Source organism: Sutcliffiella sp. NPDC057660 (assembly GCF_042800035.1).
Lineage (GTDB): Bacteria > Bacillota > Bacilli > Bacillales > Bacillaceae_I > Sutcliffiella_A.
Genome location: NZ_JBHVHV010000006.1, coordinates 170,468 through 228,138, shown reverse-complemented (window position 1 = coordinate 228,138; position 57,671 = coordinate 170,468). Strand labels below are relative to the sequence as shown.

The window sequence follows — 57,671 nt, the reverse complement described above, 5'->3', positions numbered from 1 at the left end:
CGCCGATCGAAGACTGCTTTGATTTGGCGCGAAACGTGGATGTACATACGAAAACAACAGGGAAAACAAAAGAAAGGGCGGTATCTGGGGTAACAACAGGGCTGTTGGAAGAAGGGGACACGGTGACATGGGAGGCGGTGCATTTTGGAGTGAGGCAGAAACTGACTGCTCGAATTAATAAAATGCGCAGACCGCATCATTTTGTAGACGTCATGGTGAGAGGTGCATTTCATTCCTTTACTCATACACATACTTTCGTTGAAACGGAGGGTGGAACCGTGATGAGTGACCGCTTTGAGTACAAGGCTCCTTTGGGACCATTGGGAAGAATGGCTGATTTTCTTTTCCTTGAAACATATATGCAAAAATTTATTGAAGAACGGGCGCATGCATTGAAAGTCATTGCTGAACAAAAATAAAAGCCAAAGCACAAGAAACATTATTTCTAGTGCTTTGGCTTTTCGATTATTTGTTTTTGCGAAGATTTCCAAGCTCTTCGGCAATGGCCTGCATTTCATTTGGGCTGAAGGAAGGCTTTCTCATGACAAGGTCATAGATATCCTTTAGCTCTTCGTACATTTCTTCGTCAAAGTGGGAGGGCTTGATGGCGCCAAGGTTCAGCACCTTCAGTTTTCCTTTGATTGCTTCGATCATATATTCCACGTTTTCGGTGGACTTTTCTGTTAGATTCATTCGGAACATTCCTTTCGAACAAGCTCGACTTTTGTTTATTTTAGCACGAAAATCAAAATAAAAGTACCATTCTACATAGAAGAGGGTATATCAAATGTAAGTCCAACTTTAGATTATTCGAGGAAACGGGTAAACATGTATATAATGAAAATAAGAAATGATGGAAAGGGGTTAGGCTTTTGGTACGTGTATTGTTTGTTTGTCTTGGTAATATCTGCCGTTCTCCGATGGCGGAAGCGGTATTTAAACAACTGGTGGAAAATGTTGGACTGCAAGACAGGGTGGAAGTCGATTCTGCAGGAACGGGAGATTGGCATATCGGTCACCCTCCTCATGAAGGAACCCGAAAGTTGTTGGATGAGAAAAAAATCAGCTATCAAGGGATGGAGGCAAGGCAGGTCGTGAAAGAGGACTTGTCGAATTATGATTATATCATTGCCATGGATTCAGAGAACCTTGGAAATATAAGGAAAATGGCTGGGTATGACAAAACCGGTTTTATCGGAAGGCTCTTGGATTTTGTCCCTGCAAGCAAGATAAACGATGTGCCGGACCCTTATTTCACCGGGAACTTCGATGAGGTGTATAGTTTGGTCACAGAAGGCTGCGAGAACCTGCTTAACAAGATCAAAGAAGAGAATTTCCAATAGAAAAAGGAGTGGATAGGGATGGAGAAGAGAAATAAAATGTTGGAAGGAATGCTGATTGGGGCCTTGGTCGGGGCTGCGATTTCATTGCTCGATAAAGAAACAAGAACGAATTTCATACATAATGGCAAACAGGTTGGTGGAAAATTAAAGTATGTTGTCCAGCATCCTCAGGAGATAGCGGATTCTGTGCGTCAGCAGATTGAATCTGTTAAAACCGCTGTGGATGATGTTACAGAAGACCTGGAATATTTAAGAACGAAGGTAAATCAACTGAAAGAAACAACTCCTCAGGTATTAGAGATTGTGAAGGATACAAAGGAAGTTATTTCAAAACACCTGGATTCCAATAAAGGGAAATAAAAAACTTGTCCTAGAACATGGCAGGCGTCAATAGAATAAAGAGTAAATGATAAGTGCTGGAGGAAAAAGGATGGAAATCATCATGTTTTTTAAGCATCTATTGCACCGTTTTGAGCGCGATGAGGTATTGGGAAGAGCTGCAGAGTTGGCTTATTTTTTCCTATTGTCCTTATTTCCCTTTCTTATTTTTCTGCTTACATTGATTGCCTATGTCCCTGTTTCCCAGGAGGATGTTTTAGGTGTCATCAGACAATACGCGCCTGGTGATACGATGCATATCATTGAAACCAACGTATTAAGGATATTGAGTGAGCAGCGCGGCGAATTGCTTTCTTTCGGTATCATCGCGACCATCTGGTTTGCCTCCAATGGAATCAATGCAATTGTCCGTGCATTCAATCGGGCCTATGATGTATATGAAAACAGGTCCTTTTTCATGGCCCGGGGAGTGGCAATCCTTTTGACGCTTGCCATGGTCTTTGTCATTATTGTGGCATTGCTGCTACCTGTTTTCGGAAGGGAAATCGGCTTGTTCATTTTCTCCTCCTATGGGCTGTCGGATGAATTTCTGGATATCTGGAATGCGATTCGCTGGGGCGTCAGCTTTGTCATCCTGTTTTTCGTGTTCAGTTGCCTATACCTGGCCGCGCCGAACATTCGGCTCCGCATACGGGACATTCTTGCGGGATCGCTCTTTGCAACAGTTGGCTGGATAACGGTTTCTTCCCTGTTTTCGTACTATGTGAGCAACTTCGGAAACTACACAGCCATGTACGGAAGCTTGGGAGGGATCATTGTGCTACTCGTCTGGTTCTATTTATCAGGCCTCATGATCATCATCGGGGGAGAGATAAATGCCATCATCCTGCAGTCTGAAAAGAACTATGTTTCGTAAAAATTCCCAGTGGATTTTGGGCGGATGTTGGAGATGCTATAAATGAAAGATACTTCAACATTATGGAGGGATTTTTCATGGCAAAGCACACGAAAAAAGATGGCGGTACAAAACAAAACGCGAAGCACAAGCCGAAAAACAAGACATCAGGCAGTGCAAACGGGCAGAACGGTTATCACTAACCGACCCGGATAATCAATCATCTTTACACAAAAAAGCAGTGGCCCCAAACCGGGATTCCACTGCTTTTCCTTTTATCTTAAGGCACTTTTCGTAAATAGTGGTGTTTTTAACTTTAGGGCTGGGCTAAAGATAAGGTGTCAACATTAAACATCCTGTTGGTCTCCGTTTCAGGTGTTCGCTTATCCAGGGCGGCCTCGGGAGCCTCCCTTGACACGCTGCTCCCGCAGGAGTCTCACACCTTGCACTCCAACCAACAGGGGTGAATTATAGTGTGAAATTTGCCTTCCTAATGTTTGGAAAATTGGAGTATGTCTTAATTTCAATTCAGTAAAGCAAACAATGTTTAAAAACTGAGTTGATTGTAGAGGAGGACACTTGACTCCTGCGGGAGGGTAGATGGCATGGGAGACCCCACAGGCGAAGCCGAGGAGGCTCCCATCCGTCCCCGGGGAATCTTGTGTCCCTCGCTGCAATCAACGGCTACATTTGATACTTACATTTAATCTATATAGCAACAATGAATGCGACACAGCCTATCTTAATAACCGCAAACCATTCAGTATTACCAAAATCGTGCTTCCTTCATGGCCGATCACTCCGAATGGCAGATCGATCGCTTGAAAGAAATTGGAGCAGATCAGGAGCATGATGACCGTGATGGAAAATATGACGTTCTGCTTAATGATCCGATTCATGCGTTTGGAAAGCTCGATGGCCTCAGAAATTTTCAACAAGTCGTTTTTCATGAGGACGACATCCGCCGTTTCCAACGCGACATCCGTTCCTTCTCCCATGGCAATTCCGACATTTGCAGTCGCGAGAGCGGGAGCATCATTGATGCCATCCCCAACCATGGCCACCGAACTGTACTCGCCTTTCAGTTCCTTGACTGATTCCACCTTTTTCTCCGGAAGGCATTCGGCAATGTACCTCTCAATGGCAGCTTCCCCGGCAATCGCTGCGGCAGTACTGCGGCTGTCTCCTGTCAGCATGATCGCCTGGACGTCGAGTGCTTTCAGTCGTTTAATCGCTTCGACGGTTTCTTTTCGAATAACGTCCTTCAGTGCGATTAAACCTACAATGCCGTTTTCGTCTTTTACATAGACAACGGTTTTTCCTTCACGTGCGAGAGCCTCTGCAGCACCATTTGAAAAAGAAAGTGCGGCATCCTTACCGACAAATTCGGCCTTTCCGACCATCCATTTTTTCTGATGGATCGTTCCGGTTACACCCCATCCAGCCTTATCGTCCAACTGCTCCGGACGTTGCAATGGCTGCTCGCTGTTCTTTCTGGCATAAGCGGTAATGGCCTGGGCAAGAGGGTGGTTGGAATAGCTTTCTATCGACCCGACGGAGAAGAGGAAGTCCATCTTGTCGATATCCTCCCGTACTATTACGTCCGTCACTTCTGGCTTTCCTTTTGTCAGCGTTCCAGTTTTATCAAATGCTATAGCCTGTAAGTGCGAAAGATTCTCCAAGTGGACCCCACCCTTGAAAAGGATCCCTTTTCTCGCACCATTCGAGATGGCAGATAAGGTCGCCGGCATGATGGAAGCAACCAGCGCACAAGGAGATGCGACTACAAGCAATATCATGGCACGGTAGAAGGTTTCGTTCCAGCTCCATCCGAGCAGGAAATGCGGAAGGATCATCATCAGCCCCACAACAAGCAGGACGATCTTCACGTATGGTCCTTCAAAACGCTCCATAAACTGCTGGGAAGGGGACTTTTCACTTTGGGCATTCTGAACAAGGTTGATGATTTTCTGAAACAGGGTTTCACTTGCCGGCTTTGTCACCTCAAGAACGATGGAGCCATTCACATTCATCGTTCCGGCGTAGACAGTGTCTCCTTTTTGCTTTTCAAGCGGGATGGATTCGCCGGTAATTGCCGCTTCATCAATAGCAGACTCGCCGCTGACAATCTGTCCGTCGGAGGGTATGCGTTCACCTGGTTTGACCAACAGGTGGTCGCCGATTTCCACCTTTGAGATATGGATGCGTTCTTCCGAGTCACCTTGGATTCGGACCGCTTCCTCAGGCTGGATTCCCATGAGTGCGGAAATTTCCTTTTGGCTTCGGTTCATGGTATAGGTCTCAAGTGCACCACTTAGTGCGAAAATAAATATCAGAATGGCGCCTTCCATCCAGTATCCGATGATCGCGGCACCGATTGCTGCAATGATCATGAGCATTTCCACATTCAGCTCTTTTTCCGCTATCGTATCCTCAAGCCCCTCTTTTGCTTTAAAATAACCGCCGATTAAATAGGCGAGCACAAAGATGGGAACTGCTATAGTGGATGAATCAAACTTCAGCAAGAGCCAGCCGGCGAGGATCAGCACCCCGGATAGAAGAGCAAAGACTAATTCTATATGTGTTTTTAAGAGCTCTGCTACATTGTTCTCTCGTTGAATTTCCAGATCCTTTGTTTGTTTTTGTGCTAGTTCTGTCATATCATTACCTCCTAATTGAGAAAAAGAATCAGAATCACTACTTCCATAAAAATGACGAAAGCTGCCATCGAAGGGATAGCAGCAAGGTTTTCACCTTTTTAAAAAGACATATATTTTTGTCAGTTAATTATACTTATTATTAATTAATTTTTATTATAGTTTATTTCTGCCGTTTTGGCTACTATTATTTATCGGGGGATTATAAAATATGTAACTTCAAGGATTTCTGTGTATAATGTAGCTTGGAAAAGAAAGAAGGTGAACGGCACTTTGACTGCCGAGAAATTTTTCAAAAGTAAGTTTGGCGTGATAACAGCAGCATTGATTGCAACCTTTCTCTGGGGAAGTGCATTCCCGGCAATCAAGCTGAGCTATACAGCACTAAACATTGGGGCAGACGATTATGACAAGCAGCTGCTCTTTGCCGGCTACCGCTTTTTGTTGGCTGGGATCATGATCTTTCTATTTTTTACCCTTTTTAAACAATCTTTAAAACTAAGGAAAGAAACTTTGGTGCCCTTGTTTCAACTTGGATTTGTACAAACCTTTCTTCAGTATCTCCTTTTCTATATCGGTCTAAGCTATTCCACCGGGATGCAAGGTGCGGTAATTGCTGGAACGGCGTCTTTCTTTCAGATTCTTTTCGCACATTTTCTGTATGCGGATGACGGATTGTCGTTTCGTAAGTGGATGGGGATTGCCCTTGGATTTAGCGGGGTTCTTGTGGTGAATCTGCCCAAAGTGGGAGCGGAATTTCAATTTGGAATCGGGGAAGTTCTGCTCCTCATTGCGATGATGGCATCCGCCTACGGGAACATCATGGCGCGTGAAAGGTCGGGGAAAATGGACGTTTCCTATCTGACCGCCTATCAGATGCTGTTCGGATCTGTCGGTTTGATTGTGGCTGGAGGGTGGTCCGCAGGATTTGTACCATTTGAGTTTGAAGGATTTACAGCTCTTCTTCTGCTGTATCTAGCCTTTTTATCAGCAGCAGGATTTATATTGTGGAACAATGTCATGAAGTATAACAAGGTTGGAAAAGTCTCCATGTACCTGTTTTTAGTGCCGGTCTTCGGAGTCATATTGTCCGCCCTGTTCCTGGATGAAGTGATGCATTATACAATCTTGATCGGTCTCACCCTTGTAACGGTGGGGATCATCATCGTAAACAGGCAAAAAGAAAATAAAAAAGAAGAGAAAAAACTGCAGCCCACCTGATGAAGGTGAGCTGCAGTTTTTCGTTTATATGGGGAGGGCATTGATATTAAAGGCCTTCCTGAATCACCATTTGCTGATAGACATGATTGTATAAGTGCTCAATGTCTGCGTCCGTCATATAAACCAATGAATCACGATCCGCCTTTTTCATAACCTCGATAAATCTAACCATGTTTTTCCGTTCCTGTCTGCTCATGATTTTTCTTCCTCCTTTGTATTAGTACAGTAAGTGTGTGTTTGTATTATTATATAACAGAATATTTAAAATTGGAACAACTTTTTGAAAGTTTTTGTGCCCGAATTTTAAAGAGATGACGGTGGTGTCTGGGTGGTAGTGGATGTAAGGGTGTTGGAAACTTCGTGGTCCCAATAAGGTTGTGGACCACGATCTCAGCGAATCCGCTCAATGGTGGTCTCAAAGCGAGGTTATGAGACCGCAATCCCAGCGAATCCGCTCAATGGTGGTCTCAAATCGAGGTTATCAGACCACAATCACAGGGAATCCGCTCAATGGTGATCCCAAAGCGAAGTTATGAGACCGCAATCCCAGCGAATCCGCTCAATGGTAGTCCCAAAGCGAGATTATGAAACCGCAATTCCAGCGAATCCACTCAATCGTGGTCTCAAACCGAGGTTATGAGACCGCAATCCCAACGAATCCGCTCAATCGTGGTCTCAAAACAAAGTTATGAGACCACAATCCCAGCGAATCCGCTCAATGGTGGTCCCAAAGCGAAGTTATGAGACCGCAATCACAACGAATCCACTCAATCGTGGTCTCAAAGCGAAGTTATGAGACCGCAATTCCAGCGAATCCGCTCAATGGTGGTCCCAAAGCGAAGTTATGAGACCGCAATTCCAGCGAATCCGCTCAATGGTGGTCTCAAATCGGAGTTATGAGACCACAATCCCAGCGAATCCACTCAATCGTGGTCCCAAAGCGAAGTTATGAGACCGCAATTCCAGCGAATCCACTCAATCGTGGTCTCAAATCGAAGTTATGAGACCGCAATCCCAGCGAATCCGCTCAATCGTGGTCTCAAACCGAGGTTATGAGACCGCAATCCCAACGAATCCGCTCAATCGTGGTCTCAAAACAAAGTTATGAGACCACAATCCCAGCGAATCCGCTCAATAGTGGTCTCAAATCGGAGTTATGAGACCACAATCACAGCGAATCCACTCAATCGTGGTCTCAAATCGAAGTTATGAGACCGCAATTCCAGCGAATCCGCTCAATGGTGGTCTCAAATCGGAGTTATGAGACCACAATCCCAGCGAATCCGCTCAATGGTGGTCCCAAAGCGAGGTTCCAAAACCCTGATACCCCGCAATTCGATTCTGTTGTGGTCTCAAATCCTTTAAATCTATCCCAAATAAAAACAGACAAGTCCCCATCATAAAATGGGCTTGCCTGTTTCAAATTTTCTATTGCTTCGCCACCGAAACCATCCCTCTGTTTCCATAAGAAAACGTCAAAAAGAAAATGATAAACAATAGGAAGCTAATAATGTGGAAGAAGCTGATGCCTTGAAAAAATTGAATGAAAAGGCCGCCGAAAAATGGACCGCCAAGACTGCCGAGGCTGAATGCGATGCCACACAGCAGATTTCCAGTCGGCAGCAGGTTCTTCGGCATAAGATCGGTCATATAGCTGATGCCAAGCGAGAAGGTGGAGCCTACCAGCATTCCCGCGATGAAGATGCATATCGCCAGACCCATAAAGTGATTCTCCAAAAAGCTGGCTGTTATAAAGCTGATGCATCCGAGTGACAAAATCACAAGCAGGACATTTCTCCGGCCCCATTTATCACTAAGAACCCCAAGCGGGATCTGGAACACGATTCCCCCGATGGCAAAGGAAGCTAGTAAAACTGACACATTCGTCAAATCCATTCCAGTTCTCAAAGCATATATAGGAAAGCTTCCATTCAAGGAAGATTCCAGGAATCCATAGCCAAGTGGAGGCAGGAATGCGATCCAGGCGTATTTCCAGGCTTTCTTGAAGCGCTTGATGGTTTCGAAAAAAGAGTTTACGCCGATCTCCTGTTCCGGATGTTCATTTTTCAAGAAGAACAGGAAAACCCATCCGATGAGGCATAATAAGGATGACGCAATGAACGGTAGCGACGGATTGACATCGACAAGCGGCGTCATTAAAGGGCCTGTGGCAAATCCGATTCCGAAGAAAACCCCATATAAAGAGATGTTCCGCCCACGTTTATCCTCAGGTGAGAAGGAGGTGATCCAGGTTTGGGTGGCAAAATGTAAGGCGTGGTCCCCGATCCCGATCAGGAGGCGTAAGAAGAACCAGAACCAGAAAGTCTGCCATAATGGAAACAGGGCAAGGGAGATGACAACGAGAAAACCTCCCACCAGGATGACTGGTTTATAGCCATACTTCCGAAGCGGTTGTTCCATGAAGGGGGATGCCAGCAAAATCCCGATATAAAGGGCTGTTGCATTCAATCCGTTCAAGGAGGAGGAAAGCCCGCTATTTTCAAATATGACGGCAATCAGCGGCAGTAGCATTCCTTGGCTGAAGCCGGAAATGGCAACGATGGAAACCAAAATCCAAAAACGAAAACGATTCATAATATTTACCTCGGGTTGTATGTAGTAAAATCCATCCCCTATGATACATAAAAAAGCAGTGGATTGGAATGCATAAAACGTAGGAACATTTTAGTAGCGGATCTTTTTAACATTCTGATAAAGTAGTGGATAAAGGAGATGACAGCATGATGAAATTTAAAATGAAAGAAGTAGGGTTTTCAACCGAATTGGAATATGGGGAATTACATGTAGCGGGGGATGAGCAGTACGGATTCCGTCCGTATCAATTGATGGTGTCCTCCATTGCAGTATGTAGCGGTGGTGTGTTGCGAACGATTCTAATGAAAAAGCGCATGGAAGTGGAGGATATCTCCATGACTGCGGAAGTGACAAGAAACGAAAAAGAAGCAAACCGCATCGAAAAGATACAGATTCATTATGTGATCAAAGGCAAAGATCTGGCGCATGACAAGGTGGAGCAGGCGGTGGAGCTTGCGAAAAAGAATTGTCCGATGGTGCAATCCGTGAAGGATAGCATTGAAGTGACAGAGACTTTTGAAATTGTGGAGTAAAATTTCAAGATAGGGGCCGCGATAGAAATCCTGGCCCCCTTATCAATAGGGGGAGAGAGCAATCGAAATTAAGCCTTTTCAAAAAGAACATGTAGGTGATGCAATCCTCATCTGGCAGGAAACCCTTCAGGCAGATTTTCCAATCACGGAGCGGCTGTTTCTCCAAAATACGATAAAGGAAATCAGCTTCAGCCCATCAGCAAGCTTTGTAGCCATAAAGGATAGCAAACCGGTCGGATTCGTTATCGGCAAGCATTGGCCTCATAGCCATCTTAACTATCATCCTGGCAGTGATGTGGGATGGATCAGTCTGCTGCTGGTCTCCAAGGAGTTTCAAGGTCAGGGCATCGGATCTAAATTGCTCAAGAAAGCAGAGGCAGCATTAGAAAATCTGGGGACAAAAACCATCCATCTCGGACGTGACGTACAGCACTTTTTCCCAGGTGTTCCTTCAGGATACGAGGCTGTCATACAGTGGTTTGAAAAGCGCGGCTACCAAACCGGGGACACGCCGTTTGATATGATACAGTCAATCTATAATATGCCAACCGAATCAACCGCACCATCCCTGGAAATCAGAAGAGGCCGGCATGGAGAAGAGGAATGCATCGTGCACTTCCTTTCCGAAGTGTTCCCTGGTAGATGGGAGTACGAGGCCAGAAGCAGATTCGTTCAGGGGGTGACTGCAGAGGATTATATCGTGATGCGCCATCAAGAAGAAATTGTAGGCTTCTGTAAAATGAACCGTCCAACCGACAAAGTCATCGGGTCAAACGTCTATTGGAGCAAAATGTTCCCGGATAAGATAGTCGGCGGTATCGGTCCACTTGGAATTTCCAGAGAAGTAAGGAAAAGTGGACTTGGACTGGCACTCGTAAGAACGGCGATGGAGGAGCTGCAAAAAAACGGTGTGAATCAGATTATCATAGATTGGACCACTCTGGATGAGTTCTATGGCAAGCTCGGATTCACTCCCTGGAAGCACTACACCCATATGTCCAAATAATTAAAAATATGTCTGTTATGAAATTTAATTTCAGAAAATAAAAATAATATTGACACTGAATATCACCGATACTATACTTAGTACAAGAGCAATTTGTCAGATTAAGGGGCGCTAAAGCATGATCATTGGATTGGATGGCGGGGGCACGAAAACAACAGGAATGGTCGTGGATGAACAAGGGAGAATCCTTGCTGAAGCTACCGTTGGCCCTACAAACCCTAATAGTTCAGACTATGAAACAGTCAAGAAGGAACTGAAAAAGCTTTTTTATTTTTTTACATTGAAGAAACCGCTTACAAAAAAAGATGTCGTCTTTGCAGGAATATCCGGAGTGGAAAGTGGCGGGAAGAAGGAATGGTTTTTGTCTTTGCTTAAAGAGATAACGGGCGAGGCACCGACAATCATCATCGATAACGACGCGATCACCGCCCTTTATTCCGAGACGAAAGGGAAGCCGGGCATTGTCAGTATTTCCGGAACCGGATCGATCAGTTTTGGCATCAATGACAAGGAGGAACGTGCCCGGGTCGGGGGATGGGGCTATCTCATCCAGGACGGTAGCAGCGGATTCGCTATCGGCAAGCGACTCCTGGACTATGTGTTTGAACAATATGACAAGGGGCATGAACCTTGCGAATTGACACAAGCGGTCCTCGATCATTTTGGAGTAGCTGCTATGAGCGAAATAGTCTCGCTTGTCTACGAGCTCCGGAAAACAAGGGACAGGGTCGCGTCACTCGGTAGCATGGTTATTTCTTTTTCAAACAAAGGAAATCAGTTATGTATGGATATTCTGAAAGAAGCTGCAGCCTGCATGCTGAAAGAGATCCATACGCTTTATGAAAAGCTGCACCATGGGAGAGAGTTAGGCGGAAAATTCCCGATCGTCCTGACAGGCGGCATCATCCAGCATTCACACTTGATGCAGTCCTTTCTTGAGGAGGAAGCGGCAAACCGCGATTACCCTTTTGCATTTACACTTCCTTCCTTGCCGCCGATTGCAGGTACCATCTATGCGGCGATCAAGAAAGGGAAGCATGAGGTGGCACCAACATTCACTGAGGTGTTTGAAAAAGAAGTAAGAGACACAGATTTTGTAAAGGGTGGTCAATGATGAATGGTGGATTGTTACGGCTGCGTCAGGCACTCTCGGCAATTAACCCGGCAGAGCGGAATGCAGCAACATTTATTTTAGAAAATCCAAGAGAAGTGGTCACTCTTTCGGTCAAGGAACTGGCGGAGAAAAGTGATTCGAGTCAGGCAGCCATCATTCGCCTTTGCAAAAAAATCGGCTTGGATGGCTACAAAGAACTGAAGCTTCGAATCGCCGGTGATATGACATCGTTTGAGAAGGAACAGGAGGAATACCACGAGTTCAAGGACAACGATGACATTCCCACATTTATGAAGACGATTACGGAAAACAACGTCCTTTCTTTAAGGGATACGCTCCACCTTCTGGACAAAAATGAGGTGGAAGCGGCGGTTCATTATATACATACTTCCAATCGTATCGACTTTTACGGTGTGGGAGCCTCCCAGTTGATTGCACAGGATGCCCAGCTGAAGTTTATGAGAATAAATAAGCTGTGTACGGCATATGCAGATGCCCATATTCAATTGACATCTGCCGCAACCTTGACCAACACGGATGTGGCGGTCGGGATATCGTACTCAGGGGAAACGAGTCACACGCTTGCTGCAATCAGGCAGGCAAAGGAAGTGGGAGCGAAGACAATCGCGATTACAAAATACGGCTCCAATTCATTGAAGGAGCTAGCAGACATAACATTATGCATCTCTTCCATGGAATCTTCCATCAGAAGTGCGGCAACCTCCTCGAGGATTTCGCAGCTGAATGTGATCGATATCCTGTTCACAGCAGTAGCAGCAAGAGATTTTGATCAATCCGTAGCTTATTTGAAACGTTCACGGGAAGCGGTTCAGAAAGCGTATCGCTCAGAATGAATACACACTAAAAAGGTGATGTGATAAATGGGATTAGAAAACTTACAGAATCTGGTGACTGAACAGCAGAATGGAAAGACCACCCAGATTGATAGACAATCAACAGAAGAAATATTAGCTATCATCAATGAAGAAGATCAAACAGTACCGCTTCACATCCAGAAGGAAATTCCAAGTATCGCAAAAGTGGTCGACAGCGTCGTGGAATCCTTTGAAGCGGGGGGACGCCTTTTCTATGTAGGAGCCGGTACTTCCGGACGAATCGGGATTCTCGATGCATCCGAATGCCCGCCAACCTATGGCACTCCACCGGAAATGGTGAAAGCGATCATCGCTGGAGGCGAGCCTGCCATCTTTAAAGCGGTGGAAGGCGCAGAGGACAGCGAGGAGCTTGGGGCAAATGACATCAAGCAGCATGGCGTCAGATTGCACGATGTCGTCATCGGCATCACGGCAAGCGGACGTGCCCCATATGTCATCGGCGCATTGAAACAGGCTAAGGAGCTTGGGGCCAAAACGGTATCCTTTACTTGTACAAAGGACGCTACACTTAATACTGTAGCAGATTACAAGATTAATATAGAAGTAGGGCCGGAAGTGATTACTGGCTCCACCAGAATGAAAGCGGGTACTACACAGAAGCTTGTGTTGAATATGATCACGACCACTTCCATGGTGAAGATAGGGAAGGTGTTCAATAACCTGATGGTCGATGTCCAGCCTTTGAACAAAAAGCTGGTGGACCGTGCAAAACGCATCATTCAGCAAGTGACGGGATGTTCCTCAGATGAAGCAACAACATTGTTTGACAGTTCAGAAGGAAACCCGAAAGTGGCAATCATCATGTATACGTGTCAGGTGGACGCCGTGAAAGCGGCAGAGCTGCTCAGTGACGCAAAGGGATTCGTTTATAAGGCTATAAAGGCTTATAATAAAAATTAATTTTCAAGGGGGAATTGGAAATGAAAAAGGGGTTAAGTTTAGCAATGGTTATGTTGCTCGTTGCTTCCATTATCCTTGGTTGTTCCAACAGCAGTTCTTCATCCGATAAAAAGGATGTTGTAAAGGTTTGGACATATCCGGTGCATGGTGAGTACGAAGCAGAACTGAAAGAATTAGTTGCTTCTTTTGAGAAGGAAAACGAAAATATCGAAATCGAGTATGAAGTATTGAGCTGGGCTGAAGGTCCACAAAAATTCGATATCGCATTAAACTCCGGTAATCCACCAGATGTTTATTTCGGTAAGCCACAAGGTAAATATGTTGATTCAGGTCTGCTAGTGCCTCTAGACGACAAATTGAATGTTTCAAAAGATGACTACAACCAAGTTGCTTTGGACTACATGAAAATCGAAGACAAACTTTACGGTCTTCCAATCTACATGTTCCTTCACGTATGGGGTGGAAATAAGCAGCTTCTAGAAGAGGCTGGCATCGATTATGAAAAGATTCAACAAGAAGGCTGGACTTGGAAGGAATTCGAAGACCTGGCGAAAAAAGGCGTTGGAAAGAATGCAGCTGGTGACGACAAATACGGCTTTGTTTTCCAAGGGAACAATGAAGAGCTGTTAGTACACCTTGCGATGAACAATGGATTGCCAAACCGCTACACAGAAGATGGCATCACATGGAATGACGAGAAAATCCTGGAAACAATGAAATACATCAAAAATTTAGTAGACTCAGGCATAATGCCAAAAGAAACGGCGGCTGTGGATCCTGCGAAACGTATGGAGCTATACTACAACCACCAAGCACTATTCTTCGGTCGCGCAATTCCTTACTTTGATCCTGTAGTAGAAGCACGCAACCAGGAAATCAAAGACGGAAAAGTGGAAGGGGAAGAAGTAAACTTTGTTCTTTTACCAATCCCTCATAACGAAGGTGAAGAGCAAGTATCTTTCGGTGGTTCTGAAGGTTACATGATGTTCACACAGAAGAATGCAAAAGAAGATCACATGAAGAACAGCGTGAAGGTACTTGAGCACCTTACAAGTGCAGAAGCTGGAAAAGCGGCGGCAGCACTAGCATTACCACAGGTTCATAAAGATGCAGAAGGCAAGTTTGAAATGCCGCTTGCACCTTACAATAAAGTTGCAGCAGAAGTATTGGCTTCTCACGTTTTACCACCAAGCAATGCATCTGCAGCGGCAGCTGCGAAAGATGACCGCTTCCGTACAGAAGTTGTCATTCCGACTTTCCAAGGTCTACTAAGCGGAGAATTGACTCCTGAAGAGGCGGCGGAAGAGTTCAAAACCAAGGGAGAAGCTATTTTCTCCCAGTAAGCCATAAGGAAGAGGAGGGAGCGTAACTGCTCTTCCTCTTTTATTTTAAAGGTCTTGTTTCCGTTCGGTCAGAAGGAAAACAGCCACCTTAAATCTGGAGGTGTAAGTGTAGACAATGCCAAACCAATCAGCGGTCTCCGTATCGAAAAAATTCAATTTCTCCCAATTTATAAAAGATTATGGCTGGTGCTATGCATTTATCGCGGTCCCTATCATTCTGTTTCTCATGTTTACACTCTTCCCTGTCGGCTACGCCCTTGTCATGAGTTTTCAAAAATACCATGTACTTGGTTCCACTTGGGTTGGGTTAGACAACTATAAGACGATGGTAAACGACGATATCTTCTGGAAGGCGATGTGGAACACCTTCGTTTTCACAGTCGGTACAGTACCGGTAAACGTCGCAATCACTTTATTTCTTGCAGTACTGATATTCCCGAGAGCAAAAAAGGCGCAGACCTTTTTCAAAGCTGCACTTTACTTGCCGACGGTAGCTTCCGGAGTAACGGTTGCGCTAGTATGGTTCTGGATTTATGACCCGACAAAAGCGGGACTATTCAATATGTTCCTTGAAATGCTTGGGTTCGACAATATCATGTGGCTTGGGCAAAGCAGTACAGCATTGCTTTCTATTATGCTAATGTCCTATCTTACTGGACACGGCTCCGGTATCATCCTTTACTTGGCTGCAATGGGCGGAATACCGAAGTCCCTGTATGAAGCAGCAGACATCGACCACGCTTCTGAATGGTCGAAATTCCGTAATATAACATGGCCATTATTGAAACCTACTACTCTCTATTTATTGGTGACCGGGATCATCATGAGCTTCCAGGTGTTCATGAGCATATACCTTATGACACAGGGTGGTCCGAACTTTGCGACAACCACCATCGCCTATCTGATCTATACGCATGCCTTCCAATACTATCAATTCGGTCTGGCCGCAGCGGAATCATTTGTGCTTGGAGCAGTCATTATCCTGGCATCTGTTATACAATTTAAAGTCATGTCATCTGACGTGGAATTTTAGGAAAGGAGGAAAATCTACATGCAACCAGCAACCAATACAAACAATGCACAATATGCAGAGCTTGCCATCAAAAGAGAGAAAGCAAGAAATCAGCGCAAAAAGGTCTACAGTGTACTAAGTTGGGCGATTCTTTTGTTCTGGGTGGTGCTGACCATCATCCCGCTCTACTGGATGGTGATTTCCTCCTTCCGGGATACCACGATCTCCGCATCCTTTAAGCCGGAATGGTTTCCATCCAAGGTGACACTGGCTACATATATCCGATTCTTGACGGAAACAGACGCAGCTCGCTGGTTAATGAATAGCTTGTTCGTTTCAAGTGTACTGACTTTATCCAACGTCGTCTTCTCTTCACTTGCAGGGTATGCATTCGCGAAACTGAGCTTCCCGGGCAGAAAAACGATTTTCTGGCTGTTGCTTGGTACGATGATGATCCCGGCTCAGGTTACCTTGATTCCGGTGTACATCATGGTCGTGAACATTTTCGGCTTGGTGGATACGTATCTTGCAATCATGCTCCCAATGTTCACAGTGGTCGGGAATATCTTCCTGATGAAGCAATACATGTCGACATTGCCGACGACACTTATCCAGGCAGCACGAATTGACGGCTGCAGCGAGTTCGGGATTTTCCGGAAAGTCATCCTGCCCATCTCCAAGCCTGGGGTAGCGGTACTTGCAATCTTTACATTCGTATCAACATGGAATGAATTCTTCTGGCCGTTCCTTGTGACGCAATCAAGCTCCATGAGAACGATCCAGGTCGGACTTGCAAGCTTCAAGTTCCAGGACGCAACAGATTACGGGGCGATGATGGCAGGCTCGGTGCTTGCGGCCTTGCCAATGTTTATTTTATTCTTTGCCCTACAGCGTTACTTCTTACAGGGTATAACAATCGGTGCAGTGAAAGGATAGGTGTTTAAGGAATGGCAAGTATAAAAATAGAAAATGTAACAAAAACATTCGTGGACGACAAACGGGGCGGCACATTCACTGCTGTCAATGATGCTACATTTGAAATAAAAGATAAAGAGTTTCTCGTTTTCGTAGGCCCATCCGGCTGCGGCAAAACGACCTCACTCCGCATGATCGCAGGGCTTGAACGCCAGACATCAGGGAACATCTATATTGGGGACAAAGTGGTCAACAATATGCATCCGAAGGACCGCGATATCGCGATGGTATTCCAGGACTACGCCTTGTATCCGCATATGACGATCGAGCAGAATCTTGCATTCGGCCTGAAAAATATGAAGACATCCAAAGAGGAAATCAAGGAGAAAATCGAGTATGCCTCCAAAATTCTTGGACTCGATGAACTCTTGGACCGCAAACCGAAAGAGCTTAGTGGGGGGCAGCGCCAAAGGGTGGCAGTAGGACGCGCAATCGTCCGTAACCCGAAGGTATTCCTTTTCGACGAGCCGCTTTCCAACCTGGATGCAAAGCTGCGCGTACAGATGCGCATCGAGCTTGCCGAGCTGCATCAGCGCCTCGGAGCAACCATCGTATATGTAACGCATGATCAGGTCGAAGCCATGACACTCGGCGAAAGAATCGTCGTCATGAACAAAGGGGAAATCCAGCAGATCGCTTCTCCAAGAGATCTGTACCGCAACCCGGCAAATATGTTCGTCGCAGGATTTATTGGGTCTCCACCAATGAACTTCTTTGATGCTATACTAGAAACAGAGAACAAACTTCGTGTGGGAGAATTGACATTCACCATCCCTGAAGCGCTTATAAAACAATACAAAGCCTATGTCGGCAAAAAAGTGGTGCTGGGACTTCGTCCGGAAGACATCTATGATGAAGAGTTCGCATTTACCGTCCCGACAGACAACAAAGCGAACATCAAAGTGAAAGCAATCGAACATCTAGGCGGCGAAAACCTCGTATACTTCACAATGGGAGACCGCATGATCACCGCCAAAGTAAGCGGCGAAAGCTTCATCCGCCCACTGGAAGAAAAAACATTTGTCTTCAACCTGGATAAAATGCACCTGTTTGACCCGGTGACTGAGTTAAGGATTTTTTAAAAAATAATGTAAAAGTAGAATTTTGATTTATAAAACGTCTCTAGCTGTTGATTGGAGCAATAGGCGAAGACTCCTGCGGGAGGTAGCGGTAGGCTGGAGACCCCACAGGGCGAAGCCCGAGGAGGCTCCAGCACCGCCCCGCGGAAAGCGCAGCCTAGTGCGGAAATCAACAGCGGTGGATAATGGAGACAATCATAAAGGAGAGAATGCAGATGGATGGATTGACACATATTTTACGAGTAACAGGAAGAGAGTACTACAAACACATAGTAGCGATGGTATTCATCAGCTTTTTGGTCGTAACGGTGCTAAGTCCGTCCTTCTTTCTCATCCAATTGCCATACTCTATTTTTTACGTAATGCTCGTAAGCGGACCGATTTTTGTGGGGGCGGCATGGGCTGTCCAGCAGCTTCTATTAGATAAAAGCCAATCCGTGATCGTCATGTTTTTCACCGGCATGAAAAAATACTTTCTGGCAAGCGTCGGGTACAGTCTGTTTCTATCCTTCTTTGTTGTAATTGTCGCAGCATCATGGTGGCACTACACACAAGTCGGCGGAACGTTCGCATTCGCATTGGCGTGTTTCCAGTCCTACTTTTGCGGAATGATTTTCCTGAGCCAGATCTACACGATTCCATTATTGGTGAAATTCCAGTATTCCCTAAAGGACAGCATCTTCACCAGCGTCAAGCTGCTTGTGAAAAATCCGCTGTATACGATTCTATCATTCCTGCAGATTACATCGATTTTCTGCCTATTGCTACTATCCGTAGTAGGACTGTTTTTCCTGTTTCCAAGCCTGTCCACGCTCTTCTGCAATATTGTCACAAGCAATGTCATTGGGACAGAGGAAGAGGATACAGATTGGAACCCTGTTAGTGCCTAAATGGAGGAGGGATCTTTTGAAAAAGGTGACATACGGCATTGATCGCTTTTTGCAAAACGGTTTGGAAGCTTGGGCTGGCAAGAGCATTGCCCTCGTAACGAATCAGACGGGAATGACCTCAAGCTTCCAATCCACGATCGATGCACTCAATGAAGCAGAATCTATCAGACTGACAAAGCTTTTCGCTTGTGAACACGGAATCAGGGGGGACGTCCAGGCAGGCGTCCATGTGGAGGATACAACAGACCCGAAAACCTCGCTTCCCGTGTACAGCTTATATGGACCGACCAAGAAGGTATCTACAGAATTGCTCGCAGATGTAGATGCCATTTTTTTTGATATTCAGGATGTCGGGGTACGCTTCTATACGTTCCTTGCAACCGTAAAAAATGTGATGGAGGCATGTGCCAAGACCGGTACATCATTCGTCGTGCTGGATCGGCCGAACCCGATTGCACCGATTGTATCCGGGAATGTGCTGGATATGGCTTACAGCTCTTTTGTCGGGCCATATGAGCTGCCGGTGAGCCTTGGGCTGACGGTTGGGGAATATGCGAAGCTCGTTCAACGAGAAGTTTATCCGGATGCAGACCTCCATGTATATGAAGTGGAAAACTGGAACCGCTCCATGTGGGGCGAGGACTGGCAGCAGCCATGGATCCCGCCATCACCGAATATCCCGCATTTTACGACTACACTCTATTATCCTATCAGCTGTTTTATTGAAGGGACGAACCTCTCAGAAGGCCGCGGAACAACGAAGCCATTTGAATGGATCGGGGCTCCTTGGTTCAAGCAGGATGAAATGATGGAGCATTTTTCCCGTAAGGAACTGCCTGGACTGGAGCTTGTACCGGCATTTTTCACACCGAACATGAGCAAGCATCAGGGTGACTTATGCAGAGGGCTGCAATTGATTATTACGGACAGGAATGGGCTTGATGCTGCAAGGCTTGGCTTTGAATTGTTACATAGCATCTTTGCCGTGCACGATGGTGAGGCACAGTGGCTCGAGCCATTCAAGGAGGGCATGCATCCTTTCATCGACCTGCTGTGGGGAACAGATAAGGTGAGAAAGGGGATTGACCAGGGGCTTTCTTTTGAAGAGGTAGCGGAAGACTGGCCGTCCGGATTGGAAGATTGGAAGATAAGAACAAGTTCCATTTTGCTTTATTCATAGACTTTTTTTAAAAGGGGAGAAAAGCGTATGAAACAGATTCATGAAATGATACTTGAGGAGAAAGTAGGCCAACTGTTCATGGCAGGTTTCCACGGAACAGAGCCGTCCGAGAATATAACGAAGCTAATACAGGATTACCATATTGGCGGAGTGATTTATTTTACAAGGAATGTGAAGAACACGAAGCAGGTATATGAGCTGTCCAGCAGTTTGCAAAAGGTTGCGAAGGACGCAGGCAAACTTCCGCTGTTCATTTCAATTGACCAGGAGGGCGGCATGGTTGCGCGGATAACCGAGGGCGTAACGTTAAGCCCCGGCAACATGGCATTGGGCGCAACAGGCGATAAGGAAGCAGCTTATCAGTTGAGTAAAATTGTCGGGAAAGAGCTGCGTGCACTTGGAGTAAACATGAACTTTGCCCCTTGTGTGGATGTGAACAATAACCCTTTGAACCCGGTAATCGGCGTCCGATCCTATGGCGAGGATCCCCGCGTTGTCGCAGAGTTTGGGGTGGAAGCGGTAAGAGGCCTGCAAGCTGAGCATGTGTCTGCAGTAAGCAAGCACTTCCCAGGGCACGGCGACACCAACGTCGATTCCCACTTGGACCTGCCTGTGATTTCACATGGACTGGAAAGCCTGGAGCTCGTCCCATTCAAGGAGACATTTGCTCATGACGTGGACGGCGTGATGGTCGCACATATCAACTTCAAATCCATTGAACCCGATAATGTTCCTTCAACGTTATCCAAGCGCATCGTGAGCGGATTGCTGCGTGAAAAGCTGGGCTATGAAGGTGTGGCGATGACCGACTGCATGGAAATGAACGCGATCATCGAGTATTACGGAATCGAAGAAGCATCAGTCATGGCGATTGAAGCGGGCATCGACATTGTGTTGATCAGCCATACGTTTGAGCGCCAGTACAAAGCAATGGAGGCTGTGAAAAAGGCGGTGGAAAGCGGCCGGCTGACTATGGAACAGGTAGACCGCTCTGTAGCGCGGGTGTTGAAGCTGAAGGAAAAGAGGAAGCTTGCGGAATCAGTGGCTTCTTGGGAAGAGGCAGCGGCGCTAATCGGTCATGATGCGGACTTGGCATTTGCTCATAGCGTAAGCGAAAAGAGCATGACGCTTGTGAAGGATAGCGGGTCGTTTATGCCTTTGGCTGCTGATCAGAAAGTTTTGGTGGTTTGTGTCGATCCGAATGTGGCGACAGAGGTAGATGAGACGTTGGCTACGAAGGTAACGGTTGGAACTTATTTAAAGGCTGCTTTGCCACATGCGGAGGAAGTGTCCGTGACGGTGGCACCAACTGAAGAAGAAATCGCTCGAATCGCCAAGCAGGCTGGGGATTTTGACAAAGTGGTGGTTGCGACGTATCAGGCGGTGGCGAACCCTTCACAGGTTGAATTGGTTCGGAAGCTTGTGGCCTCCTTTGGCGACCGTGTTGGCGTTGTGGCGATGCGCAGCCCTTACGATATCGGAAAATTCCCGGAGGCTTCTACGTATCTTGTCACCTATGAGAGCCGGGCGCTTGCTTTGGAATCTGCCAGCAAGGTGCTATTGGGCCAGCTCAAGGCGACCGGGAAACTGCCCATCACGCTACTGGATGCCAAGGTAAACAACGGATGATCCAGCTTTTACAGAAGCTTGCTGAAAAAGAGGAGCGAATTGGGCTCGGCTTGATGTCCGGAACCTCTGTCGATGGTGTGGATGTTGGGATTGTGTCGGTAAAAGGTGCCGGGGAAAAGATGTCTTACAAGGAGCTTGCATTTGAAAATATTGCGATCTCCGGGGAATTGCGTGAGCGGATCTTCCGGCAGTTCGATCCTGCGGCAAGCTCGGTGGATGCCTTGTGCAGTCTTAATTTTGAGCTTGGGGAGATGTTCTCAAAAGCGGCGGAGTCTGTTGTGAAGAAACATGGTTTCGGGGTGGAGGATATTGATTTCATCGGATCGCATGGACAGACTTTGTACCACATTCCTGTGGAGGGAGCTGGCTTGGTTCGTTCCACCTTGCAGCTCGGTGAAGCATCCGTCATTGCGGAAAAGTTTGGCTGCCCTGTAGTGTCCGACTTCCGTGTTCGTGATATGGCAGCAGGCGGAGGCGGTGCACCGCTTGTTCCTTATGTGGATTATCTGCTGTTCAGATCGGCTTCCGAAAGCATCGCACTGCAGAATATCGGCGGCATCGGGAATGTCACTTATCTGCCTGCGGGATGCAGTCCGGGTCAGGTGGTTGCCTTTGATACAGGGCCGGGAAATATGATCATGGACGAAGCGATCTCGATCCTGACGGAGGGCCAGACCCATTATGATGATGGCGGACGAGTGGCTGCAAATGGTCATGCAGATGAAGAGGTGTTACTCGAATTACTTGCGGATCCTTACTTCAGTATGGCGATTCCGAAGAGTACTGGGCGAGAGTTGTTTGGTGCTTCTTATACACGTGAACTTGTCGGGCGACTACTTTCGAAGGGGCTTTCCGATGCGGACATTATGGCGACAGTCACTAAATTCACTGCAATGACGATTGTGGATCAGTACAAACGCTTTTTGGAAGGCCCGGTTGATACGCTGATTGTCAGCGGCGGAGGGGCGTATAATGCGACCTTGCTAGGGTATTTGAGTGAACTGGGCTCTTTTGAGGTGAAGACGCAAGAGGATTACGGATTTTCCAGTGATTCGAAGGAAGCGGTGGCGTTTGCACTGCTCGCTAACGAGACACTGTTTGGCGTGCCGAACAATTTGCCATCAGCGACGGGGGCAAGGAAGCCTGTGGTTCTGGGGAAGTTGACTGTGTGAAATGATTAGAGGATCGATTTCCTTCTCGGATGGAGGAAATCGATCCTTTTTTATTCGAATTTTGGTTACCTATAAAAAGGCTTATACAAATAATAAAGATATCGATAAAACGAAATCGACGTCTTATTATGATGAATGATGAAATGCTGTGGCTTATAGCCCCGGTTAAAGCCACGCGGCAGCTTCGAGAGTTCGGCCAGATGTTTAATGGACGGTCTTGCCACAATATTGATCAAAGCCGCCGGGGTAGTGCTGTCTGGCTGCCTCACACTGTTTAAAAAATCTGTGATCTCTTGTGCTGTCTTGATTCCGATTCCGTGTCCAAAATACATCTCATTCCCCATCACAATGGCATTTTCTCCTCTCCACCAAGGAGTTTCCGGATGATAGCCAGGATTATTGAAATAGGCAACATCCCCAGGTATCAGGTGTTTGGTTAGAAGGGATTGGACACCAAGGTCGACGTCAGTGTGCCAGCTGTATAAGTAGAGATTTTGGAATAACTGATTAAACAGCTTTTCACCAATAGTCATCAGCGCTGCACGATAATAGATCATAATCATTGCAGTGGCACATTCATACGCATAAAGGGAACTATTTTTGAAAATATCTCGAATAGCAGCAGCCGGCTCGACACCATCCCTCAACTGGAAGGCACCTTTCGTTGTCATCATCCAGTAATCCGGATTCCCCACGGATCCTGCGAAGGTTTCGAACCGAGCCTCCCCTTGACTCATCAGCTCCGCACTCAAAATGATATTCTTCCTGAAAGTAAGCTCAAATTGCAGTTCCTCCATTGATTCATAGGAGTGGATATCCGGGTCATCCATCAATGATTGGACAATCGTTGCATCCATGCTTGCGGGTGGCCACAGGTCGGTTTGGTCGAAGGGTTTTCCTGATAGTTGTATCATGATATTCCTCTTTTCTGGGTGGCGTTGTATCTAGCGTATTCGGGATGGGGGTGATTGTGAACAAAAAAGCCACATCTCCTAATTGGAAATGCGGCCCCAGCTTAAAAATCGTAATCATCTAATATTTTCTTCGTTATCAGGTTATATCCTTTTTCATTAGGATGGAGTGCATCACTGAAGTAATCAGTTGATTTTTTTTGGAAAAGATCATTAGTAGAAATGAATTTTATTTTCTCATAGTCATCGATGATTGTTTTGCTTTTCTCGTTCCATTCGGCAATTTCATCTTCTATTTCCTGTGATTCGGGATAGGGATTATAGAGTCCGAGGAACAGGATTGGTACATCTTTATTTTCCTCACGGATAATTCCCAGGATTTTTTTGAGGTTGCGTTCATAGTCGGCTAGTCCTACTGCAATTCTCTCTTCATTGATTTCTTTCAGGTCGCCGCCGTTACTCTCTATTAAATCATTGGTTCCTATAAATAAAGTGACATAATCCGCATCTTGCAGATCACTTTTCACTTTTGACTTCTTTACCTGCTGCAGTAGCCCGTCCGTCTGCTGGTCGGGGATTCCATGATTCTCTACAGTAATGATGGCATTCTTTTCTTCCTTTAATTGTTTTTCCAAGCTTTCAACAAAACCCTCGCCGGATTCATCACCGACTCCATGGGTGAGAGAGTCTCCAAGTGAGACCATTTTCTCCGATTCATTGGGAACAGATAGTGCTTTGTTCTGTTGGGTTAAATTTAAGACACCGACCGCAATCAGGACGACTGCGACCAAGGCGGTGACAAAGGTGATGGTTTTTTTCATGATGAGCCTCCTTGTGATAGTGTATTTTTCCCTGTAGGGTGGGTTGTTAAACTTTTGGGGTGTGGGAGTGCGATGAATGAACCCACATTGAGACCACGAAAAATCAAAACGGGGTGTATGGTGGTCTCAAAAGCCCCGGTTGAAACCACGAAAAAGCAGAAAGAAGGGAATGGCGGCATCAAAAACTTTGGTTGAGACCACGAAAAAGCAAAACGGGGTGTATGGTGGTCTCAGAAGCCCCTGTTGAGACCACGAAAAAGCAAAACGGGGTGTATGGTGGTCTCAAAAGCCCCGGTTGAGACCACGAAAAATCAAAACGGGGTGTATGGTGGTCTCAAAAGCCCCGGTTGAGACTACGAAAAGGCAAAAAGAAGGAAATGGCGGTCTCAAAAGTCCCGGTTGAGACCACGAAAATGCAAAAAGAAGGAAATGGCGGCCTCAAAAGCTTTGGTTGAGGTCTCAAAAGCCCCGGTTGAAACCACGAAAAAGCAAAAAGAAGGAAATGGCGGCCTCAAAAGCTTTGGTTGAGACCACGAAAAAGCAAAACGGGGTGTATGGTGGTCTCAAAAGCCCCTGTTGAAACCACTAAAAAGCAAAAAGAAGGAAATGGCGGCCTCAAAAGCTTTGGTTGAGACCACGAAAAAGCAAAACGGGGAGTATAGTGGTCTCAAAAGCCCCGGTTGAAACCACGAAAAAGCAAAAAGAAGGAAATGGCGGCCTCAAAAGCTTTGGTTGAGACCACGAAAAAGCAAAAAGAAGGAAATGGCGGCTTCAAAAGCTTTGGTTGAGACCACGAAAATACAAAAAGAAGGAAATGGTGGTCTCAAAAGCCCCGGTTGAGACCACGAAAATACAAAAAGAAGGAAATAGCGGTCTCAAAAGCCCCGGTTGAGACCACGAAAAAGCAAAAAGAAGGAAATAGTGGTCTCAAAAGCCCCGGTTGAGACCACGAAAAAGCAAAAAGAAGGAAATGGCGGTCTCAAAAGCCCAAGTTGAGACCACGAAAATGCCAAAAGAAGGGAATGGTGGTCTCAAAAGTATTAAGAAGGCTTAATTCAGCATTAATTGGTTATTCCAGATTTACATAATATGAACTCTTACCATGACCAATCTTATTGAAATGCTCAGAAAGTGTTTTTCTAATTGTTTTTTTGTCTTTTATAATCTTACACCAATCATAAATCAAATTAGTAGTAACTTTCACCTCAGGGAAAAGTAACCGAAGTTCTTTAATGCTTCTAATTATGGCCGTTTTATAACCTTCAATACCGCCACATTCATGACAAAGCAAATATGTTTTTTTGAAAGTAGGATAGAATGTATGACATGTCGGGCAGATGATCCCTTTCTCCAACTCTCCATACTGGTACTCCGGCATCCGACTGTATGGGTTATCTTCCATATGAAGAGAAAGTAGCTGATTCGCCAATTTCCTATGTGAAGCCTTAAGAACCGCAGATCTGCTTTTCAATTTTTCCCTAAACCGACTCAGCTGTGATGGGAAAATGATAGGTTGATCGGCTGGAGCCTGATAGAGTTGAAAATTCGGGTTTATAAAGACGAGATGGGCTTCTATGGGGAAGGGGTATCCGAGTTCTTGAAGTAGTTGTCGCAATAAGGATTCGGTTCTTTTTAATTGTAGTAAGGGATTTTTAATTTCTTTTCGCCCAATTCCGATTGAATACCATTTCCCCTCATCGATGAGAAAATCGCCTTCAAAGTTCTTCACTTCGAAAAGGTGAAGGGTATTAGAGAATTGAAACAAGGAGTCTATTTGAAAGATGGTACTTTTGTATTCCAAGAGTAGGTCGTTAAGGATCAGATTGTTTTCATTTGAAACTTCCTTCATATACTCGTCAAACATGATTTCCCCACGATAGCCTTTATCGAGACTGTGGAATTTGGCTGAATCCGTGGCATTCATGACCGAACGGGCATTCAATGATTTAAGCATGGATAATTCGAGCGGTTCACTTCGCTGCTTTATCAATATGAGACATCCTCCCTTAAACGAGTGTGGTAGTGTAAAGGTCTGTATCAGAGGAAAGCAGGTACGATTTTGACTCATGCGGGTATACAGCTGAAGTGAAAATCCAGTCCCAAGTGTCCTGGCTGTAGTGTTTCCCTATTGTGCCCGATAGCAGGAGCTTTGGCTGAATGAGCTTAATAGGCAGACCTTTCAAGTAATAGTATTTTTCCGTTTCACAGCACTTGGCCACCGTATATTTGCCCATTACACCGGTGACCTCAAACAAGCTTTCTTCTGTGACAGAATAGCTGTTTAGACGGTTTTCCGATTCGAAAACAGCACGTTTGTAGTCCCAGTCTTTATCATGGAAATCTCCCCAATGGCTTTCATAGAGAGAATTAATTACTTCTTCACATAGCTTCAGATCTGATTCATAGGCATGGATGCGTGAATGGATCTTTTTAAGATAAGAGCCTTTATTATGTTTCTTCAGCCAGACAGCAAATTTTTTCAGCTCGTGCAGGAGAGTCTCTACCTCATTTTTTTGAGCAGATAGGCGGATAGAATGTACGAAATAGGTGGATATCAATTCATCCCAGAAGCTGAATGTGCAATCTTTCCAGGAGTTTAATTTTCCCTGGTCGTTCTTTTGGTATAGAAAAAAAGAAAAAGGCTGGAGAAATTTATAGGTGTCTTCACTTATAGATGAGGATTCCTTTACATATTCAACAAGATCCTTCCCATAGAAGAGGAGATGTCCGCGCATCGGCATTTTGAATTTCGATGCGATTTCTACGTTCTCGATGAAATCCTGCCGCTCTTTTCCATTGGCAAACGGGGCACTGAAGACTCGGACGTTTGGAGAGTTTTGACAACAGGAGATAAAAGTTTTTCCGCTGCCACAGGGGCAAATTAGTGTGTTTAGCATGAAATGATCAACCAACTTTCTCTTGAATTTTATGAGGTGAAGTAATTCAAGATTATAAGGAACAGGTAGGATTTTGTCACATAGACAAAATGATGTTTTGGTAGGAAAAAAACAAAAAACACCCCCAATAACAACCGTGAAAAGATGTTTTTGGGGGCAATCCTTTATCCAAAATTCAATATCTAACTCCGGCACGATTATGTGCTTTACTAAACCTCATGGGATTCTGACTCGTTCATTCTTTCGATTTGAAAACTTCTATATAATGCAGTTGACGCCCGTCCTTTTCAATCACCTTGAAAGTGTAGTCCCCTACCTTCAATTCGGATCCGATGTCAGCATCCATGTTTTGTGTAAGGAACCAGCCGCCGATAGTGTCCACATCCTCATCGGATATACCGGTACCCAATAGATTGTTTACTTGCGCAATAAGCAGTTTGGTATCCAGAATATAGTGTTCGTCCTTAATTTTCCGTATTTCTGAAACTTCATCCTGGTCAAATTCATCCCGAATTTCACCGACAATTTCCTCTATGATATCTTCAACGGTAACTAATCCGGAAGTTCCGCCATATTCATCAATCAGGATGGCGATATGTGTGCGTTCTTTCTGCATTCTTACAAGCAGATCATGAATGTGGACCGTTTCGATAATATGAATGATAGGATTGATGAATTGCTCAAGATCCAGTTCATCAGATTTGATGAGGGTGGGAACATTTGCTGTCAGAAATTCTTTTGCATTGATGAAGCCAAGTATATTGTCCTTATCTCCTTCAATCACGGGATACCTTGTGAATCTTTCCTTTTTTATTAAACCGATAATACTTTCAAGCGAGTCATCAATAGATAAAGCCATTATTTCTGTACGGGGAACCATGATTTCTTTGGCAATTCTCTCATCAAATTCAAAGATATTGTTCATATATTTCAATTCGTTCTTGTTTATTTCTCCGCTTTTGTAGCTTTCAGAAAGTAAGATGCGCAACTCTTCTTCAGAGAGTGCAACCTCATGTTCCGAAGCCGGTCTTAAACCAAAGAATTGTACGAGAGTTCTGGCGGCGCCATTCAGGAACCAGATAAAAGGGAACATGATCTTGTAGAACCAAATGATAGGAACAGCAAAAGCTAGTGTGACCGCTTCGGCCTTTTGGATGGCAACGGTTTTAGGTGCCAGTTCCCCGATTACCACATGCAGAAATGTCACTAATGCGAAAGCGATTATAAAAGAAAGCAGATGTGTGAGGGCTTCATTTAACCCGAAATAGTGGAATAATGGCTTAAGCAGCCTTTCAACAGTAGGTTCACCAAGCCAACCAAGTCCTAATGCTGTTATCGTTATTCCTAGCTGGCAGGCTGATAAATATTCGTCTAAGTGAGTAACGACTCTTTTGGCGGCCAGTGCTCCTTTTTTTTCTTCCGCGATAAGCTGATCAATTCTTGATACACGTATTTTTACAATGGCGAATTCGGTTGCTACAAAGAACGCAGTTAATGCGATTAATAGTGCAATGAGCAATAAGTTGATCGTTGTCAATGAATGCGGTCTTACCTAAGAGTAAGACTTTCACCTCCTTCTGGGATGTTTTTGAACGATGTAGTGGGTGATTGCCTTCACGATGTCTCCTTTAAATTGTGCCCAACCCCGATTTCTTGATTCTAAAAAACGCTCCAAGCATAAATGCTTGAAGCGTTCCACATGCTAGTATTAAATTCTTACATGATTTTGTTCTGAAATCTCAATAGCCTCCATAAAAAAGTCCGCAATATGCACGGACCACATCACGAAGGAAAGTCCCTCGCGTTCAATCTTAAATTTCGATGCAATTTCCACGTTTTCAATGAAATCCTGACGCTCTTTTTCATTGGCAAACGGGGCACGGAATACTCGGACGTTAGGAGCGTTTTGACAACAGGAGATAAAAGTTTTTCCGCTGCCACAGGGGCAAATTAGTGTGCTAAGCATGAAATAATCAACCAACTTTCTCTTGAATTTTATGAGGTGAAGTAATTCAAGATTATATGGAAGGGGTTGAATTTTGTCACAAGGACAAAATGATGTTTTAGTTGAAAAAAACAAAAAACACCCCCGAAAATACCTATGAAAAGGCGTTTTTGAGGGCAATCTCCTATTCAAAAATCAATATTTAACTCCCGTACGATTATGAGTCTTCTTAAATTCCTCCGGCTTTGGATCAAAGTATTCCTCTTTGAAAGCAGCGACGAACTTGTCATCGTTATTAATATAGCCAGCTCCCCAGGTAGGATCCATGGTGATCCACTGGCCATCGAGGTTGGCTTCGACCCAGGCATGTCGGCCAGGCCATGGATTGCCTGCCAGTCCCTCGACGTATCTCGCTTCGATGCCGGCAGCGCGAAGGAGGGCGATGGTGAGGTAGGCGTAATCCTGGCATACGCCGGTCTTTGTATCCAGGGTTTTCAGGGCGCTGTCATCCCATTCGAAAAGATCATTATTAAATTTTTCTACATCATAGGAGACATTTTTTGCGACATAATCATAGATCGCTTTTCCATGGTCGCGCTGGGTACTTTTTTCCTTAGTCAATTCCTGGGACAGCTTGGTGATTTCCTGTGCGTCGGATTGTACACCACGAGAAGGGAGGAGGTCACGTTTATCTTCTCCGGTGGACGTCACCTTGAACTTGGCAAATCCCCAGTAGCGGAATGTGTCGCTCTTCTCCTCCTTGATTTCCGGGACACTTAGTGTAACTTCATAGGTTCCAGGACCAAATCGCAGATGGAAGGATCCATCAAATTGAAAGTCCTCGACAGGGATGACATCGAGCGATTCATCGCCATCCTTTTTGCTTGAGATAAAGATATGGGTAGTTTCTGGTCCGAATTCGGCTTTCGGATCGATGCTTCCTTTCACCGTATAGGTTCCATCCGACTCATCGCCGCCAAATTGTGGCGTGTCCAGGGTAACCCCGCGCTCACGATACATATCGGAAAAGTCGATAGGGCTCATCTTGCGGTCGGACTCGTTATCGATGTAAAGGGTGGTCGCAGTCTGATAGTAGTTTTCCCGCTCGGCATCAGGCACCATGACCTCCAGTTTATGGATCCCTTTTCCATAGAGGAGCGGAATATCATAAGAGAATGCGCCGTCTTCCACAGTTATCAGATGCGTCCAAGATTCTGTATCCTTATTCAGGCGGATCATAAGAGTCTCGCCGTTGTTCGCAAGGTTTCCTGCCGAGCCCTTAAAAGGAAACACTTCCTTCCCTTTTAAGAAGCCTTCTTTACTATCAAGCTCTAATTCTGCATCATAAGCAAAAGGGGTATAGGCCACCGGATGTTCCGCATCAGGATTCACATTATGCACGGTAAAAGTCGTGATGTCATAATAGTAGTTTTCCTGCTCCGTGCTTGGTAGCTGGACAGTCACCCGGTACTCGCCCTCGCCGTTGAAGAAGGGAAGGGACTCCTTGAACTTTCCGTCCTTGATGGGGGTGTAGTATTCCATTTTATCGCCTGTCGGGCCGTCTTCATCCGACTGGACCTTAATCCAGACGAAGTCCGACTTCAATCCTGTATGTTCCTTAATGTCCCCCTCAATGTCGACTTTTCCGTTCGCATAAAACTCCTTATACGTTGGGGCTTTCATAGTAGCCCCGACTTCCTCGCTATAGGTGGTCAGCTGCAGCGGCTCAAGCTTGAGTTCTTTGTTCTTTTCTTTTACGAGGTTTTCGTATTTATCTTCTTCCTTCTGTTCTGCCTGCCTTTCCTTTTTCGTACTGCTAGCATCTGTATCGCTGCAGGCAAAAAGGATCAGCGTACTGCTGATGGCAAGAAACAGCATGTAGAAATTTCTTTTTTTTCGGTTCATTTTGTCCTCCTAGTTTGAATTGCTTCAACTAATATGTACGAATACTGCCGGAAATCGTTTCTGGTACCATTTTACTATTTTAATAGAAAGGGAAGTAATATAATAATAAAAATAAATTCTGGGACATTATTCCAAAAGAAAAAGCCTGGGATATACCCAAGCTCTCTACAATATTCTAGCTTCTTCAAAACCATCAACCGCCTCCAACAAAAAGTCCGCAATATGCACGGCCCTCATCACACCGGAAAGGCCCTCACGCTCAATCCCAAGCTTCATCTGCAACAGACACCCGGGGTTCGCTGTCACAATGGTAGTGGCCTGGCTTTCCTCCACCTTTTCCATCTTGTGGTCGAGGATCTGCATCGACATTTCCGATTCCACGATATTGTAGATTCCGGCAGATCCGCAGCAGCGGTCGGCATCTTTCATCTCGATGAAGGTTGCACCATCGACAGCCTGGAGGAGCATCCGGGGTTGCAGGAAGGTTCCCTGTACATTTCTTAAATGACAGGAGTCCTGGTACGTCACTCTTTGCGAACGAACACGCAAATCCAACTTCTTGTGGAAACCCAACTCTACCAAAATGGCGGACATATCCTTGATTTTCTCTTTGAAAGCTACCGCACGTGGGTACCATTCCGCATCATCCTTCAATAGATGGTCATAATCAACCAGAAACGCCCCGCAGCCACCGGCATTGGTGATGATATAGTCGACGCCAGAATCTTCAAAAGCGGCAATATTGCGTTTTGCCAATGACTTGGCACCGTCCTTTTCGCCACTGTGTCCATGAAGGGCGCCGCAGCAGGCCTGACTATCTGGTATGACGATGTCACAGCCGGCATGCTGCAGGAGCTTCATCGTTGCATTATTGGTGTCCAAAAACATCGTGTCCATCAGACAGCCTGAAAAGAAGGCGACCTTTTTTCGCTTTTCCACAATCGAAGGCAGAAAGGAGGGACGATCCTTCATTTTCTTCATGCTCGGAACCTGTGGAAGCACTCGTTCCATCGATGCCATGCTCTCAGGGAAAAGTTTCATCATCCCGGATTTCTGCACCACCTTTTGGACCCCGGAACGCTGATAGATGCCAAGCATCCCAGTCATCATGCGCATCCGGTTCTGGTGAGGGAAGAGGCCGTTGAAAACGGTCTTCCGAAGCACCCTGACAGGGAGGGAGTGCTTTTTGTGCTGGTTGATGATATCGCGTGCTTCTTCCAGCAGATGGCCGTACTTTACACCGGAAGGACAGACTGGCTCACAGGCGCGGCAGCCAAGGCAAAGGTCGAGGGTGCGTTCGACATCCTCATCAGGCTCGATCAGTCCATCGACGACACCCTTCATTAACGCAATCCGTCCGCGAGGGGAATGGGACTCCTTGAAACCCGACTCCACATAGGTGGGACAGGATGGCAGGCAAAAACCGCAGCGCATGCAGTTCAATAACTCATCCTCATCCATGCGCTTCTGGAACTCAGACTGGATGACCTGTTTTTCTTTTGCGGTCGTCATCGGGAAATCACCACCCGTTTGCGGGATTCTTTTGCAAATATCTTGCCGGGATTCATGATGTTGTTCGGATCGAAGGCTTGTTTTATAAGCTTCATTGCCGCAATCCCTTCCGCCCCAAGCTTCCACTCCAAATAAGGTGCCTTCATCACGCCAACGCCATGCTCGCCGGTGATCGTTCCGCCAAGGTCAATGGCAGCTGCAAAAATCTCCTCAAAAGCAGCTTCAACTCTTTCCATCTTCTCATGATCACGAGCATCCGTCGGCACAGTAGGATGGAGGTTTCCGTCTCCGGCATGGCCGAATGTACAGATCTTGACATTGTGGCGAACGGCGATTTCATTGATCGCCTTGACCATTTTCGCGATTTCGGAGCGTGGCACCGTGGCATCCTCCAGTATCGTCGTTGGCTTTAGCCGTGCAAGGGCGGAGAGGGCGGAGCGGCGAGCGGTCCGAAGTGCTTCCGCTTCGATTTCCGTCTCAGCGACCTGAACGGATACGGCCTGCTCCTGAAGACAGATATCCTGAATTTTTTTTATGTCCCGTTCGACGACTTCCAATGGACCGTCCTGCTCGATCAACAGGACCGCTTTTACATCCGTAGGCAAGCCGATTTTTGCAAAATCCTCGACCACTTCCAATGTTGGCTGATCCAGGAACTCGAGCGTAGTCGGAATAATCTGGTTCGAAATGATTTTTGAAACGGTCTTCGCCGCAGCTTCGATATCCTGATACAACGCTAGCATCGTCTTTTTCGTCTCCGGCATCGGAACAAGCTTCAAGGTTGCCTCCGTTATCACACATAGGGTGCCTTCTGAACCTACAAAAAGGCGGGTCAGGTCATAGCCTGCCACATCCTTTGCAAGCTTTCCGCCGGTTCGGATGATATCACCGTTCGGAAGGACCGCCTCAAGTGCAAGCACATAATCCCGTGTGACGCCATACTTCAGGCCGCGAAGCCCGCCAGAGTTTTCGTTGATATTGCCTCCGATTGTCGAGATTTTCATCGAGCTCGGGTCAGGAGGATAGAAAAGGCCTTTAGCCTCCACGGCATGAATCATATCGAGCGTCACCACACCCGGCTGGACAGTCACAGTCAGGTTCTCCTCATCGATTTCGAGAATCTGATTCATAAGGGTAAAAAGAAGAACAATCCCGCCCTCTGTCGGACAGGTCCCTGCGCACAGGTTTGTCCCGGAGCCGCGTGGTACCAAAGGAATCCTTTTTTCATTGCATAACTTCACAATCAGGGAAACTTCCTCCGCATTGCGGGGGACGATCACCGCATCGGGCATCGACTGGAAGTTTGGCGTGGCGTCATAGGAATACACGAGCTTCTCTGCTGCACTATCCCTGTAGTTGTCCTCTCCGACTATTTGAATGAACTGGTCTTTTAAGCTTTTTGATATCATTTGAATGAGCCTCCTCATGGGTCAATTCTTTCTTTCATCATAATAAAAAAAGACCCCTTTCTCTATGTGTTTTTATACAAAGAGAAAGGGTTTACGTTCGTTTTATTTTGTATATTCATCCAAAAAAAGAAGGGATAGATAGAGAGAGCTCAGATCGCGAACTTCCTTGAGGTTCAAATTGGTGAGCGTTTCAAACTTTTTCAGCCGGTAGTGCAGCGTGTTGATGTGGATATGCAGTTCGGTTGCGGTATCTTTCAAGGAAGAATGTTTCTCCAAGTAGACGTGGATCGTATCCATTAGCTCCTGCTCGCCATGTACCTGCTTGAGGATGCGTTCAGAGAATTCCTTCTTGATGGACTTTGGGATGGATTGCAGGATCATTTCCAGACGCAGGTTCTCCTCCAGAACAATGGGATTGTCGAAATCGCATACTTCCAAAGCCCTTTCTGCTTCCAGATAGGACTCCTTTACAGAAGAGAGGGCACTGTCTTTTCCTGCTCCCATAAATACAGATGTGGCAGCCAGCTTCTCCAGTATTATTCTCAATCTTTCCAATAAAGGGAGGGTGGCTGTTTTTCGTTTTTCCAATAAAAGAATCATCCGGTTATGCCCCCATTGAACGAGAATATCGTCGTCATTCAGGCCTAGATCCTGTTCCGAGAAATTCCATCTTTTCAGCTGCAGCAGGGTGCTGTCACCTTGAAATTCGATTAAAACGACCTGCCGGCTTACCTCCATATTGATTCCGAGAACCTCCGCCCGCTTTTGGAAGGCGGAAGATGGACCGTCTTTCAACAGCCAATCAAATACAAAGGTTTCAAGTGATCTTGCCTCCCATTCGAACTGGTCCTGATAGTAATTTTCCGAGATAAGAAGCTCGGTCATCTTTTTTATCAGTTCTCCATAGGGCAATACCATTTCGGGTGTGCCCGTAATGCCGATCACTCCGACAACCTTTTGCTGGTGAAAGAGGGGAAGGGTAATCCCTGCTTTCACGCCTGCGAGCATCGCTTCATCCGAAGAGCTGATAATTTTCATTTCCTTTTGCGACGCAGCGATAAAAGCTCCTTCATGATAGTTTCCGATTCTAGCAGGATCAGTGCTTGCAATGATGGTGCCGGATGTATCGACCATGATCAGATCTTCTTTTATAAAACTCTTTACTTCTCGTATGATTTTTTTCGCAAGGGATGTTCGCAGCATGTTGAATCCTCCTGTAAAGACAAAGAAAACGACTTTTCATCCAAAGTCGTTTTCTTCTTTCTTAAGCTCCAATGTTACGTTCGACAGATAGGGAGCCTTTTCCTTTATAGCTTACCATATAATAGATGAAACTCATGAGAACAGCTCCATAGATGATGAACCAGGTATTCAGCCCGCCATTGATGATCGCCATCCCCAATGTTCCACCGGCTAAAAGATAGTAGCCTAGCGGGAACAGAACTCTGCGGATCAGTGCGCCTTCTTTTCCGACAAGTCCAACGGTAGCGGATGCAGCAACCACATTATGGACACAAATCATATTTCCTGCCGCACCCCCGATTGCCTGAAGCGCCACGACCATCCCGGCCTGATTGACGTTCAATCCGACACTCTCAGCCGTTCCGAATTGGAAAAGGGAGAACATCATATTGCTGAAGGTGTTGCTTCCTGCAACGAATGCGCCCAAGGCCCCTACTACAGGTGCGATGACAGGCCAGAAGTCACCGACCATATTGGAAATTCCTGCTGCGAGTACAAGCGGCATATTCTTTCCAACCAGCTCTTCAGCAGCGGCTGCCACTTTATCTGCACTCAGTGATGTTAACAGGAAAATCTTGATCATCGGAACGGCAAAGATGAGTGCTGCCCCTGCAGAGATAACTGTATTAAATGAATCTTTCCAGGCTTTTTGATAGTTTGCCTTTTTCATAGAGTGAAGGAAAAAGGTCAGAACCGATATCGTGACAAAAATAAATCCTGGTAGGAAAAGAGGGCTAGTGGCAGAATCGATGCCGGAGCCAAAGACATTTTCGAGCTTGATGGTCACTACAGGGTCTTTCAATAGAGTGCCCAACGAATCTACCGTTCTTGTTAACACCAAAAGTCCCGCAACAAGCACATATGGAAGCCAGGCCATCCAAATGCTGATGCTTTTCTTATCCTTTTGCACTTCCAAGGTCTGATGATTGAGGGCGCCAAGCCATTCAGGCTCCCAACGATTTTTGGCTTCAAAATCGAAATGCTGTCCTTCTTTTGGAATCAAGAATCCAGCTTTTGCTGCCGGTACGACAATCATCAAGCCGATCAAGGAACCGATCAGGGAAGGGAATTCCGGTCCTAAAAGAAGGGCGATCAAGTAATAGGGAATCGTAAAGGCTGCCCCCGCAAAAATAGCGAATTTCCAAACCTTCAACCCTTCCCGGAAAGACCGCTCTTTTCCAAAATAGCGTGTTAGCATCGCGACCATGAATAATGGGATAAGTACCCCTATCGCCATATGGAAGAAGCCGACATTTGCTGCAATTTGCAGGAGATACTGATCAAAGGTCATGCCTTGAACATCTAAAGCATTCGTTACGGCCGTCTGATCGCGAAGCCCTGTGTTTACGCCAACCTGTATCGGTGTCCCGATTGCGCCAAAGGAAACCGGCGTACTCTGGATGATCAGGGCAACCATGACAGCCGCGAGCGCTGGAAAGCCGATGGCAACGAGCAGGGGTGCGGCAATTGCTGCAGGTGTTCCAAAACCGGCTGCACCTTCAATAAATGCTCCAAACAGCCAGGCTATGATGATGGCTTGAATACGGCGGTCAGGCGAGATGCTGATGAAGCCCTGCCTGATGGTGTTGATGGCACCGCTCTCTTTTACCGTGTTGAGTAAAAGAACGGCTCCAAATACAATAAATAAAATATCCAGTGCAGTAAAAATACCATTTACAGCAGCTCCGGCCACGACATTCACACTAGTTCCCCATAGGAAAATGGCGGAAAGAACAGTGACGATCAGTGCGACCGGCATGGCTCTGCTTGCTGGCCAGTTCAGAATCACGAGAAACAGCATGATGGTGATCACCGGTAAAATAGCGATAAGTGATAGGAATCCTAAGCCCATTCGTGTACCTCCAGATAGAGTGTCTTTTAAAGCGTTTTCATTTTTGTTAGTTAAGGGTAGGTCTGTTAATCATTTGGTCATCTGATGATTATATGTATATGTTAGTGTAAGCGTAAACAATATTCAATCTATTTTTTCGATTCTTACGAATTTTCTATAACCAATCCGGGGAGATTCTTTTATTTTTTCGGCTATCATTGATACAATAGTACTAATGGAAGTTAGACACGAGGTGCAGAATGATATACAAAAAAATAAAACCGAAAAAGATATATGAAGAAGTGGCGGACAGCCTGCTTCAAATGATAAAACAGGGAGAATTCCACCCTGGAGATAGATTAAGCTCTGTGGAGCAGCTTTCCGAAAGCTTTCAGGTGAGCCGTTCTGCGGTCCGTGAAGCATTATCCGCGTTGCGTGCGATGGGGATCCTGGATATCCGTCAAGGAGAAGGGACGTTCATCAAAGAGTTTCATGCCGATATGCTTTCCCTTCCGGTTTCCACGGCAGTGCTGATGAGGAAGAACGACTTGGCGCATTTGCTTGAGATAAGAAGAATTCTGGAAGTGGGCGCGGTGGCAGCGGCAGCAAAGCGCCGTAATGAATCCGACATTGCCGCCATGAAAAAAGCCTTGCAGGAAATGAAAGATGCTTTCGGGAACGAGGAGCTTGGAGAACAGGCAGACTTTGCTTTTCACCTGGCTATCGCAGAAGCTTCGCAAAATCCTTTATTGGTCAGCCTGATGAACAGCGTATCCGGCATCATGGTGGAAACGATGAGGGAAACGAGGCGATTATGGCTCTATGGGAAGCAAGTGACATCCGAGAGATTGTACCATGATCACGAAGGCATTTATGAAGCAATAGAGCAGCAGGATGAGGTCCTTGCACAAAAAAGAATTTTGGATCATCTCGAAGCGGTCGAGCAGGTGTTAAGCAAATTTATCCGTCCGTCTGAATAATAAAAATCAGAAAGCAACCTACAGAGGGAAGAAGACGATTCCAAGGGAGGTTGTTTTTCTTTAAACTGGACTGGATCTGAAATTATTTTAATCATCAGATGACCAGTTGACTAATTTAATGGTTTGTAAGATGATAAGATTACTATAAAAGTAAACGCTTTCTGATAGAGGGGAGTTTTCGGGATGAAGGTAAGTTTATTCGCAACGTGCCTTGTGGATATGTTCCAGACGAATGTCGGAAAGGCGACAGTTGAGGTGTTGGAGAGATTCGGTTGTGAGGTGGATTTTCCAGAAGGGCAGATCTGCTGTGGTCAGCCAGCCTATAATAGCGGCTATGTGAAAGAGTCGAAGGAAGCCATGAAAAGGATGATCCGCACATTTGAGAGGTCAGATTATGTGGTCACCCCATCCGGATCCTGTGCTGTAATGTTCAAGGAATATCCTCATGTTTTCAAGGATGACCCGGTCTGGAAGGAGAAGGCCGAGAAGCTGGCAGCCAAAACGTACGAGTTCACGCAGTTCCTTGTACAGGTGTTGGAGGTGGAGGACGTCGGTGCGAAGCTTTCGGGCAGAGCAACCTATCACACAAGCTGCCATATGACGAGGTTGCTTGGTGTAAAGGATGAGCCGATGAAGCTGCTCGCAAAGGTCGAGGGATTGGCATTCGCGCCACTGCCGAATGCCCATAACTGCTGTGGATTCGGCGGGACATTTTCCGTGAAGATGGGCAATATCTCCGAGCAGATGGTTGATGAAAAGGTTCACCATATTGAAGAAGTGCAGGCTGATTATCTCATTGGAGCTGATTGCGGCTGCCTGATGAATATCGGCGGACGTTCGAAGCGTCTCGAAAAGCAGGTAAAAGTGATGCATATTGCTGAAGTGTTGAATAGTCGTTAAGAGAGGAGGCGCAGATATATGGCATTGAAAATAGGGAACGACTCGTTTAAGGACAGAACAAAAAAAGGCATCGACGACCAGTTCATGCGCGGCGCGGTGGCAAGTGCCCAGGAGCGGCTGCGGACTAGAAAGATAGAGTCGACCGTCGAGCTTGGCGACTGGGAGGAGTGGCGTTCGCACGGCGAAGAGATCCGTCAGCATGTACTCGATAATCTCGATTATTACTTGCATGAACTAAGTGAAAATGTGGCGAAACGTGGTGGGCATGTCTTTTTTGCGAAAACAGCCGAAGAGGCAAACGCGTATATCCAGGACGTGGCTCAGCGTAAAAATGCCCGGAAAATCGTCAAGTCCAAGTCGATGGTAACGGAAGAGATCTCGATGAACGAAGCGTTGGAAGCGGTCGGCTGCGAAGTGATCGAAACGGACCTTGGGGAATACATCCTGCAAGTGGATGACCATGACCCGCCATCCCATATCGTGGCGCCTGCCTTGCATAAAAACAAGCAACAGATCAGGGATGTTTTCCGCGAAAAGCTGGCTTATCAGAAGACTGAAAAGCCGGAGGAACTCGCCCTGCATGCCCGTGAAATGCTGCGAAAGGAATTCCTCTCAGCAGACATCGGAATCACAGGCTGTAACTTTGCTGTTGCTGAATCCGGTTCTATCAGTCTCGTAACCAACGAAGGAAACGCGAGATTAGTAACAGCCCTGCCGAACACGCAGATTACTGTGATGGGAATGGAGAGACTCGTTCCAACCTATGAGGAGCTCGAGGTCCTGGTCAGTCTTCTGACACGCAGTGCGGTGGGACAGAAGCTGACGAGCTATGTGACGACCTTGACCGGTCCGCGGGAAGAGGGCGATGTCGATGGCCCGGAAGAATTCCACTTGGTCATTATTGATAATGGCAGATCCAAAATACTTGGTACGGAATTCCAGTCCGTGCTGCAGTGCATCCGCTGTGCGGCATGTATCAACGTTTGTCCTGTTTACCGGCATATAGGCGGTCATTCTTACGGCAGCATCTATCCTGGTCCGATCGGGGCGGTCTTGACACCATTGCTCGACGGGTATGACGACCACAAGGAGCTGCCATATGCTTCGACCTTATGTGCAGCCTGTACGGAAGCATGTCCGGTGAAAATACCGCTGCATGACCTGCTGCACAAGCATCGCCAAAAAATAGTCGAAATAGAAGGCCGTGCTCCCATTTCCGAAAAGCTTGCGATGAAAGCGTTCGGCCTTGGTGCAGCTTCACCTCTCATGTATAAGGTCGGCTCCAAGCTGGCACCGTCCGCCCTGAATCCTTTTACCGTCGATGATTCGATATCAAAGGGGCCGGGCCCCCTAAAAAGCTGGACGGCAATCAGGGAATTCCCGGCACCAGACAAAAAACGATTCCGTGACTGGTTCGACGAACGGGACAAAGGAGGGAAATCCAATGAACGGAACGATTCATAACAGGGACACCTTTTTATCAACCATCTCAACAAGCCTCGGCAGGCCGGTTCGAAAGGAAGGCGTGGTGCGTCCGGCCTGGAAACATCAGCCTCAGTGGAAGGTGTTGAAGGACGCCACACAGGATGAGCTGGTCGAGGTGCTGAAGAAGCAGTGTGCGCATATTCATACGGATATTTTGGAGACTTCTGCTGCTCACTTGGCTGAAGCATTGAAGCAGGTCGTGGACGGATATGGCGGCGGCCAGGTGATCACATGGGATGATCCGCGTTTTGAGGAATTTGGCTTGAGGGAGGAAATGGCTTCTGATGGAATGGATGTTCATGTGTGGGACCCCTCAATCGGCGAGGAGAACATTGCTGTGGCAGAACGCTCCAATGTAGGCATTACCTTCAGCGACCAGACGCTTGCAGAATCCGGAACAGTGGTCCTTTTCAGTGGAGGTGGAAAAGGCAGATCGGTGAGTTTGTTGCCTGCGACCTACATTGCCATTATTCCGAAAAGCACGATTGTTCCCAGGATCACACAGGCGGCCCAGGGTATTCATAGCCGAGTTGTAGCTGGAGAGAAAATACCAAGCTGCATCAACTTCATCAGTGGACCGAGCAACTCGGCTGATATTGAGATGAACCTGGTGGTCGGGGTGCATGGGCCGATTAAGGCTACGTATATTGTGGTGGAGGATAAGTAGGGGTGAGGTATTCACTGCCGTTCCAAGTAAAAAAGAGGACCAAGAAAATTAAAGGGTTCCGTTATCTATCGCAAACATAGAAAATCTAACGTAAACTGCCCATCAAATTGTATGCTAATTTGATGGGCAGTTTTTGTTTATATCAAAGGTTTTTCAGTCAAAAAAGAAGTGATTTTGCAGGTGGATTTGTACCCCTATTTGCAACATAACAATGACCATTGTAAGACGACAAAAACACCTGCAATTAATGATGCAAATTCAAATACAAGAAATTGTTAACAAAATTGCTATGCAATTTTGTTGAAGGGTAAGTGGAATTTTATGTTAAAATAAATCAAGATACAACGTAAGCGTTATTCCGTTAAAGGGCAGGTTAGTTGAACAAGAGTGATAGGAAACATCATTTTATTGAGGGGTGAGATTTATGGGCTTTTGGTATTTCTTAATATTGTTTGTAGGAATATTTTTAGTTGTTAAAGGGCTACGTGGGAATAAAAATATTAGCTTGATAATTGTAGGGCTTTTATGTACTGCGTTCTCAATATTTATGTTTTCTCCAGGGAGTGCTGAAATCATTTCGGAATTATTTAATTTGGATTAGAGTGAACACCTAATGTGGATTTTCACTAACCGGGGCGTTTGCTGAACAAGCAGCCGCCTTTTATTAAAGTAAAGGGCAGTTAAATGGAAGAAGGAATTAGGGTGCTAAATACATAAAAAGAAGGTAACTATATGGAGTTCTTGACAGAGAAGTTATTATTTATAGCTTTATTTATCTTTATCATCCATTCGGTGGAAACACTCGCATATGCTGTGAGGTTATCAGGTGCAAGGGTTAGAATGATAGCGTCAGCTTTATCTCTTTTTAACATAATGGTCATTGTCTCAAGGTTAGCAAATATGATGCAACAACCTTTCACTGGGAGTTTAATTGATACTGCTCCTAAGGAAAATGCTCTAGAGTTTGTGGAAACACAATTTCGAATTCTTATTGGAGCTTCAACAGTTGGAACGGTATTTGGAATTATTCTACTGCCAAGTTTCATAGCCTTATTTTCAAGGGCGATTATTCATTTATCAGAGGAGAAGGGTTCTGTTCCCTCTTTAATGAAAAAAATATTTTCCATACAGTACATAAAGCGTGGCATTACCCATTTTAGTCTACCTAAGTTTTCTTACTTGCAGGGTACTAAGGTGAAAGCTATGCCAATCAAATTATTTTTTGTAAATATGGTAATAACAGCAATTTATACAATAGGTGTATTAGCAGCACTTTATGCTGCTTTATTAGTTCCCGAAAGAGCATCTACGGCTATTATGGCTTCAGGATTAATAAACGGAATAGCCACAATACTTTTGGTAATCTTTATTGACCCAAAAATATCTGTCATCGCTGATGATGTTGTTAATCAAAGAGGAAGCTACAAAATGCTAAAGAGCATTTCTATAATGATGGTAACTTCAAGGTTATTAGGCACTTTGCTTGCTCAATTCTTGTTTATAGGGGGAGCAAAATATATTGCTTGGTTTACAAAGTTCATTGTATGAACGTTATTCAATTATCTAGGGCTTTAATTGAATAACAAGTTTACAAAATCATAAAAACCCATAGTCATTAGGTCTGGGTTTTTTGCTGTTAAATTTAGTGTTATTTGCAATGCTATTTCTGCTGCTAATTAGGGTGTGATTAAAGGTTTTCTCTCCTTAAACGGAACCCCTTATTTTTTATCTAGAGGGGTTTTTCGTTGTAAAAGACTTACATATTTAAGTAGTTCAGTGTAAACTGAATTTACAGAAATAATTGAACAAAATAATCAATATTTTGATGCGCTATTTAAATTGGAAAAGGAGGAAACTTATGAAAAAGTATATTTGTAATGAGTGTGGAGGAGAATTCTCCAAAAATCAACTCGATTCGGAATTACTGGTAGATGGTGAGTCTTTCTGCAAAGGATGTGCTAGCAGCTTAATGGAAGAAGGAAGAGACTCTGTAGATCCTAATCATAATTTTGATTCGTATGAAGACTGGGACAAAAATGGACGTTAACTAAAATAACAGAAGTATTAAGAATAGACCTCAATAAAGTTGGTTAAGATTTTTTATTATTTCTTTGCTTACTATATTGGGTGCTATAGTATATTCGCTTTCCGAAACAATCAATCTTTTTTTGAAAAAACAATCTTATATCTGCTCGATAAGAACCCATTTTGATCAATCTTTTGACAAATTGGGTTCTTATTACTTATTGTAACATGTGGGTTTGGGAGGTGCTTATGAACAAACCTCATTTATAAGCTACACAAGTGCCTCACTCACCCGCAGTCACTGGCTCTATTGTCCGCAAACGGCGGATCAAAACACCGCACAACTGGCTCATTCTGTTCGCAATACTCAGCTATCGGGTGCGTTAGTTCAATAACACTCTTCAGCAATTTGGAGCTTATGTTGAATAAGGAGGATTACTCTACTGCAATCCTCCTTCATTCATATAATCACTGAAGGTTTTTATTAGCTCGTTGGAGAATTAAAGAAGTATAAGGAGTGAAGAGTAATGACTGCTACATATACTACTACAGAATGGTCTATTCAACCAAATGAAGCATTCGATATGGTCTTATTTTTAAATGCTATATCAAATAATGATTTTTACAATAGACACTATCAAGGTGTTAGAGAACATTATAGTCCTAGACTTGGAGACGCTGGATTAAAATTAATAGATCAGGTAGTTTCATTTTTTACAATGTCGGGGCTTTGTAAATTACTATCTTATTTTAGTGTGAAATCTCTAGATGATGTTATTAAGTCCCTGCAAGACTTCAATCAATTAATTAACAATATTGATATAAAAGAAGAATACATAAAACAACTCGCTGCTAATGTATCAGAGAAAAGAGAACTTTTATTAGATTGCTTTGTTCATATAAAAGAATCTGATATAGATGAAAATTGGAGACGAAATATTAAACCATCAATACAAAATGTTGCGGATCAATTAAATGGTGCGATGTCATCATTAATTCCATATCATAATCTTCGAACCACGCTCTCAACATTTTTAGGAACCGATTTACTATCGAAATCATATCAAGTTTATTTGGCTACATATATTAAACCCATAGCTTTCCAACTGTCAAAACAAGGTATGGTAACACATCAAGGACCACCAGGTTATATGCCTTTACCAAAACAGATTGCTTGCATTTGTATTCACGAGACAATTCACGGGTTTCCGGGTTCAGAAATAGCACAAATTGAACAAGAAAAATTACGCTTAAAAAGCGAAACATTCAATCAAAGTTACTTAGATATTATAAATAATTGGCACAGTGGACCTGAAGAATTTTTTGTGGTTGGAGCCGAAGCCTATTTAACACAAGCTCTAAATTTACGAACAAATGATGAATGTATTCAATATTTAAATACCCAAAATAATGGTATGCGATTTTCAATGGAGATATATAAAAAGTTGCGTAAAGAAAAACCTGAACAGAATTCTAATTGGATGGGTTTTGGGGAATGGGTATCAAAGGCACTTAAGAATAATGAAATTTACATTTGAGAAAATATTGTCTATTAACAAGTGTGGGTTCCTTAAAAGTAGGAATCCTCATTTCTTATAGTGCGAACGGGTGCTTATCTTCAAAAAGAAAATATAATGATCTTCCATAATCTAGGAGCGATTGCAGTGTATTGAGTCGCTCTTTATTTGATAATTGGAGAGATTAGCTATACAAGGATAAAGTCTATATTATGTGGGAGACTAACGGAAAAAAATAAAGGTGATTAATTGAAAAAAATATTAGCTTTTTTAATTTTATGTACTTTTATTATAACAACTTCAGCTTATGCTAACTTACCCACAAAAACCGAAGCAACAAGAGAAAATTTGTTAGAAGATGCCGTTATTGATTTATTGCAACCACAAATGTATGAAGCAGTTCAAAAACATTATGGCACAACCTATGATAAGGCTTTTCAATGCTTAAGAGTAATAGAGATCAAAAAGCTTCACCACCCAGGGTCTTGGATGTTTGAAGCTACTTTGGAAGGGAAGACTTACTCTGGGGCTCATAGTCCACCGCACGATATATTTACGGTAGTAGTAAAGAAAGATTGGGAGGATAAAGGTTGGGTGCTAAAGGAATATAAAGTAAGAAAATATGTCCCAAATCAAAATTTTGAATGCAGAGACCCTGCATAAGAATTTGTAATGATATAAATGGAGTCTTCAACAATCTAGGAGCGATTGTTGAATATGCGGTTTAACAAATTATACGGTTTATAACTCAGTTCATTTTCGATCTGGGTTATTTTTTTTATACAAAAAGCACTGCAAAAGCAGTGCAATTTTAACTACATATTAACTTGCATTTAATAACGCAAAAAGAGTTTTTGTGATAGGTAACGGAACCCGTTACAAGAAAATGGTCCTCTTTTTCGTTGTATACGATCTACTGCCTTCAGCGGAACAACACTGGTTTTAGTTTAGGTGTTTAATTACTGCCATTTCCTTACCGAACCTATCACCATTATCAATAAATCCCAGACTTGAATATAATTTATGTGCGCCAGTATTATCAGGATGATAACCTACAACAATTTTTTGTGCATTTGGCAGTTTAGCCATCTCTGAAATCATTAAATCAGTCGCCGCTTTTCCGATACCCCTGCCTTGGAATTTTTTATCCACCATTATTCTATATACCCAATAACCATCAAGTTCTTCTTGAACAGAATTGTACATTAAAAAACCGACTGCTTTATCCTCGAAGTATATCGCAAATGGTTTTAATGTAGGTTCAAATTTAGATTGAGCAATGGATACAGCATTTGGCACCATGTATTCTTTTTGTTCCCTTGATACCTCTAATTCACAACATTCATACCAGTTATCTGCATTTAATTCTACAATTTTTACATTCTTCATACTCATAATTTTCCCCTTTCAAATCTGGGAAAACGCATAACAACAGTTTTGTTTAGGTGTTATCCCCTTGTAGTCATCAATAATTAAAATTCGTTTGTTTGACATAATGAACGCCTCCTCCAACGATTTATGCCTCTAATTCGTATGATTGAATTAGAGGCACTATTTAATAATACTATAATTTTCTTGTGAATTCCTTTAATTTAAAATAATTACTTAAATTAAGGGTTCTTTAAATTCAAAAGGGTATGACTTCACAGACAGCAGGTACTCAATCCGTCCAAACCTCCGCCTCACTGCCAGCCCTCTCATAATAGCGAATCGCTGTTGGCGAGAGCTTCAGCAGGAGATACTCCGGATCATCCGGGCTCTTGATCCATTCGGAAAGCTTATCGTCCCAGAACTTGTTTTTCAGCTCCTGACTTTCTTCCAGTGTTGCCTCCGCCTCGATTTCCGCGTATGGCTCATTCCAGCTTGTGTTTTCCATCCCGAGCAGTATATGCACGTGGGGATTGGCTTTGATGTCTTCGGTTTTATGGGTATGTTGATTGGTTGCGGTATAGAGGGTCAGGCCCTCATGAAAAAAAATCATAAAACGGGAATACGGCCGATTTCCCCTGATAGTCGCTAGTGTGCCTACTTTATGGTCACTGAACATTTTCGATAGTTTATTTTTCAAGGATTCACTCATGTTGTATCTCACCTTTCTAATTGAACCTTTCATGGTTAATGTGTCATATTTTTTTATTTTTTAATCAAGAATGTATTTGGAATCAGGCAATAAAAGTAGGAAGGTGGGTATATTATTAGAATCTGAATAGAAAAAGAGGGTGAGATCTTGTATAAGATATTTTTACTTATGATTGCAGTGGGACTGCCTTTAAGTGTATTGGGCAACATCCTGCACTGGCCTGTCGTCATGATGTTTATCGTCTTCAGCTTGACCATCGTGGCCTTGGCAGGATATATGGGTCGTGCCACAGAAAGCATCGCCATCCATACCGGTCCGAGGATCGGCGGACTCATCAATGCTACTTTTGGGAATGCAGTTGAACTGATTATTGCCTTTTTCGCCTTAAAAGCAGGATTGATTACAGTTGTTCTCGCTTCCCTGACTGGGTCCGTCCTTGGAAACCTCCTTTTGGTTATGGGCTTATCCTTTTTTGTTGGAGGATTGAAATTTAAACGACAGAAATTTAACGTTTTTGATGCGCGGCACAATTCCGGGCTGCTAGTATTTGCTGTACTGGTTGCCTTCGTTATTCCGGAGGTTTTTGCTACTGAGATGGGTGCGCGTGATACCTTTACCTTCAGTGTGGGGATATCGGTTATTATGATCCTCCTATATCTGGCTGCACTGTTCTTTAAACTCGTCACCCATCGAGGGGTCTATCAGAACGAACATGCAGAAGGGGCTGGACACGAAGAGGAAGTCGCGGAATGGAGCAAAGGTAAAGCAATTCTGATTCTGCTTCTTGCGACTCTCGCGGTTGCATATGTATCCGAAAGCCTTGTTCATACGTTTGAAGAAGTAGGAGAAGCATTCGGCTGGTCCGAGCTGTTCATCGGGGTCATTGTCGTCGCCATTGTCGGTAATGCTGCCGAGCATGCCTCTGCCATCATCATGGCTTACAAAAATAAAATGGACATTGCAGTGGAAATTGCAGTAGGTTCGACCTTGCAGATTGCGATGTTTGTTGCACCGATTCTTGTATTGACCTCAATATTTTTCGAAACACAGATGCCATTGGTTTTCACCTTGCCGGAGCTTATTGCGATGGGAACAGCAGTCTTACTTGCCATTGCGATCTCCAACGACGGAGAGACCAACTGGTTTGAAGGGGCGACCATCCTTGCGGCGTACTTGATTATGGGGATTGGATTCTTTTTTCTATAAAATAAATGGACAAAAAAAGACTCTGTGCTGGTAGGCTCTGCACAGAGTCTTAAACATGTAGGACAAACAAGAACATTCTAAGTACGCATTTTAGGAGGTAAAACATAATAAACTAAGGAATGAAAAGCTTTGTAAGTAGGGGGAGATCCCTCCTTCACTCTTGGTTGTAGGGGCTTTTATTCCCTCCTTCATTATAGGGTTAGTATACTATATAAGCGGAATCTTGTAAATATTCTGATTTATTTAATCTTTTTTTCTTTTTCATATTTAACTCTTTTCTGATTACAATGGTAAGAGCAAGGACAAGTTTTATAATGAAGGAGAAATTGTTTTGATTATTCGCGTATTATTTTATTTAATTGGATTATTTATTCTTTCCTTTGGTGTTAGCTTAACCATAAAATCGAATCTTGGAGCGGGAGCCTGGGATGCACTGAACGTTGGTTTATCCCAGACAATCGGATTGACAGTCGGAAGCTGGGTATTAATCGTCGGAATCATCCTGATCATAGTGAATGCCTTTCTTGGTAAGAAAAGACCTGATTACTTGGCGGTCATCACGATTTTTCTTGTTGGCACATTCATCGACTTTGTGCTTCTCTTTTTGCTGGAGGCATGGCTACCGGTAGATACGGTTGTTCGCTTCATCACGTTATTGGGTGGGGTTGTGGCATTATCTTTCGGAATTGCCATCTACCTGCAGGCCAAATTTCCACTCGTACCTATCGACAATCTGATGGTATCCCTGCAGGAGCGCTTCAACATCAAACTGATGACGGCAAAAACACTTGGAGAAATCCTGGCACTGATCTTCGCCTTCATCTTCAAGGGTCCAATCGGGATCGGGACACTCATCATCACGTTCGGCATCGGACCGCTGATTCAAGTGTTTTTCCCTAGTGTGGAAAGAGTGTATAAAAAACTGCGACACGAGAGCTGATGAGCTTTCGTGTTTTTTGTTTTTCGCATGGGAAGGAGTGGTCAGAAATTGTGAACGTGAGGATATGGAGGAGTTATGTGAGAATAGAGTCGATTTACGTTAGTATAATCCAGCTCTATGTGAAGAATTACATGAGTTATGTGAGAATAAACGCTAATTGAGTGAGGATATCCTTAAAAATCAGTTCCCAAAAGTAAGCATCACAGAGCCACACTAAATTATGATCATTTTGTAAAAAATATCCCCAAATGTGGATAATCTCAAAAGGGTTCGAAAATGATAACAGTACAAAGATTATTTTAGTGAATGAAAGGGGTATTACAGCATGCGAATCCTTCAACTACTTTTCATCCTGGTACTTTCTTTTGGGCTTGTAACTGGTGCACATGCAGAACAGGCTGCGAAAGGTAAAACAGATGATAAGGCAATCGTGGTACCGAATTCCGTTTTGGATATTTCAAAGGACAATACGTATCCGAACCCTGCCGAAGATGTTCCGTATCTGCAGCCAAGCGAGTTGACGCAAGAACTAATTGATTCTTCCAATGTAATAATTGAAAACCCGAACCTGATCAAAATTATGAACGAATCCAGCATCAAGCCATCTCCGGTCGCAATCGGCTATCGTGCGACCATCTATCTCGGTCAATGGCCGTTGTATTATGAATCCAACGAGACGAATGTGAACTGGGAATACCAGAAAATCAACACCAACTATGCTGACAACCGCGGTGGAAATATACCACAGCAGATCTACTACCGTCAGGAAGCGCAGAAAAATGTAAAAGGCGGACTGACCTCGAAGGTTGCTAGCTCTGAAGAAGTGAAGCAGATGATGATGCTAAAAGCGATGCAAAAAACGAAGCTTCCGCTATCCTTCCAGACCATCGTCGGGGCAGGGACGAAAAAGGATCAGATCTACAATATTCCAGTCAAAAAGCTCGGCTACCTATATGCCTTCTCTCCGGCAGTGAACGAAAAAGGAAAAATCACCTACGGAGAAGTGTACCTAGTCCTCAAAGGCAAAGAAATGAAAATCGTCGTCAAAAACGTCACATCCCAAGGAATTGGCGCCTGGATCCCCGTTCAGGACCACGTATCCTTCATCTTTGCGGCGTCGGACAGACCGCGATAATAAAAAATAGGGGTCAGGCCCCTATTGCGTTAGTGCTTTAATGCGGCGGGGGTCAGGCCCCTGTTGCGTTAGTGCTTTAATGTGGCGGGGGTCAGGCCCCTATTGCGTTAGTGCTTTAATGCGGCAGGGGTCAGGCCCCTATTGCGTTAGTGCTTTAATGTGGCGGGGGTCAGGCACCTGTTGCGTTAGTGCTTTAATGCGGCAGGGGTCAGGCCCCTATTAAAATGTCCCTAAAATTTGTTCTAAAAAACGAGTAGGTATGTTCACCTAAATTCATTTATGCCGAAATAACTAGTAGTGTTAGTTTTTTCAGGGGGTAGGTGGAAACAAGGTGGGGGTGCCTTATATTTATTTTTTATTGATTTTACTTGCTGTTGGGCTGTATTGGCTGGCCAAGCGAAATGTGAAATCAAGTGTAGGAAAGACTATATATAAATCAACGGGAATTCATACAGAATACCTTCGTATTGACCTGGCAAATAGACAGGTAACAGGAAGGGTTTCCTATCAAGGGAAGGTCTATATGCTCGTATACGTGGATGTTGCAGCTGACACGGTCAAAGTAAATGGTAGCATCCAGGAGCTCACACACTTAACGGACAATATGACAGAAGAAGACTACATAGAAGTTATTATAACGACGGCCAAGTTCTACATAGAAAACGGTATCAGTGATCCGAAAGCTTACTACGAAGCACAAGTAACATCTAATTAAAAATGGAGCCTTGAGAGATTTTCCTCTCGGGGCTTCTATTTATTTTGGTCAGGCCTATCTTGGACAATATATCCTATACAACAAAAAAACTTGGGGAATGTCCCCAAGTTTTATCTGTCTATTTTGTCATTTTCGTTTCTCGCACTGTAAAATCCAACTTTGGATAATAGGCGTTTTTTACCAGAATGTTCGGCCCCAAGCAAGCAACAGCCGGGCAATGGCAGTCCAATTCCTTGGCAATCGACGTTTCTTTCCATTTTGCATAGGCAGCAGGAAGGTCGGTGGTCTGGATATTGCCAAGCGGCGGCGTGTCGCCAAAGTCTGTCACAATGATGTCGCCGTTAAAGATGTTCACATTCAGACGGGAACGGCCATCCGGATCATTTCTTACTGTCACGTTCTTGGCCTCGTACACCCGCTTCAACAAAGCAAGGTCCTCCGGATTATCGCTGCACGGATAGAATGGTAGTGTACCGAACAGCATCCACACATCCTCATGGCGCATGTCCAGCAGACGGTGGATGGCAGATCGCATTTCATCCAGGGTCAGCACCTCCATGCCGCTGGCGAAATCACTAGGGTACATTGGGTGCACCTCATGTCTCTGGCAGTTCATCTCCTCGACAATCTGCTTATGGATATGCTCAATGTGAGGAAGGGTGCGCTTGTTCAGCATCGTTTCTGCCGACACAATAACGCCTGCCTTCGTAATCGCCTTAGAGTTCTCAATCATCTTTTCAAAATACTTCGCACGCTGCGCATAGGTCGGCTTCCGTTCCATCATGGCGAAGCCGCCCTCGACGAAATCGTCCATTGTTCCCCAGTTATGCGAGATATGCAGCACGTCCAAATATGGAATGATCTTTTCATAACGTGCTAAATCCAGGGTCAAATTCGAATTGATCTGTGTACGAACGCCGCGTTCATGGGCATACTTAAGTAAAGGAACCACATACTCATTGACCGATTTCAACGACATCATCGGCTCGCCGCCTGTGATGCTGATCGACCGCAGACGAGGAATCTCCTCTAAGCGCTGCAAAAGCAAGTCCAAAGGAAGAGCCTGCGGATCCTTTGGCTGAAGCGTATATCCAACTGCACAGTGCTCGCAGCGCATATTGCAGAGGGTGGTTGTGGTGAATTCCACATTAGTAAGGTCCATCTGGCCGTACTCTTTTACATCTAAATAAGCTTCCCATGGGTCATAGGAAGGCGTAATGGGCATTAAAGTTGTTGTTTTCATCTATACTCCTCTTTCCATAAAAACCTACCCTACATTGTATCACGATTTCGGGGCGGAGAGCTTGGGAAAATTCATATTTGGTTGAATGTATGCATGGAGTACGGTACGATAGAATCAAAACTTTGAGGAAATAAGGAAAGGTGAGGAAATTATGGGTAAAGCAACAGAGAACAAGGATTCCCAAGTAGATTACCTGAAAAACCGCTTGAATATGTTTTTGGAGGTAGTCGACTCCCTTGATCCGGAATCAACAGACGTAGAGGACATCGATCGCCTGATTCAAATGCTGGATGATCTGGAAGGCAAATATAATCAGTTTAAGAAGGATTGGTAAAATAAAAATAGAAAAGGGCTCTTTGCTTAAATGAGACCTTTTCTATTTTTTATTTTTTTCTTCGATAGATCTCCAACAACTCCACCACCGAAATTCCATCTATCTTCATCCCGGAGAGGTCACTATTGTTGATTTCTACATTTTCCAACCTGCAATTGTTAAACCTGGCCCCCATCAATTCACACCGTTCAAACGTTACAGGTGCACTCTCAATGGTCGTATCACTGAACTCGACCCCACTCATCTCCACATGCTTCACTCTAGTCCCCGAAAGGTTCAAGTCAGCAATCAAACTATCACGAAAATTGATGTTCTGAAACCTGGAGGCGCTTAAATTGATATTGCTGAAATGCGCGCCAGCTAAGGTGCTATTGCTGAAAGCACTGTTTGCTAAGTTTGTCTCGTAGAAGGTCGCGCCTTCGAGATTGCGTGTTTCAAACTCATTTTCATAGGGAGTTTCCGTGTTATTCATGCGTTTGATGTAACAAACCTCTTCCTCCGTTTCAAACGTCCGTTCATAACCCATCTTCTCGTAAAAATGGAGGTTCCCTTTTTGCCGAGGGGAGGTTTCCAAGTCCCAGGTAGATACATTCGGAAAGGCTTCTTCCATTAACCTTATCACCTGTGAACCAAAGCCTTTCCCCTGGAATGAAGGGTCGACGAAAATTCGGTCAATCCTGCCAAACCGTCTACCTGTCAGTGTTAAAATTACCCCACCTACAAGTTGCTCTTCCGCTATTATTTTGTAATAGGTAAGCTCTTCAATCATATACCGTGTATTCTGTACGGAATCATATCCAGGCGGTTGGATGTTATAGTCCACGATATGCGAGTCTACTGTGCCAAGCCAGCTGATAGCTTCCTTATCAAATGTTCTTTTCATAATGGCAGTAAGCTGTTCCGCATCTTCAAGTCTTGCCGGTAAAAGTTTGATCTGAGACATGTTTGTTTCTCCCATCTTCTTTATCATTTTTCACTTTACCACAAAAATCCAATTAAGTGTTGTAAGTAATGGGGTTTTGATGGAATCGGTTACAAATCCCTTTAACCTTCTAAATAGAACAAGTATAATGAATGGTGTATAAAAGAAACGTAGATAACTTTTTCAACCGGGGATAGGAGAGGGATTAAGAAATGGAAAAATTATTTGAAAGTATGTATAGGCTGATTGTGGAAACTTCCACAAAACTACCGAAAGATGTGCGTCGTGCGATTGCGAAGGCGAAGCTGAGCGAGAGCGCCGGGACGAGAGCGGCGATGTCCCTTGCGACGATCACTGAAAACATTACAATGGCGGATGAGAATGTGTCCCCGATCTGTCAGGACACAGGACTTCCTACTTTTAAAATAAAAACGCCGGTTGGAGTGAACCAGCTGGAAATCAAAGAAGCGATTTATACAGCTATTGCGCAGGCAACAAAAGACGGAAAGCTGCGTCCGAACTCGGTGGATTCCTTGACTGGTGCAAACAGCGGGGACAACCTTGGTGTAGGAACGCCTGTCATCAAGTTCGAGCAATGGGAAAAGGATTACATAGATGCTCGCCTTATATTAAAAGGTGGCGGCTGTGAGAACAAGAACATCCAATACAGCTTACCATGTGAACTCGAAGGGCTTGGCCGTGCGGGCCGTGACCTTGATGGAATCCGCAAATGTGTGATGCATTCAGTGTACCAGGCACAGGGTCAAGGCTGTAGTGCCGGTGTCATCGGTGTTGGAATCGGTGGCGACAGAACATCCGGTTATGAGCTTGCGAAGGAGCAATTATTCCGCAGTCTGGATGATGAGAATACGATTCCGGAATTGAAAGAGCTTGAAGAGTATGTGATGGAGAATGCCAACAAGCTTGGAATCGGGACAATGGGCTTCGGCGGCGAAACGACTTTGCTTGGCTGTAAGGTGGGAGTGGCAAACCGTATTCCGGCGAGCTTCTTCGTATCTGTAGCGTACAATTGCTGGGCTTACCGTCGCCTTGGTGTAAAATTAAACGCCGAATCCGGTGACCTGATGGAATGGATGTACCAGGAAGGCGAAATGATCTATTTTTCAAAAGAACTGGCGCAGCAGGAAGAGGTTGCAGCGACTTCCGATTCTCCTGAAATCGTCTTGGAAGCACCGATAACAGAAGAGAAGATCCGTTCCTTGAAGGTTGGGGACGTGGTACGCATCAACGGCCGCATGTTCACTGGCCGTGACGCCATCCATAAATACCTGTCCGACAACGATTCACCGGTGGACCTTGATGGACAAATCATTTATCACTGTGGACCCGTTATGCTGAAGGATGCGGAAGGAAACTGGGAAGTGAAAGCGGCAGGTCCGACTACCTCCATCCGTGAAGAGCCTTACCAGGGTGATATCATGAAGCGCTTCGGTATCCGTGCAGTAATGGGTAAAGGCGGCATGGGAGCGAAAACCTTGAAAGCACTGGAAGAGCACGGCGGCGTGTACTTAAACGCAATCGGCGGAGCGGCGCAGTACTATGCGGACTGTATCAAGGGTGTCGACGGAGTGGATCTGATGGAATTCGGTATTCCAGAAGCAATGTGGCACTTGCGCGTGGAAGGCTTTACAGCGGTTGTAACGATGGATTCACACGGAAACAGCCTGCATGCCGATGTGGAGAAGTCCTCATTGGAAAAGCTGGCGCAGTTCAAGGATCGTGTGTTCAGCTAAGATTAGAAGGTGAGCAGGTCGAATCAGGTGAAATCACGAAAGAGGAAGCGAAAGTAATGCTTGAAGAGCTTGGCATCAAGCCTATGGGAAAATGGCGTCACTTTGGTAAACATGGTTTCGATGCACCGGAAGAGTCCGTAGAAAATCAGGACGAATCTTTATAAAAGCAACAAAAAGGCATCGCCACTCTGGCAATGCCTTTTCTGATTCTTAGAAATACAAGAAATAGATAACCGCCGCCAACACAATCCGGTAAATCGCAAATGGCATCAGCTTGATTTTGTTGATCAGCTTCAAGAAGAAGCGGATGGATACCAGTGCGAAAATGAAAGCACTGATAAATCCTGCTGCAAAAAATGGCAAAGCCTCGATCGAGAAATACTGCCAGTTTTTCAATAAAGATAGGAAGCTTGCACCAGCCATGATTGGTACGGCCATGATGAAGGTGAAGTCTGCTGCAGCACGGTGACTCATACCAAGCAGCACGCCGCCTGAAATGGTCGAGCCTGAGCGGGAAAAGCCCGGCCATAGGGATAAGCACTGGATGAGACCGACTGATAGCGCCTGCTTGTACGTAATCTGGTCAATGCTTTCTGTTTTAGGTGCCTTCGAGCCCAAAAGGTCTGCAGCAATCATGAGGAATGCACCGACCACAAGCCCGATCAGAACGGTTTCAAGTGAAAATAGGTACTCATCTATATAATCCTCAAAAAGGACGCCGAGAATACCTGCAGGAATCAAACCGACAATAACGTGGGTCAGCTTCAATCCCTTTTTTCCATCAACCGTTTTCTTGTTGTCCAATTTCTTAAGTCCGAGCAAGTCATAGAACCTTTCTCTGAATACCACGACTACCGCTAAAATCGAACCGAGCTGAATGACAATTTTAAAAGTGTTGGCTACGTATTTGGTCAAAAACTGCTCCGATTGCAGCCACATATCGTCCACGATGATCATGTGTCCTGTCGAGGAAACAGGTGCAAATTCCGTTAACCCTTCCACTATCCCAAGAATAACTGCTTTTAGTATGGTTAAAAAATCCATTTCTTATCTCCTTATAACATGAATTTCAAGTATATATTAACTGTACTATCATATAACAATTCGCTCAGTTAGAAAATAAATATAATATAGAGATTGGGAAAATAAAATGAGTTTAATGGCATGGTTCGCATTTGCGGTTGCGGCTGGCGCATTTTATGAAGCGGAAACGACAAAACGAAAGCTGGAGAAAAGGATGAATAGACTGGAGGAGGAAATCGAGCTTTTGAAGGGTAAGAAAAAGTGATGAAATCCAGAGGGAATGGAAAAAATTGAAACGTTTTCCCTGTTGGTCCGTAATAACAAGTAACAATCGACGGAAAGGGGAATTACAATGAAAAACAAGAAAGATGCAGGGGTATACCTAATATCCATCATCATTGGGGTCACTATCGGCCTGACAGTTTTTACTCCAATTTTCGAAAGTCAGTTACTTGGAACAGTTATAGGCCTATGCCTGGGAGTCATGATGGGACCGGTCTTTATGAAAGCAATAAAATCAACCTAATTGGAAAACAATACAGAGTATCTTTCCTTCATTCCAAACGAAACCTATACCTACTATCGTTTCACTAAGAAAGGAGGAAAAGAAATGTGGACAAAAGTTCTTATCGTTATGACTGCAATAGCACTATTTTTAATTCCAGAGGTGTGTATTGCTTCTGATTATTCTCATACGACCCTGCATTGGGGCTTCAAGAAAAGCCGTGACCATCTGCCGGCGGATGCCGGAAAGCAGTTGAATGACCTGCTGAAAGAAAATGATGCTTTTTATTTGGGGGATACCACGAAAAAGGAGATTTTCCTAACATTCGATAATGGCTATGAAAATGGCTATACTTCGCAGGTTCTGGATGTACTGAAAGAAAAGAAGGTACCTGCCGCATTTTTTGTGACGGGCTATTATCTGAAGGATCAGCCGGACCTTATTAAACGTATGGTCAAGGAAGGGCATATAGTCGGGAACCATTCCTGGCACCACCCGGACCTTACAAAGGTCAATGATGTCCGCTTCAAAAAGGAATTGGAAATGATTCGCGAGGAATATAAGAGCATTACAGGACTCGACAATATGACGTATCTGAGGCCGCCACGGGGAACCTTCAGTGAACGGACTTTGGTGCTTGCAAATAAGCTTGGCTATCAGCATGTTTTCTGGTCCGTGGCATTTGTTGATTGGAAAACCGATCAGCAGAAAGGCTGGAAATACTCCTATGACAACATCATGGCACAGATCCATCCCGGTGCAATCATTCTTTTGCATACCGTATCAAGTGATAACGCAGAAGCACTGGCGAAAGTGATTGACGACCTTCGAAAGCAGGGGTATGAATTCAAAAGCCTCGATTATGCGGCTGCCCAAAAGTATATCCCGGATCCGATGCTATTATTGCCGGCTAACTAGCTCTTTGACTTCGCTCAGAGGGCTTTTCCTTTTTACCCTCCCCAAACAGGCCGAATCCTACTCGTTTGGC

General features: G+C 44.8%; 56 protein-coding genes (1 of these 56 cut by a window edge). 35 read left to right on the top strand and 21 right to left on the bottom strand.

All coding sequences use genetic code 11. The annotated features are described in order from the left end of the window. On the top strand, window positions 1–419 hold the 3' portion of the coding sequence (locus ACFVAD_RS08640; RefSeq protein ID WP_386638196.1) for an SRPBCC family protein. It extends 34 nt beyond the left edge of the window; the window shows 419 of its 453 coding nt (coding positions 35–453); the start codon falls outside the window, past its left edge; the stop codon is at window positions 417–419. 46 nt (window positions 420–465) lie between these two features. On the opposite strand, the gene ACFVAD_RS08635 is transcribed toward ACFVAD_RS08640, so the two are convergent. Then, the gene (locus tag ACFVAD_RS08635; protein ID WP_204415081.1) at window positions 466–693 is read right to left on the bottom strand and encodes a DUF1128 domain-containing protein; all 228 of its coding nucleotides are present in this window, start codon (window positions 691–693) and stop codon (window positions 466–468) included. 179 nt (window positions 694–872) lie between these two features. Between ACFVAD_RS08635 and ACFVAD_RS08630 the strand changes: the two genes are divergently transcribed. The 3 genes from ACFVAD_RS08630 (at window position 873) to ACFVAD_RS08620 (ending at window position 2,598) form a co-directional block, all read left to right on the top strand. Further along, complete coding sequence (locus tag ACFVAD_RS08630) at window positions 873–1,343, top strand: low molecular weight protein-tyrosine-phosphatase (RefSeq protein ID WP_386638191.1); 471 nt, start codon at window positions 873–875, stop codon at window positions 1,341–1,343. A gap of 18 nt (window positions 1,344–1,361) precedes the next feature. Next, window positions 1,362–1,703 (top strand): YtxH domain-containing protein, encoded by a 342-nt coding sequence (locus tag ACFVAD_RS08625; protein ID WP_386638188.1) that lies wholly within the window; start codon window positions 1,362–1,364, stop codon window positions 1,701–1,703. A gap of 70 nt (window positions 1,704–1,773) precedes the next feature. Beyond that, complete coding sequence (locus tag ACFVAD_RS08620; RefSeq protein WP_386638185.1) at window positions 1,774–2,598, top strand: YihY/virulence factor BrkB family protein; 825 nt, start codon at window positions 1,774–1,776, stop codon at window positions 2,596–2,598. Between the two features lie 716 nt (window positions 2,599–3,314). On the opposite strand, the gene ACFVAD_RS08615 is transcribed toward ACFVAD_RS08620, so the two are convergent. Further along, window positions 3,315–5,237 carry a heavy metal translocating P-type ATPase gene (locus ACFVAD_RS08615; protein ID WP_386638183.1) on the bottom strand — a complete coding sequence of 641 codons (1,923 nt, stop codon included), beginning with the start codon at window positions 5,235–5,237 and terminating at the stop codon, window positions 3,315–3,317. A 270-nt stretch (window positions 5,238–5,507) separates the two neighbouring features. Between ACFVAD_RS08615 and ACFVAD_RS08610 the strand changes: the two genes are divergently transcribed. Beyond that, on the top strand, window positions 5,508–6,455 hold the full coding sequence (locus ACFVAD_RS08610; RefSeq protein ID WP_386638180.1) for a DMT family transporter: 948 nt from the start codon (window positions 5,508–5,510) through the stop codon (window positions 6,453–6,455). A gap of 46 nt (window positions 6,456–6,501) precedes the next feature. Here the strand turns inward: ACFVAD_RS08610 and ACFVAD_RS08605 are convergent, their stop codons facing one another. Then, window positions 6,502–6,651, bottom strand: coding sequence for a BH0509 family protein (locus tag ACFVAD_RS08605; RefSeq protein WP_386638178.1), 150 nt, complete (start codon window positions 6,649–6,651; stop codon window positions 6,502–6,504). 1,232 nt (window positions 6,652–7,883) lie between these two features. Next, complete coding sequence (locus tag ACFVAD_RS08600) at window positions 7,884–9,050, bottom strand: MFS transporter (protein ID WP_386638175.1); 1,167 nt, start codon at window positions 9,048–9,050, stop codon at window positions 7,884–7,886. Between the two features lie 149 nt (window positions 9,051–9,199). Between ACFVAD_RS08600 and ACFVAD_RS08595 the strand changes: the two genes are divergently transcribed. Beyond that, entirely contained in the window at window positions 9,200–9,583 is a 384-nt protein-coding gene (locus ACFVAD_RS08595) for an OsmC family protein (RefSeq protein ID WP_386638333.1), read from the top strand. Window positions 9,584–9,709: 126 nt separating this feature from the next. Here ACFVAD_RS08595 and ACFVAD_RS08590 read toward each other — a convergent pair whose 3' ends face one another. Then, window positions 9,710–9,835 (bottom strand): hypothetical protein, encoded by a 126-nt coding sequence (locus tag ACFVAD_RS08590; protein ID WP_386638172.1) that lies wholly within the window; start codon window positions 9,833–9,835, stop codon window positions 9,710–9,712. On the opposite strand from ACFVAD_RS08590, the gene ACFVAD_RS08585 reads away from it, so the two are divergent. From ACFVAD_RS08585 to ACFVAD_RS08530, 12 genes are all read left to right on the top strand, one after another. Then, the gene (locus tag ACFVAD_RS08585; protein ID WP_386638331.1) at window positions 9,798–10,589 is read left to right on the top strand and encodes a GNAT family N-acetyltransferase; all 792 of its coding nucleotides are present in this window, start codon (window positions 9,798–9,800) and stop codon (window positions 10,587–10,589) included. The genes ACFVAD_RS08590 and ACFVAD_RS08585 overlap by 38 nt on opposite strands. A gap of 118 nt (window positions 10,590–10,707) precedes the next feature. Then, on the top strand, window positions 10,708–11,703 hold the full coding sequence (locus ACFVAD_RS08580) for an N-acetylglucosamine kinase (RefSeq protein ID WP_386638169.1): 996 nt from the start codon (window positions 10,708–10,710) through the stop codon (window positions 11,701–11,703). Beyond that, complete coding sequence (locus ACFVAD_RS08575) at window positions 11,700–12,557, top strand: MurR/RpiR family transcriptional regulator (RefSeq protein ID WP_386638167.1); 858 nt, start codon at window positions 11,700–11,702, stop codon at window positions 12,555–12,557. Before ACFVAD_RS08580 ends, ACFVAD_RS08575 begins: the two co-directional genes overlap by 4 nt. Before the next feature lie 27 nt (window positions 12,558–12,584). Next, the gene (gene murQ / locus ACFVAD_RS08570) at window positions 12,585–13,499 is read left to right on the top strand and encodes an N-acetylmuramic acid 6-phosphate etherase (RefSeq protein WP_386638165.1); all 915 of its coding nucleotides are present in this window, start codon (window positions 12,585–12,587) and stop codon (window positions 13,497–13,499) included. 20 nt (window positions 13,500–13,519) lie between these two features. Beyond that, on the top strand, window positions 13,520–14,842 hold the full coding sequence (locus ACFVAD_RS08565) for an ABC transporter substrate-binding protein (protein WP_386638163.1): 1,323 nt from the start codon (window positions 13,520–13,522) through the stop codon (window positions 14,840–14,842). A 115-nt stretch (window positions 14,843–14,957) separates the two neighbouring features. Further along, complete coding sequence (locus ACFVAD_RS08560) at window positions 14,958–15,875, top strand: carbohydrate ABC transporter permease (protein ID WP_386638160.1); 918 nt, start codon at window positions 14,958–14,960, stop codon at window positions 15,873–15,875. A gap of 171 nt (window positions 15,876–16,046) precedes the next feature. After that, window positions 16,047–16,790, top strand: a complete 744-nt coding sequence (locus ACFVAD_RS08555; protein WP_386638329.1) for a carbohydrate ABC transporter permease — start codon at window positions 16,047–16,049, stop codon at window positions 16,788–16,790. An 11-nt stretch (window positions 16,791–16,801) separates the two neighbouring features. Continuing rightward, window positions 16,802–17,911: an ABC transporter ATP-binding protein gene (locus ACFVAD_RS08550; protein ID WP_386638157.1), complete on the top strand. Its 1,110-nt coding sequence runs from the start codon at window positions 16,802–16,804 to the stop codon at window positions 17,909–17,911. Window positions 17,912–18,123: 212 nt separating this feature from the next. Next, window positions 18,124–18,798 (top strand): YesL family protein, encoded by a 675-nt coding sequence (locus tag ACFVAD_RS08545; RefSeq protein WP_386638154.1) that lies wholly within the window; start codon window positions 18,124–18,126, stop codon window positions 18,796–18,798. 25 nt (window positions 18,799–18,823) lie between these two features. Further along, window positions 18,824–19,978 (top strand): exo-beta-N-acetylmuramidase NamZ family protein, encoded by a 1,155-nt coding sequence (locus ACFVAD_RS08540; RefSeq protein ID WP_386638327.1) that lies wholly within the window; start codon window positions 18,824–18,826, stop codon window positions 19,976–19,978. A gap of 27 nt (window positions 19,979–20,005) precedes the next feature. Next, on the top strand, window positions 20,006–21,607 hold the full coding sequence (locus ACFVAD_RS08535; RefSeq protein WP_386638151.1) for a glycoside hydrolase family 3 protein: 1,602 nt from the start codon (window positions 20,006–20,008) through the stop codon (window positions 21,605–21,607). After that, window positions 21,604–22,779, top strand: a complete 1,176-nt coding sequence (locus ACFVAD_RS08530; protein ID WP_386638148.1) for an anhydro-N-acetylmuramic acid kinase — start codon at window positions 21,604–21,606, stop codon at window positions 22,777–22,779. Before ACFVAD_RS08535 ends, ACFVAD_RS08530 begins: the two co-directional genes overlap by 4 nt. A 65-nt stretch (window positions 22,780–22,844) precedes the next feature. On the opposite strand, the gene ACFVAD_RS08525 is transcribed toward ACFVAD_RS08530, so the two are convergent. The 11 genes from ACFVAD_RS08525 to ACFVAD_RS08475 all read right to left on the bottom strand — a co-directional run bounded on the left by ACFVAD_RS08525 (window position 22,845) and on the right by ACFVAD_RS08475 (window position 37,273). Beyond that, complete coding sequence (locus ACFVAD_RS08525) at window positions 22,845–23,693, bottom strand: protein-glutamine gamma-glutamyltransferase (RefSeq protein ID WP_386638145.1); 849 nt, start codon at window positions 23,691–23,693, stop codon at window positions 22,845–22,847. A gap of 101 nt (window positions 23,694–23,794) precedes the next feature. Then, window positions 23,795–24,511 (bottom strand): DUF459 domain-containing protein, encoded by a 717-nt coding sequence (locus ACFVAD_RS08520; protein ID WP_386638143.1) that lies wholly within the window; start codon window positions 24,509–24,511, stop codon window positions 23,795–23,797. A gap of 1,069 nt (window positions 24,512–25,580) precedes the next feature. Continuing rightward, window positions 25,581–26,501, bottom strand: a complete 921-nt coding sequence (locus ACFVAD_RS08515) for a nuclease-related domain-containing protein (protein WP_386638141.1) — start codon at window positions 26,499–26,501, stop codon at window positions 25,581–25,583. A gap of 16 nt (window positions 26,502–26,517) precedes the next feature. Next, window positions 26,518–27,408 carry a hypothetical protein gene (locus tag ACFVAD_RS08510; protein WP_386638139.1) on the bottom strand — a complete coding sequence of 297 codons (891 nt, stop codon included), beginning with the start codon at window positions 27,406–27,408 and terminating at the stop codon, window positions 26,518–26,520. A 235-nt stretch (window positions 27,409–27,643) separates the two neighbouring features. After that, complete coding sequence (locus ACFVAD_RS08505) at window positions 27,644–28,945, bottom strand: hemolysin family protein (RefSeq protein WP_386638137.1); 1,302 nt, start codon at window positions 28,943–28,945, stop codon at window positions 27,644–27,646. 171 nt (window positions 28,946–29,116) lie between these two features. Further along, window positions 29,117–29,488: an SEC-C metal-binding domain-containing protein gene (locus tag ACFVAD_RS08500; RefSeq protein WP_386638135.1), complete on the bottom strand. Its 372-nt coding sequence runs from the start codon at window positions 29,486–29,488 to the stop codon at window positions 29,117–29,119. A 60-nt stretch (window positions 29,489–29,548) separates the two neighbouring features. Further along, window positions 29,549–31,258 carry a transglutaminase domain-containing protein gene (locus tag ACFVAD_RS08495; protein ID WP_386638133.1) on the bottom strand — a complete coding sequence of 570 codons (1,710 nt, stop codon included), beginning with the start codon at window positions 31,256–31,258 and terminating at the stop codon, window positions 29,549–29,551. Window positions 31,259–31,423: 165 nt separating this feature from the next. Continuing rightward, window positions 31,424–32,770 (bottom strand): (Fe-S)-binding protein, encoded by a 1,347-nt coding sequence (locus ACFVAD_RS08490; protein ID WP_386638131.1) that lies wholly within the window; start codon window positions 32,768–32,770, stop codon window positions 31,424–31,426. Then, complete coding sequence (glcD, locus tag ACFVAD_RS08485; protein WP_386638129.1) at window positions 32,767–34,179, bottom strand: glycolate oxidase subunit GlcD; 1,413 nt, start codon at window positions 34,177–34,179, stop codon at window positions 32,767–32,769. The genes ACFVAD_RS08490 and glcD overlap by 4 nt, the downstream gene beginning before the upstream one ends. 102 nt (window positions 34,180–34,281) lie before the next feature. After that, complete coding sequence (locus ACFVAD_RS08480) at window positions 34,282–35,382, bottom strand: CdaR family transcriptional regulator (protein ID WP_386638126.1); 1,101 nt, start codon at window positions 35,380–35,382, stop codon at window positions 34,282–34,284. Between the two features lie 61 nt (window positions 35,383–35,443). After that, window positions 35,444–37,273, bottom strand: a complete 1,830-nt coding sequence (locus tag ACFVAD_RS08475; RefSeq protein WP_386638123.1) for an L-lactate permease — start codon at window positions 37,271–37,273, stop codon at window positions 35,444–35,446. A gap of 239 nt (window positions 37,274–37,512) precedes the next feature. Between ACFVAD_RS08475 and ACFVAD_RS08470 the strand changes: the two genes are divergently transcribed. The 8 genes from ACFVAD_RS08470 to ACFVAD_RS08435 all read left to right on the top strand — a co-directional run bounded on the left by ACFVAD_RS08470 (window position 37,513) and on the right by ACFVAD_RS08435 (window position 45,489). Next, entirely contained in the window at window positions 37,513–38,232 is a 720-nt protein-coding gene (locus tag ACFVAD_RS08470) for a FadR/GntR family transcriptional regulator (protein ID WP_386638120.1), read from the top strand. 183 nt (window positions 38,233–38,415) lie between these two features. Next, the gene (locus ACFVAD_RS08465; RefSeq protein ID WP_386638117.1) at window positions 38,416–39,132 is read left to right on the top strand and encodes a (Fe-S)-binding protein; all 717 of its coding nucleotides are present in this window, start codon (window positions 38,416–38,418) and stop codon (window positions 39,130–39,132) included. Between the two features lie 18 nt (window positions 39,133–39,150). Continuing rightward, window positions 39,151–40,596, top strand: coding sequence for a LutB/LldF family L-lactate oxidation iron-sulfur protein (locus ACFVAD_RS08460; protein ID WP_386638114.1), 1,446 nt, complete (start codon window positions 39,151–39,153; stop codon window positions 40,594–40,596). Then, on the top strand, window positions 40,577–41,284 hold the full coding sequence (locus tag ACFVAD_RS08455) for a LutC/YkgG family protein (protein ID WP_386638111.1): 708 nt from the start codon (window positions 40,577–40,579) through the stop codon (window positions 41,282–41,284). Before ACFVAD_RS08460 ends, ACFVAD_RS08455 begins: the two co-directional genes overlap by 20 nt. Window positions 41,285–42,016: 732 nt before the next feature. Then, window positions 42,017–42,832: a lipid II flippase Amj family protein gene (locus tag ACFVAD_RS08450; protein WP_386638108.1), complete on the top strand. Its 816-nt coding sequence runs from the start codon at window positions 42,017–42,019 to the stop codon at window positions 42,830–42,832. A 310-nt stretch (window positions 42,833–43,142) separates the two neighbouring features. Next, window positions 43,143–43,331 carry a hypothetical protein gene (locus tag ACFVAD_RS08445; RefSeq protein WP_386638105.1) on the top strand — a complete coding sequence of 63 codons (189 nt, stop codon included), beginning with the start codon at window positions 43,143–43,145 and terminating at the stop codon, window positions 43,329–43,331. Between the two features lie 505 nt (window positions 43,332–43,836). Continuing rightward, window positions 43,837–44,847: a hypothetical protein gene (locus tag ACFVAD_RS08440; RefSeq protein ID WP_386638102.1), complete on the top strand. Its 1,011-nt coding sequence runs from the start codon at window positions 43,837–43,839 to the stop codon at window positions 44,845–44,847. Between the two features lie 228 nt (window positions 44,848–45,075). Further along, a complete protein-coding gene (locus ACFVAD_RS08435; protein WP_386638099.1) occupies window positions 45,076–45,489 on the top strand; it encodes a DUF3888 domain-containing protein in 414 nt (137 codons plus the stop codon). A 279-nt stretch (window positions 45,490–45,768) separates the two neighbouring features. On the opposite strand, the gene ACFVAD_RS08430 is transcribed toward ACFVAD_RS08435, so the two are convergent. Both ACFVAD_RS08430 and ACFVAD_RS08425 read right to left on the bottom strand, forming a co-directional pair. Next, the gene (locus ACFVAD_RS08430; protein ID WP_386638096.1) at window positions 45,769–46,221 is read right to left on the bottom strand and encodes a GNAT family N-acetyltransferase; all 453 of its coding nucleotides are present in this window, start codon (window positions 46,219–46,221) and stop codon (window positions 45,769–45,771) included. Window positions 46,222–46,486: 265 nt separating this feature from the next. Next, the gene (locus tag ACFVAD_RS08425; RefSeq protein WP_386638093.1) at window positions 46,487–46,906 is read right to left on the bottom strand and encodes a pyridoxamine 5'-phosphate oxidase family protein; all 420 of its coding nucleotides are present in this window, start codon (window positions 46,904–46,906) and stop codon (window positions 46,487–46,489) included. Between the two features lie 144 nt (window positions 46,907–47,050). On the opposite strand from ACFVAD_RS08425, the gene cax reads away from it, so the two are divergent. The 4 genes from cax to ACFVAD_RS08405 all read left to right on the top strand — a co-directional run bounded on the left by cax (window position 47,051) and on the right by ACFVAD_RS08405 (window position 50,902). After that, window positions 47,051–48,112, top strand: coding sequence for a calcium/proton exchanger (gene cax, locus ACFVAD_RS08420; RefSeq protein ID WP_386638324.1), 1,062 nt, complete (start codon window positions 47,051–47,053; stop codon window positions 48,110–48,112). A gap of 331 nt (window positions 48,113–48,443) precedes the next feature. After that, a complete protein-coding gene (locus ACFVAD_RS08415; protein WP_386638090.1) occupies window positions 48,444–49,052 on the top strand; it encodes a YczE/YyaS/YitT family protein in 609 nt (202 codons plus the stop codon). 325 nt (window positions 49,053–49,377) lie between these two features. Continuing rightward, window positions 49,378–50,187: a YfkD famly protein gene (locus ACFVAD_RS08410; protein WP_386638087.1), complete on the top strand. Its 810-nt coding sequence runs from the start codon at window positions 49,378–49,380 to the stop codon at window positions 50,185–50,187. Window positions 50,188–50,518: 331 nt separating this feature from the next. Beyond that, complete coding sequence (locus ACFVAD_RS08405; protein ID WP_386638084.1) at window positions 50,519–50,902, top strand: hypothetical protein; 384 nt, start codon at window positions 50,519–50,521, stop codon at window positions 50,900–50,902. 118 nt (window positions 50,903–51,020) lie between these two features. On the opposite strand, the gene yfkAB is transcribed toward ACFVAD_RS08405, so the two are convergent. Next, the gene (gene yfkAB, locus ACFVAD_RS08400) at window positions 51,021–52,145 is read right to left on the bottom strand and encodes a radical SAM/CxCxxxxC motif protein YfkAB (RefSeq protein ID WP_386638081.1); all 1,125 of its coding nucleotides are present in this window, start codon (window positions 52,143–52,145) and stop codon (window positions 51,021–51,023) included. A gap of 151 nt (window positions 52,146–52,296) precedes the next feature. Between yfkAB and ACFVAD_RS08395 the strand changes: the two genes are divergently transcribed. Further along, entirely contained in the window at window positions 52,297–52,479 is a 183-nt protein-coding gene (locus ACFVAD_RS08395; protein ID WP_063562007.1) for an SE1561 family protein, read from the top strand. Between the two features lie 49 nt (window positions 52,480–52,528). Here ACFVAD_RS08395 and ACFVAD_RS08390 read toward each other — a convergent pair whose 3' ends face one another. After that, complete coding sequence (locus tag ACFVAD_RS08390; protein ID WP_386638077.1) at window positions 52,529–53,422, bottom strand: GNAT family N-acetyltransferase; 894 nt, start codon at window positions 53,420–53,422, stop codon at window positions 52,529–52,531. A gap of 191 nt (window positions 53,423–53,613) precedes the next feature. Between ACFVAD_RS08390 and ACFVAD_RS08385 the strand changes: the two genes are divergently transcribed. Further along, entirely contained in the window at window positions 53,614–55,155 is a 1,542-nt protein-coding gene (locus tag ACFVAD_RS08385; RefSeq protein ID WP_386638074.1) for a fumarate hydratase, read from the top strand. 210 nt (window positions 55,156–55,365) lie between these two features. Here the strand turns inward: ACFVAD_RS08385 and ACFVAD_RS08380 are convergent, their stop codons facing one another. Beyond that, on the bottom strand, window positions 55,366–56,199 hold the full coding sequence (locus ACFVAD_RS08380) for an undecaprenyl-diphosphate phosphatase (protein ID WP_386638071.1): 834 nt from the start codon (window positions 56,197–56,199) through the stop codon (window positions 55,366–55,368). A gap of 106 nt (window positions 56,200–56,305) precedes the next feature. On the opposite strand from ACFVAD_RS08380, the gene ACFVAD_RS08375 reads away from it, so the two are divergent. From ACFVAD_RS08375 to pdaA, 3 genes are all read left to right on the top strand, one after another. After that, on the top strand, window positions 56,306–56,443 hold the full coding sequence (locus ACFVAD_RS08375; protein WP_386638068.1) for a hypothetical protein: 138 nt from the start codon (window positions 56,306–56,308) through the stop codon (window positions 56,441–56,443). A gap of 87 nt (window positions 56,444–56,530) precedes the next feature. Next, window positions 56,531–56,704, top strand: coding sequence for a hypothetical protein (locus ACFVAD_RS08370; protein WP_386638065.1), 174 nt, complete (start codon window positions 56,531–56,533; stop codon window positions 56,702–56,704). An 84-nt stretch (window positions 56,705–56,788) separates the two neighbouring features. Further along, complete coding sequence (gene pdaA, locus ACFVAD_RS08365) at window positions 56,789–57,601, top strand: delta-lactam-biosynthetic de-N-acetylase (RefSeq protein ID WP_386638062.1); 813 nt, start codon at window positions 56,789–56,791, stop codon at window positions 57,599–57,601. Window positions 57,602–57,671: the final 70 nt, after the last annotated feature.

Bases quoted from the DNA above. Each gene is read 5' to 3' on its own strand.
- ACFVAD_RS08470 (WP_386638120.1), top strand. From the start codon at position 37,513: ATGATATACAAAAAAATAAAACCGAAAAAGATATATGAAGAAGTGGCG.
- ACFVAD_RS08475 (WP_386638123.1), bottom strand. From the start codon at position 37,273: ATGGGCTTAGGATTCCTATCACTTATCGCTATTTTACCGGTGATCACC.
- ACFVAD_RS08410 (WP_386638087.1), top strand. From the start codon at position 49,378: ATGCGAATCCTTCAACTACTTTTCATCCTGGTACTTTCTTTTGGGCTT.
- ACFVAD_RS08625 (WP_386638188.1), top strand. From the start codon at position 1,362: ATGGAGAAGAGAAATAAAATGTTGGAAGGAATGCTGATTGGGGCCTTG.
- ACFVAD_RS08390 (WP_386638077.1), bottom strand. From the start codon at position 53,422: ATGTCTCAGATCAAACTTTTACCGGCAAGACTTGAAGATGCGGAACAG.
- ACFVAD_RS08425 (WP_386638093.1), bottom strand. From the start codon at position 46,906: ATGAGTGAATCCTTGAAAAATAAACTATCGAAAATGTTCAGTGACCAT.
- ACFVAD_RS08455 (WP_386638111.1), top strand. From the start codon at position 40,577: ATGAACGGAACGATTCATAACAGGGACACCTTTTTATCAACCATCTCA.
- ACFVAD_RS08605 (WP_386638178.1), bottom strand. From the start codon at position 6,651: ATGAGCAGACAGGAACGGAAAAACATGGTTAGATTTATCGAGGTTATG.
- ACFVAD_RS08580 (WP_386638169.1), top strand. From the start codon at position 10,708: ATGATCATTGGATTGGATGGCGGGGGCACGAAAACAACAGGAATGGTC.
- ACFVAD_RS08375 (WP_386638068.1), top strand. From the start codon at position 56,306: ATGAGTTTAATGGCATGGTTCGCATTTGCGGTTGCGGCTGGCGCATTT.
- ACFVAD_RS08560 (WP_386638160.1), top strand. From the start codon at position 14,958: ATGCCAAACCAATCAGCGGTCTCCGTATCGAAAAAATTCAATTTCTCC.
- ACFVAD_RS08465 (WP_386638117.1), top strand. From the start codon at position 38,416: ATGAAGGTAAGTTTATTCGCAACGTGCCTTGTGGATATGTTCCAGACG.
- ACFVAD_RS08545 (WP_386638154.1), top strand. From the start codon at position 18,124: ATGGATGGATTGACACATATTTTACGAGTAACAGGAAGAGAGTACTAC.
- ACFVAD_RS08370 (WP_386638065.1), top strand. From the start codon at position 56,531: ATGAAAAACAAGAAAGATGCAGGGGTATACCTAATATCCATCATCATT.
- ACFVAD_RS08480 (WP_386638126.1), bottom strand. From the start codon at position 35,382: ATGCTGCGAACATCCCTTGCGAAAAAAATCATACGAGAAGTAAAGAGT.
- ACFVAD_RS08565 (WP_386638163.1), top strand. From the start codon at position 13,520: ATGAAAAAGGGGTTAAGTTTAGCAATGGTTATGTTGCTCGTTGCTTCC.
- ACFVAD_RS08575 (WP_386638167.1), top strand. From the start codon at position 11,700: ATGATGAATGGTGGATTGTTACGGCTGCGTCAGGCACTCTCGGCAATT.
- ACFVAD_RS08525 (WP_386638145.1), bottom strand. From the start codon at position 23,693: ATGATACAACTATCAGGAAAACCCTTCGACCAAACCGACCTGTGGCCA.
- ACFVAD_RS08555 (WP_386638329.1), top strand. From the start codon at position 16,047: ATGGTGATTTCCTCCTTCCGGGATACCACGATCTCCGCATCCTTTAAG.
- ACFVAD_RS08510 (WP_386638139.1), bottom strand. From the start codon at position 27,408: ATGCTAAACACACTAATTTGCCCCTGTGGCAGCGGAAAAACTTTTATC.
- ACFVAD_RS08380 (WP_386638071.1), bottom strand. From the start codon at position 56,199: ATGGATTTTTTAACCATACTAAAAGCAGTTATTCTTGGGATAGTGGAA.
- ACFVAD_RS08430 (WP_386638096.1), bottom strand. From the start codon at position 46,221: ATGAGTATGAAGAATGTAAAAATTGTAGAATTAAATGCAGATAACTGG.
- ACFVAD_RS08520 (WP_386638143.1), bottom strand. From the start codon at position 24,511: ATGAAAAAAACCATCACCTTTGTCACCGCCTTGGTCGCAGTCGTCCTG.
- ACFVAD_RS08600 (WP_386638175.1), bottom strand. From the start codon at position 9,050: ATGAATCGTTTTCGTTTTTGGATTTTGGTTTCCATCGTTGCCATTTCC.
- pdaA (WP_386638062.1), top strand. From the start codon at position 56,789: ATGTGGACAAAAGTTCTTATCGTTATGACTGCAATAGCACTATTTTTA.
- ACFVAD_RS08635 (WP_204415081.1), bottom strand. From the start codon at position 693: ATGAATCTAACAGAAAAGTCCACCGAAAACGTGGAATATATGATCGAA.
- ACFVAD_RS08615 (WP_386638183.1), bottom strand. From the start codon at position 5,237: ATGACAGAACTAGCACAAAAACAAACAAAGGATCTGGAAATTCAACGA.
- glcD (WP_386638129.1), bottom strand. From the start codon at position 34,179: ATGATATCAAAAAGCTTAAAAGACCAGTTCATTCAAATAGTCGGAGAG.
- yfkAB (WP_386638081.1), bottom strand. From the start codon at position 52,145: ATGAAAACAACAACTTTAATGCCCATTACGCCTTCCTATGACCCATGG.
- ACFVAD_RS08535 (WP_386638151.1), top strand. From the start codon at position 20,006: ATGAAACAGATTCATGAAATGATACTTGAGGAGAAAGTAGGCCAACTG.
- ACFVAD_RS08440 (WP_386638102.1), top strand. From the start codon at position 43,837: ATGACTGCTACATATACTACTACAGAATGGTCTATTCAACCAAATGAA.
- murQ (WP_386638165.1), top strand. From the start codon at position 12,585: ATGGGATTAGAAAACTTACAGAATCTGGTGACTGAACAGCAGAATGGA.
- ACFVAD_RS08460 (WP_386638114.1), top strand. From the start codon at position 39,151: ATGGCATTGAAAATAGGGAACGACTCGTTTAAGGACAGAACAAAAAAA.
- ACFVAD_RS08445 (WP_386638105.1), top strand. From the start codon at position 43,143: ATGAAAAAGTATATTTGTAATGAGTGTGGAGGAGAATTCTCCAAAAAT.
- ACFVAD_RS08620 (WP_386638185.1), top strand. From the start codon at position 1,774: ATGGAAATCATCATGTTTTTTAAGCATCTATTGCACCGTTTTGAGCGC.
- ACFVAD_RS08530 (WP_386638148.1), top strand. From the start codon at position 21,604: ATGATCCAGCTTTTACAGAAGCTTGCTGAAAAAGAGGAGCGAATTGGG.
- ACFVAD_RS08395 (WP_063562007.1), top strand. From the start codon at position 52,297: ATGGGTAAAGCAACAGAGAACAAGGATTCCCAAGTAGATTACCTGAAA.
- ACFVAD_RS08550 (WP_386638157.1), top strand. From the start codon at position 16,802: ATGGCAAGTATAAAAATAGAAAATGTAACAAAAACATTCGTGGACGAC.
- ACFVAD_RS08490 (WP_386638131.1), bottom strand. From the start codon at position 32,770: ATGACGACCGCAAAAGAAAAACAGGTCATCCAGTCTGAGTTCCAGAAG.
- ACFVAD_RS08385 (WP_386638074.1), top strand. From the start codon at position 53,614: ATGGAAAAATTATTTGAAAGTATGTATAGGCTGATTGTGGAAACTTCC.
- ACFVAD_RS08450 (WP_386638108.1), top strand. From the start codon at position 42,017: ATGGAGTTCTTGACAGAGAAGTTATTATTTATAGCTTTATTTATCTTT.
- ACFVAD_RS08495 (WP_386638133.1), bottom strand. From the start codon at position 31,258: ATGAACCGAAAAAAAAGAAATTTCTACATGCTGTTTCTTGCCATCAGC.
- ACFVAD_RS08595 (WP_386638333.1), top strand. From the start codon at position 9,200: ATGAAATTTAAAATGAAAGAAGTAGGGTTTTCAACCGAATTGGAATAT.